At 71.5% G+C, this 50,669-nt stretch carries 47 protein-coding genes; 21 read left to right on the top strand and 26 right to left on the bottom strand.

Annotated features, from left to right (window positions below):
* Positions 1-25: 25 nt before the first annotated feature.
* A complete protein-coding gene (locus ACFWPS_RS42550; protein ID WP_383716321.1) occupies positions 26-532 on the bottom strand; it encodes a MarR family winged helix-turn-helix transcriptional regulator in 507 nt (168 codons plus the stop codon).
* 97 nt (positions 533-629) lie between these two features.
* Complete coding sequence (locus ACFWPS_RS42545; RefSeq protein WP_383716318.1) at positions 630-3,014, bottom strand: ATP-binding cassette domain-containing protein; 2,385 nt, start codon at positions 3,012-3,014, stop codon at positions 630-632.
* 334 nt (positions 3,015-3,348) lie between these two features.
* Here ACFWPS_RS42545 and ACFWPS_RS42540 point away from each other — a divergent pair, with 334 nt between their 5' ends.
* The 3 genes from ACFWPS_RS42540 (at position 3,349) to ACFWPS_RS42530 (ending at position 7,584) form a co-directional block, all read left to right on the top strand.
* Positions 3,349-4,341, top strand: coding sequence for a phospholipase D-like domain-containing protein (locus ACFWPS_RS42540; protein ID WP_383716315.1), 993 nt, complete (start codon positions 3,349-3,351; stop codon positions 4,339-4,341).
* A gap of 167 nt (positions 4,342-4,508) precedes the next feature.
* The gene (locus ACFWPS_RS42535; RefSeq protein WP_383716312.1) at positions 4,509-5,345 is read left to right on the top strand and encodes a PaaX family transcriptional regulator C-terminal domain-containing protein; all 837 of its coding nucleotides are present in this window, start codon (positions 4,509-4,511) and stop codon (positions 5,343-5,345) included.
* A 208-nt stretch (positions 5,346-5,553) separates the two neighbouring features.
* Positions 5,554-7,584 (top strand): NAD(+) synthase, encoded by a 2,031-nt coding sequence (locus tag ACFWPS_RS42530; RefSeq protein WP_383716327.1) that lies wholly within the window; start codon positions 5,554-5,556, stop codon positions 7,582-7,584.
* A gap of 104 nt (positions 7,585-7,688) precedes the next feature.
* Here ACFWPS_RS42530 and ACFWPS_RS42525 read toward each other — a convergent pair whose 3' ends face one another.
* The gene (locus ACFWPS_RS42525; protein WP_383716324.1) at positions 7,689-8,153 is read right to left on the bottom strand and encodes a PaaI family thioesterase; all 465 of its coding nucleotides are present in this window, start codon (positions 8,151-8,153) and stop codon (positions 7,689-7,691) included.
* A 70-nt stretch (positions 8,154-8,223) separates the two neighbouring features.
* Complete coding sequence (locus ACFWPS_RS42520; protein WP_383716309.1) at positions 8,224-8,808, bottom strand: TetR/AcrR family transcriptional regulator; 585 nt, start codon at positions 8,806-8,808, stop codon at positions 8,224-8,226.
* Positions 8,809-9,307: 499 nt separating this feature from the next.
* On the opposite strand from ACFWPS_RS42520, the gene ACFWPS_RS42515 reads away from it, so the two are divergent.
* On the top strand, positions 9,308-9,919 hold the full coding sequence (locus ACFWPS_RS42515; RefSeq protein WP_383716307.1) for a hypothetical protein: 612 nt from the start codon (positions 9,308-9,310) through the stop codon (positions 9,917-9,919).
* 92 nt (positions 9,920-10,011) lie between these two features.
* Here the strand turns inward: ACFWPS_RS42515 and ACFWPS_RS42510 are convergent, their stop codons facing one another.
* Positions 10,012-10,701 carry a DUF6215 domain-containing protein gene (locus ACFWPS_RS42510; RefSeq protein WP_383716304.1) on the bottom strand — a complete coding sequence of 230 codons (690 nt, stop codon included), beginning with the start codon at positions 10,699-10,701 and terminating at the stop codon, positions 10,012-10,014.
* A 158-nt stretch (positions 10,702-10,859) separates the two neighbouring features.
* Between ACFWPS_RS42510 and ACFWPS_RS42505 the strand changes: the two genes are divergently transcribed.
* Together ACFWPS_RS42505 and ACFWPS_RS42500 are read left to right on the top strand one after the other, a co-directional pair.
* Positions 10,860-11,564 carry an alpha/beta fold hydrolase gene (locus ACFWPS_RS42505; protein WP_383716301.1) on the top strand — a complete coding sequence of 235 codons (705 nt, stop codon included), beginning with the start codon at positions 10,860-10,862 and terminating at the stop codon, positions 11,562-11,564.
* Positions 11,565-11,665: 101 nt separating this feature from the next.
* The gene (locus tag ACFWPS_RS42500) at positions 11,666-13,519 is read left to right on the top strand and encodes a glycoside hydrolase family 5 protein (RefSeq protein ID WP_383716299.1); all 1,854 of its coding nucleotides are present in this window, start codon (positions 11,666-11,668) and stop codon (positions 13,517-13,519) included.
* Between the two features lie 31 nt (positions 13,520-13,550).
* Here the strand turns inward: ACFWPS_RS42500 and ACFWPS_RS42495 are convergent, their stop codons facing one another.
* Both ACFWPS_RS42495 and ACFWPS_RS42490 read right to left on the bottom strand, forming a co-directional pair.
* Positions 13,551-14,381 carry a BTAD domain-containing putative transcriptional regulator gene (locus tag ACFWPS_RS42495; protein WP_383716297.1) on the bottom strand — a complete coding sequence of 277 codons (831 nt, stop codon included), beginning with the start codon at positions 14,379-14,381 and terminating at the stop codon, positions 13,551-13,553.
* Between the two features lie 285 nt (positions 14,382-14,666).
* Complete coding sequence (locus ACFWPS_RS42490) at positions 14,667-15,641, bottom strand: DMT family transporter (protein WP_383716293.1); 975 nt, start codon at positions 15,639-15,641, stop codon at positions 14,667-14,669.
* Positions 15,642-16,099: 458 nt separating this feature from the next.
* On the opposite strand from ACFWPS_RS42490, the gene ACFWPS_RS42485 reads away from it, so the two are divergent.
* Positions 16,100-17,374, top strand: coding sequence for an FAD-dependent oxidoreductase (locus tag ACFWPS_RS42485; protein ID WP_383716290.1), 1,275 nt, complete (start codon positions 16,100-16,102; stop codon positions 17,372-17,374).
* A 30-nt stretch (positions 17,375-17,404) separates the two neighbouring features.
* Here the strand turns inward: ACFWPS_RS42485 and ACFWPS_RS42480 are convergent, their stop codons facing one another.
* From ACFWPS_RS42480 to ACFWPS_RS42455, 6 genes are all read right to left on the bottom strand, one after another.
* Positions 17,405-18,235, bottom strand: coding sequence for a BTAD domain-containing putative transcriptional regulator (locus tag ACFWPS_RS42480; protein ID WP_383716288.1), 831 nt, complete (start codon positions 18,233-18,235; stop codon positions 17,405-17,407).
* An 81-nt stretch (positions 18,236-18,316) separates the two neighbouring features.
* Positions 18,317-18,985, bottom strand: a complete 669-nt coding sequence (locus ACFWPS_RS42475; RefSeq protein WP_383716285.1) for a ScbR family autoregulator-binding transcription factor — start codon at positions 18,983-18,985, stop codon at positions 18,317-18,319.
* A 216-nt stretch (positions 18,986-19,201) separates the two neighbouring features.
* A complete protein-coding gene (locus ACFWPS_RS42470) occupies positions 19,202-19,867 on the bottom strand; it encodes a ScbR family autoregulator-binding transcription factor (RefSeq protein WP_383716282.1) in 666 nt (221 codons plus the stop codon).
* A gap of 174 nt (positions 19,868-20,041) precedes the next feature.
* Positions 20,042-20,200: an SDR family oxidoreductase gene (locus ACFWPS_RS42465; protein ID WP_383716280.1), complete on the bottom strand. Its 159-nt coding sequence runs from the start codon at positions 20,198-20,200 to the stop codon at positions 20,042-20,044.
* A 55-nt stretch (positions 20,201-20,255) separates the two neighbouring features.
* On the bottom strand, positions 20,256-20,411 hold the full coding sequence (locus tag ACFWPS_RS42460) for a hypothetical protein (RefSeq protein ID WP_383716277.1): 156 nt from the start codon (positions 20,409-20,411) through the stop codon (positions 20,256-20,258).
* Between the two features lie 118 nt (positions 20,412-20,529).
* Positions 20,530-21,261 carry an HAD family phosphatase gene (locus ACFWPS_RS42455; RefSeq protein WP_383716274.1) on the bottom strand — a complete coding sequence of 244 codons (732 nt, stop codon included), beginning with the start codon at positions 21,259-21,261 and terminating at the stop codon, positions 20,530-20,532.
* 395 nt (positions 21,262-21,656) lie between these two features.
* Between ACFWPS_RS42455 and ACFWPS_RS42450 the strand changes: the two genes are divergently transcribed.
* Entirely contained in the window at positions 21,657-22,613 is a 957-nt protein-coding gene (locus ACFWPS_RS42450; protein WP_383716272.1) for a ScbA/BarX family gamma-butyrolactone biosynthesis protein, read from the top strand.
* 53 nt (positions 22,614-22,666) lie between these two features.
* Here the strand turns inward: ACFWPS_RS42450 and ACFWPS_RS42445 are convergent, their stop codons facing one another.
* A complete protein-coding gene (locus ACFWPS_RS42445) occupies positions 22,667-23,413 on the bottom strand; it encodes a lamin tail domain-containing protein (RefSeq protein WP_383716269.1) in 747 nt (248 codons plus the stop codon).
* A gap of 496 nt (positions 23,414-23,909) precedes the next feature.
* On the opposite strand from ACFWPS_RS42445, the gene ACFWPS_RS42440 reads away from it, so the two are divergent.
* Positions 23,910-25,247 carry a jacalin-like lectin gene (locus ACFWPS_RS42440; RefSeq protein WP_383716267.1) on the top strand — a complete coding sequence of 446 codons (1,338 nt, stop codon included), beginning with the start codon at positions 23,910-23,912 and terminating at the stop codon, positions 25,245-25,247.
* A gap of 89 nt (positions 25,248-25,336) precedes the next feature.
* Positions 25,337-25,603, top strand: a complete 267-nt coding sequence (locus tag ACFWPS_RS42435; RefSeq protein ID WP_383716264.1) for a DUF5990 family protein — start codon at positions 25,337-25,339, stop codon at positions 25,601-25,603.
* On the opposite strand, the gene ACFWPS_RS42430 is transcribed toward ACFWPS_RS42435, so the two are convergent.
* The 3 genes from ACFWPS_RS42430 to ACFWPS_RS42420 form a co-directional block, all read right to left on the bottom strand.
* Positions 25,486-27,156 (bottom strand): FAD-dependent monooxygenase, encoded by a 1,671-nt coding sequence (locus ACFWPS_RS42430; protein WP_383716262.1) that lies wholly within the window; start codon positions 27,154-27,156, stop codon positions 25,486-25,488. The genes ACFWPS_RS42435 and ACFWPS_RS42430 overlap by 118 nt on opposite strands.
* Positions 27,157-27,227: 71 nt before the next feature.
* Positions 27,228-28,472, bottom strand: coding sequence for a helix-turn-helix domain-containing protein (locus ACFWPS_RS42425; RefSeq protein WP_383716260.1), 1,245 nt, complete (start codon positions 28,470-28,472; stop codon positions 27,228-27,230).
* A gap of 15 nt (positions 28,473-28,487) precedes the next feature.
* On the bottom strand, positions 28,488-28,952 hold the full coding sequence (locus tag ACFWPS_RS42420) for a hypothetical protein (protein ID WP_383716257.1): 465 nt from the start codon (positions 28,950-28,952) through the stop codon (positions 28,488-28,490).
* A gap of 288 nt (positions 28,953-29,240) precedes the next feature.
* Here ACFWPS_RS42420 and ACFWPS_RS42415 point away from each other — a divergent pair, with 288 nt between their 5' ends.
* The 4 genes from ACFWPS_RS42415 (at position 29,241) to ACFWPS_RS42400 (ending at position 33,956) form a co-directional block, all read left to right on the top strand.
* Positions 29,241-30,155: a YceI family protein gene (locus ACFWPS_RS42415; protein WP_383716254.1), complete on the top strand. Its 915-nt coding sequence runs from the start codon at positions 29,241-29,243 to the stop codon at positions 30,153-30,155.
* A gap of 117 nt (positions 30,156-30,272) precedes the next feature.
* Positions 30,273-30,722: a hypothetical protein gene (locus ACFWPS_RS42410; RefSeq protein WP_383716252.1), complete on the top strand. Its 450-nt coding sequence runs from the start codon at positions 30,273-30,275 to the stop codon at positions 30,720-30,722.
* 125 nt (positions 30,723-30,847) lie between these two features.
* Positions 30,848-31,264 carry a nuclear transport factor 2 family protein gene (locus ACFWPS_RS42405; RefSeq protein WP_383716249.1) on the top strand — a complete coding sequence of 139 codons (417 nt, stop codon included), beginning with the start codon at positions 30,848-30,850 and terminating at the stop codon, positions 31,262-31,264.
* Positions 31,265-31,616: 352 nt separating this feature from the next.
* The gene (locus ACFWPS_RS42400; protein ID WP_383716246.1) at positions 31,617-33,956 is read left to right on the top strand and encodes a nitrate- and nitrite sensing domain-containing protein; all 2,340 of its coding nucleotides are present in this window, start codon (positions 31,617-31,619) and stop codon (positions 33,954-33,956) included.
* A gap of 18 nt (positions 33,957-33,974) precedes the next feature.
* Here the strand turns inward: ACFWPS_RS42400 and ACFWPS_RS42395 are convergent, their stop codons facing one another.
* Together ACFWPS_RS42395 and ACFWPS_RS42390 are read right to left on the bottom strand one after the other, a co-directional pair.
* Complete coding sequence (locus ACFWPS_RS42395; protein ID WP_383716243.1) at positions 33,975-35,201, bottom strand: AI-2E family transporter; 1,227 nt, start codon at positions 35,199-35,201, stop codon at positions 33,975-33,977.
* Between the two features lie 52 nt (positions 35,202-35,253).
* Positions 35,254-36,057 carry a serine hydrolase gene (locus ACFWPS_RS42390; RefSeq protein WP_383716240.1) on the bottom strand — a complete coding sequence of 268 codons (804 nt, stop codon included), beginning with the start codon at positions 36,055-36,057 and terminating at the stop codon, positions 35,254-35,256.
* A 264-nt stretch (positions 36,058-36,321) separates the two neighbouring features.
* Here ACFWPS_RS42390 and ACFWPS_RS42385 point away from each other — a divergent pair, with 264 nt between their 5' ends.
* Complete coding sequence (locus ACFWPS_RS42385) at positions 36,322-37,773, top strand: purine-cytosine permease family protein (protein WP_383716237.1); 1,452 nt, start codon at positions 36,322-36,324, stop codon at positions 37,771-37,773.
* A 34-nt stretch (positions 37,774-37,807) separates the two neighbouring features.
* Here ACFWPS_RS42385 and ACFWPS_RS42380 read toward each other — a convergent pair whose 3' ends face one another.
* Positions 37,808-38,323, bottom strand: a complete 516-nt coding sequence (locus tag ACFWPS_RS42380; protein ID WP_383716234.1) for a transglycosylase SLT domain-containing protein — start codon at positions 38,321-38,323, stop codon at positions 37,808-37,810.
* Between the two features lie 399 nt (positions 38,324-38,722).
* Between ACFWPS_RS42380 and ACFWPS_RS42375 the strand changes: the two genes are divergently transcribed.
* Both ACFWPS_RS42375 and ACFWPS_RS42370 read left to right on the top strand, forming a co-directional pair.
* Entirely contained in the window at positions 38,723-39,448 is a 726-nt protein-coding gene (locus ACFWPS_RS42375; protein ID WP_383716230.1) for a response regulator transcription factor, read from the top strand.
* Positions 39,445-40,944 carry a sensor histidine kinase gene (locus ACFWPS_RS42370; protein ID WP_383716227.1) on the top strand — a complete coding sequence of 500 codons (1,500 nt, stop codon included), beginning with the start codon at positions 39,445-39,447 and terminating at the stop codon, positions 40,942-40,944. Before ACFWPS_RS42375 ends, ACFWPS_RS42370 begins: the two co-directional genes overlap by 4 nt.
* Before the next feature lie 20 nt (positions 40,945-40,964).
* Here the strand turns inward: ACFWPS_RS42370 and ACFWPS_RS42365 are convergent, their stop codons facing one another.
* The 4 genes from ACFWPS_RS42365 to ACFWPS_RS42350 are packed head-to-tail and all read right to left on the bottom strand — an operon-like array spanning position 40,965 to position 46,456.
* Positions 40,965-43,349 (bottom strand): bifunctional salicylyl-CoA 5-hydroxylase/oxidoreductase, encoded by a 2,385-nt coding sequence (locus ACFWPS_RS42365; protein WP_383716224.1) that lies wholly within the window; start codon positions 43,347-43,349, stop codon positions 40,965-40,967.
* 11 nt (positions 43,350-43,360) lie between these two features.
* Positions 43,361-45,013, bottom strand: coding sequence for an AMP-binding protein (locus ACFWPS_RS42360; RefSeq protein WP_383716220.1), 1,653 nt, complete (start codon positions 45,011-45,013; stop codon positions 43,361-43,363).
* 46 nt (positions 45,014-45,059) lie between these two features.
* Positions 45,060-45,977, bottom strand: coding sequence for an acyl-CoA thioesterase (locus ACFWPS_RS42355; protein WP_383716217.1), 918 nt, complete (start codon positions 45,975-45,977; stop codon positions 45,060-45,062).
* A complete protein-coding gene (locus ACFWPS_RS42350; RefSeq protein WP_383716214.1) occupies positions 45,974-46,456 on the bottom strand; it encodes a cupin domain-containing protein in 483 nt (160 codons plus the stop codon). Before ACFWPS_RS42350 ends, ACFWPS_RS42355 begins: the two co-directional genes overlap by 4 nt.
* Before the next feature lie 139 nt (positions 46,457-46,595).
* On the opposite strand from ACFWPS_RS42350, the gene ACFWPS_RS42345 reads away from it, so the two are divergent.
* A complete protein-coding gene (locus ACFWPS_RS42345) occupies positions 46,596-47,009 on the top strand; it encodes a RidA family protein (protein WP_383716211.1) in 414 nt (137 codons plus the stop codon).
* Here the strand turns inward: ACFWPS_RS42345 and ACFWPS_RS42340 are convergent.
* On the bottom strand, positions 47,006-47,860 hold the full coding sequence (locus ACFWPS_RS42340; RefSeq protein ID WP_383716208.1) for a PaaX family transcriptional regulator C-terminal domain-containing protein: 855 nt from the start codon (positions 47,858-47,860) through the stop codon (positions 47,006-47,008). The genes ACFWPS_RS42345 and ACFWPS_RS42340 overlap by 4 nt on opposite strands.
* A gap of 289 nt (positions 47,861-48,149) precedes the next feature.
* Here ACFWPS_RS42340 and ACFWPS_RS42335 point away from each other — a divergent pair, with 289 nt between their 5' ends.
* Positions 48,150-48,755, top strand: coding sequence for a GPP34 family phosphoprotein (locus ACFWPS_RS42335; protein WP_383716205.1), 606 nt, complete (start codon positions 48,150-48,152; stop codon positions 48,753-48,755).
* 99 nt (positions 48,756-48,854) lie between these two features.
* On the opposite strand, the gene ACFWPS_RS42330 is transcribed toward ACFWPS_RS42335, so the two are convergent.
* Positions 48,855-49,535 carry a hypothetical protein gene (locus ACFWPS_RS42330; RefSeq protein WP_383716202.1) on the bottom strand — a complete coding sequence of 227 codons (681 nt, stop codon included), beginning with the start codon at positions 49,533-49,535 and terminating at the stop codon, positions 48,855-48,857.
* Between the two features lie 164 nt (positions 49,536-49,699).
* On the opposite strand from ACFWPS_RS42330, the gene ACFWPS_RS42325 reads away from it, so the two are divergent.
* Positions 49,700-49,993, top strand: coding sequence for a hypothetical protein (locus ACFWPS_RS42325; protein ID WP_383716200.1), 294 nt, complete (start codon positions 49,700-49,702; stop codon positions 49,991-49,993).
* A gap of 58 nt (positions 49,994-50,051) precedes the next feature.
* On the top strand, positions 50,052-50,669 hold a 618-nt coding region (locus ACFWPS_RS42320), incomplete at its 3' end, for a hypothetical protein (protein WP_383716197.1).

The following is a 50,669-nucleotide window of genomic DNA, read 5'->3' as shown; positions in this document are numbered from 1 at the left end:
TCGTACCGCCGCGGTGGGCGCTGCGCTAACGGCGTCGCCAGGGCAGCGCCTCCTGCTCGTCGCTGTCGGCGTCCATACGCTGCAGGGCGTTGTTGACGGCCTCGCCGATCGCGGCGAACTGGGTCACCTGCTCGGGGGTGAGGGAGTCGAAGACGGCCCGGCGGACCGCCTCGACATGGCCGGGGGCCGCGCGCTCCAGGAGGCTCATGCCGGCCGGGGTGAGGACGGCGTGCTGGTTACGGCGGTTGACGGGGTCCTCGCGGCGGTCGACGTAGCCGGCCTCCTGGAGGCGGGTCACCGCGTGGGTGAGGCGGCTTCGGGTGATCTTCAGGCGTTCGGCCAGCTCGGACATGGTCAGACTGTGATCCTTGACCGAGGAGAGGTTGGCGAGCAGCGTGTAGTCGGCATGGGTCATCCCCGCGTCGCGGCGCAGCTGGCGGTTCAGGTGGTCCGACAGGTGGGTGGAGAACTGGACGTAGGCGAGCCACGCCCGTCGTTCCTCGGGGTTCAGCCAGCGTGGCGTGGTGGTCATGGCCGCAGTCTAACGATCTATGTTTGAATATTCAAACCTTAGTGGAGGCCGACCGGTGGGGCGGGAGCCCGGTCCCCGCCCCACCGGTCGGCCCGGCTCAGGCGCCGATGTACTGCGCGAGGTGTTCGGCGGTGAGGGTCGAGCGGGCGGCCACCAGGTCGGCCGGAGTCCCCTCGAAGACGATCCGGCCGCCGTCGTGGCCGGCGCCGGGGCCGAGGTCGATGATCCAGTCGGCGTGGGCCATGACCGCCTGGTGGTGTTCCACGACGATGACCGACTTGCCGGAGTCGACCAGCCGGTCCAGCAGGCCGAGGAGCTGCTCGACGTCGGCGAGGTGCAGGCCCGCGGTCGGCTCGTCGAGGACGTAGACGCCGCCCTTGTCGGCCATGTGCGTCGCCAGTTTGAGGCGCTGGCGCTCGCCGCCGGACAGGGTGGTGAGCGGCTGGCCGATGGTGAGGTAGCCGAGGCCGACGTCGTTGAGCCGCTGGAGGATGCGGTGGGCGGCCGGGGTGTGCGCCTCGCCCGCGGCGAAGAACTCCCCGGCCTCGGTCACCGGCATCGCCAGCACCTCGCTGATGTCACGGCCGCCTAGGTGGTAGTCGAGGACCGACGCCTCGAACCGCTTGCCGTCGCACTCCTCGCAGGTGGTGGCGACGCCCGCCATCATCGCCAGGTCGGTGTAGATCACGCCGGCGCCGTTGCAGGTGGGGCAGGCGCCCTCGGAGTTGGAGCTGAACAGGGTGGGCTTGACGCCGTTCTGCTTGGCGAACGCCTTGCGGATCGGGTCGAGCAGTCCGGTGTACGTCGCCGGGTTGCTGCGCCGGGAGCCGCGGATGGCGCCCTGGTCGACGGAGACCACCCCGGCGCCGGCCGGGATCGAACCGTGCACCAGGGAGCTCTTGCCGGAGCCCGCGACACCGGTCACTACGGCCAGGACGCCGAGCGGGATGTCGACGTCGACGCCCTGCAGGTTGTGGGTGGACGCGCCGCGGATCTCCAGCGTGCCGGTGGACTTGCGGACCGTGTCCTTGAGGGCGGCCCGGTCGTCGAAGTGGCGGCCGGTGATGGTGCCGCCGGTCCGCAGCGCCTCGACGGTGCCCTCGAAGCAGACCGTGCCGCCGCCCGCCCCGGCGCCGGGGCCGAGGTCGACGACGTGGTCGGCGATGGCGATGACCTCCGGCTTGTGCTCCACGACGAGCACCGTGTTGCCCTTGTCGCGCAGCCGCAGCAGCAGGCCGTTCATCCGCTGGATGTCGTGCGGGTGCAGGCCGGTGGTGGGCTCGTCGAAGACGTAGGTGACGTCGGTGAGCGAGGAGCCGAGGTGGCGGATCATCTTGGTGCGCTGTGCCTCGCCGCCGGAGAGGGTGCCGGCCGGCCGGTCGAGCGAGAGATAGCCGAGGCCGATCTCCACGAACGACTCCAGGGTGTGCCGGAGCGTGTCGAGGAGGGGGGCGACCGACGGCTCGTCGACACGCCTGACCCAGGCGGCCAGGTCGCTGATCTGCATCGCGCAGGCGTCGGCGATGCTGATCCCGTCGATCTTCGAGGAGCGGGCGCCCTCGCTCAGCCGGGTGCCGTCGCAGTCGGGGCAGGTGGCGAAGGTGACCGCCCGCTCCACGAACTCGCGGATGTGCGGCTGCATCGACTCCTTGTCCTTGGAGAGCATGGACTTCTGGATGCGCGGGATCAGACCCTCGTAGGTCATGTTGATGCCCGCGATCTTCATCCGGGTCGGCTCCCGGTACAGGAAGTCCTGCAGCTCCTTCTTGGTGAACTTGCTGATCGGCTTGTCCGGGTCGAAGAAACCCGACTCGGCGTAGAGGCGGGAGTTCCAGCCGCCGCCCTTGTAGCCGGGGACGGTGATCGCGCCCTCGTCGAGGGACAGGGTCTCGTCGTAGAGCTGGGCCAGATCGAGGTCGGTGACGGCGCCCCGGCCCTCGCAGCGCGGGCACATGCCGCCGGTGATGCTGAAGCTGCGCCGCTCCTTCACCTTCTGCCCGGCGCGTTCGACGGTGACGGCGCCCGCCCCGCTGATCGAGGCGATGTTGAAGGAGAACGCCTTGGGTGAGCCGATGTGCGGCTTGCCCAGGCGGCTGAAGAGGATGCGCAGCAGGGCGTTGGCGTCGGTGGCGGTGCCGACGGTGGAACGGGGGTCGCCGCCCATCCGCTGCTGGTCGACGATGATCGCGGTGGTCAGGCCTTCCAGGACGTCGACCTCGGGGCGGGCCAGGTTGGGCATGAAGCCCTGGACGAAGGCGGGATAGGTCTCGTTGATCAGCCGCTGCGACTCGGCGGCGATGGTGTCGAACACCAGCGAGCTCTTGCCCGAGCCGGAGACGCCGGTGAAGACCGTCAGCCGGCGCTTCGGGATCTCGATGCTGACGTCCTTGAGGTTGTTCTCCCGCGCGCCGTGCACGCGAATCAGGCCGTGGCTGTCGGCCACGTGCGGCGCGGACGTGGTCGTTCCGGTCTCTCTGGCCATGCTCAAACCCGTCTCCGTCTGCTGCGCGGGGTCTCGGTCGACGGCCGTCACGCTAGCCGGGGAGGAGGAGTAACGCTTCTCCATTCCTGACCGGCCCTGCCGCCCGGACGGTCACATACGGCTTCCCAGGCGCTTGGCTACGAAGATTTTGCGTTCTCGCGGTATGCCCATGAACCGGCCCCCACCTGCGCCGAGTCCGCTATGTCCGCCCGTACGCCGCACAGGTAACGGTGAGTTCACCCGGCTTCTCTTCCTCGGCAGTCTACGCGCGTGGTGTCATGCCCACGCTCACCCACCCCCCACGTGAGCGTCTATCCGACTAGGAGTCACGCACATGCTGTCGAAGCTTCTCGTTCGCGCGGGGGTCGCCCTGGCGGCCAGCGCGGCCGTGGTCGCCACCGCGGTCCCCGCGAACGCCGCGAGCTACACCGCGTTCGCCTTCTCGCTCAGCAGCAGCGAGCCGACGATCTACGACTTCATCAACTCGGCCACCAGCTCGCTCGACATGACGATGTACGAGCTGGAGGACACCACGGCCGTCAACGACCTCATCGCCCTCAAGAACAAGGGCGTCACCGTGCGGGTGGTCCTGGACCAGGCGCACAAGAGCGCCAACAACTCCGCCTACACCTCCCTCACGAACGCGGGTGTGGGCGTGGCGTGGTCGTCGACCAGCTTCGTCTACACGCACCAGAAGACCATCACGGTCGACGCCACGAAGTCGCTCGTCCTGACCGGCAACCTGACCTCCCAGTACTACTCGACCGGCCGGGACTACGGCGTCTTCACCGACGACACCCGTGACGTCGCGGCGATCGAGAAGGTCTTCAACGCCGACTACGCCGGCACCTCGATCACCCCCACCGACGGCGACCACCTGCTCTGGTCCCCCACCGACTCGCGCAGCCGCCTGCTGACCGTGATCAACGCCGCCACCAAGACGCTCGACGTCGAGGAGCTGGAGTTCAGCGACAGCACCGTGGTCAACGCCATCGTCGCCAGAGCCAAGGCGGGCGTGAAGGTGCGGGTCGTCCTGGAGACGCCGGCCGACTACTCCAGCGAGGTCTCCTCGATCAAGAGCGCCGGCGGCACGGTCGTCGGCTACTCCGACCCCAACGGCTTCTACATCCACGCCAAGGCCATGGTCGCCGACTACGGCCTGTCCACCCAGGAGGTGGAGGCCGGCTCCATGAACATCAGCAGCAACTCCCTCTCCAACAACCGTGAGCTGGGCATCATCCTCACGGGTACCGGGGTGGCGCAGTCGGTGGCCACGACCGTCGAGACCACGTTCAACAGTGACTACTCGGGCGGCACCGCCGCGTAGTTCCGCTTTCGCGGGCCCGCCCCGGCCGCGCTTCGTCCCGCCCCGACCGCGCTTCGGCCCGGCCGGGGCGGGTGTTGCCCGCTGCCTCGGCACCCGTCAACCGGGCACGCCGCCCGGCGTGCCACCCGCGCCGTGGACGTCGGCCACGTGGCCGTAATCTTGCGCACGTGAACGCCGAGACGGTCCCGGAACCCCTGGACGCCCCGCAGCCCCGACCGCAGTCGCTCCTGCTCGCCTTCTTCGGCAACCACGTGCTGGAGCAGGGGCCGCTGGCCGTCTACTCCGGCAGCATCATCACGGTCCTGGGCCGGGCGGGCGTCGGCGAGCAGGCCGTACGCTCCACGCTCACCCGCATGGTCAACCGGAACCTGCTGCAACGGCAACGGCAGGGCCGCAGGATGTACTTCGGCCTGACGCCCCTCGCCACCCAGATCCTGCACGACGGCCGGCGTCGTATCTGGGACACGGGCGCCGTCAACGACGACTGGGACGGCTCCTGGACCCTGCTCGGCTTCTCACTGCCGGAGTCCTGGCAGCGCCAGCGGCACGATCTGCGCTCCCAGCTCGGCTGGTCCGGCTTCGGGCCGCTCTACAGCGGGCTGTGGATCGCGCCCGGCCGCGTGGACGTCTCCGCCGTGGTCGCCGAACTCGGGCTCTCCGCCCATGTGAAGATCTTCCACGCGCTGGCCGACGAGGCGACGGACATCGACCTCATGATCCGCGACACCTGGGACCTGGGGTCGATCGCGGCCCGCTACGAGGACTTCCGCGCCCGCTGGGACGCGTGGCGGGCCGACGCCGACGACGACGCCGTCGTCACCCGGCTGCGGCTGGTCAGCGAGTGGCTGGGCATCATCCGCACCGATCCGCGGCTGCCCGTGCGGCACCTGCCCGCCGACTGGCCGGCCCATGAGGCGGAGACGACGTTCCACCGCGTCGCGGCCGAGACCGAGGCCCCGGCCCGCGAGATGGCCGCGGCCCTCCTGGAGACCACGCCCCTGTGACCTGCCGCGCACGGCCGGCCGCCGTGTGCGGCCAGCCGCCGCGCGGCCTGCGCAGAATGCCTGGTCAGCCCAGATCATCAGGCGATCTATGCTGCTTGGGGCAGGAGGTTCGCCAGTCCGTCGAAGGATCGAAGGAGAGGGTGCCCGTGTACGGCGACGCTCCCTGTCCGGCATCCGCACCGTGTCCGTCTCTCCCGAGGAAGCCCCGTTGAACTTCTGGTCGATCTATGAGCACGGTTTCGCCCGCGTCGCCTCGTGCACGGGCCACACCGTCATCGCCGACCCGCGCGCCAACGCCGAGGCGGTACTGCGGCAGGCCCGCCGCTGTGCCGAGGAGGGCGTCGCGGTGGCGGTCTTCCCGGAGCTCGGCCTGACCGGTTACTCGATCGAGGACCTGCTGCTCCAGGACGCGGTGCTCGACCAGGTCGAGGAGGCCGTCGCGACGGTGGCGGCCGGTTCGGCCGGCCTGCTGCCGGTCCTCGTCGTCGGCGCCCCGCTGCGCCACCGCAACCGCGTCTACAACTGCGCGGTGTTCGTGCACCGCGGCCGGATCCTCGGGGTCGCGCCCAAGTCGTACCCGCCGAACTACCGGGAGTTCTACGAGCGGCGCCAGATCGCCGCGGGCGACGACGAGCGGGGCGGCACCATCCGGATCGGCGGCGAGAGCGTGCCGTTCGGGGTGGACCTGCTGTTCGAGGCGGAGGACGTCCCCGGACTCGTGCTGCACGCCGAGATCTGCGAGGACATGTGGGTGCCGGTGCCGCCCAGCGCGGAGGCGGCGCTGGCCGGGGCGACCGTGCTGGTCAACCTCTCGGGCAGCCCGATCACGGTCGGCCGTGCGGAGGACCGCAAGCTGCTGTGCCGCTCCGCGTCGCAGCGCTGTCTCGCCGCGTACGTCTACGCGGCGGCCGGGCTCGGCGAGTCGTCGACGGACCTGTCCTGGGACGGCCAGACCATGATCTACGAGAACGGCGCGCTGCTGGCCGAGACGGACCGGTTCCCGCTGGACGACCAGTACGCGGTCGCCGACGTGGACCTGGACCTGCTGCGGCAGGAGCGGGCCCGGATGGGTTCGTTCGACGACAACCGCCGTACCCACGCGGCACGCACGAGCGGCTTCCGGACCGTCCCCTTCCGCCTTGACCCGCCGACCGCCGACCTCGGGCTGCGCCGCCGCGTCGAGCGCTTCCCCTTCGTCCCCGCCGACCCGCAGCGGCTCGCCCAGGACTGCTACGAGGCGTACAACATCCAGGTCGCCGCGCTCCAGCAGCGGCTGGCGGCGATCGGCGGCCCGAAGGTGGTCATCGGGGTGTCCGGCGGCCTCGACTCCACGCACGCGCTGATCGTCGCCGCCCGGGCGATGGACCGCGCGGGCCGCCCGCGCAGCGACATCCTGGCCTTCACCCTGCCGGGTTTCGCGACCGGCGAGCACACCAAGGGCAACGCCCACCGCCTGATGAACTCGCTCGGTGTGACCGCGGCCGAGCTGGACATCACGCCGACCGCTCGGCTGATGCTGCAGGAGATGGGCCACCCGTTCGCCGCCGGCGAGCCGGTCTACGACGTGACCTTCGAGAACGTGCAGGCCGGTCTGCGCACCGACTACCTGTTCCGGCTGGCCAACCAGCGCGGCGGCATCGTCCTCGGCACCGGGGATCTGTCGGAGCTGGCGCTGGGCTGGTCGACGTACGGCGTCGGCGACCAGATGAGCCACTACAACGTCAACTCCGGGGTACCGAAGACCCTGATCCAGCACCTGATCCGCTGGGTCATCAGCAGCGAGCAGTTCGACGCGGAGACCGCCGAGACCCTCGCCGCGATCCTCGACACGGAGATCAGCCCGGAGCTGGTGCCGGGCGAGGAGCTGCAGTCCACCGAGTCCAAGATCGGCCCGTACGCGCTGCACGACTTCACCCTCTACCAGGTGCTGCGGCACGGGTTCCGGCCGTCGAAGATCGCCCTCCTGGCCTGGCACGCCTGGCACGACCGGAACGCGGGCGCCTGGCCGCCCGGCTTCCCCGAGGCCGAGCGCAAGGCGTACGACCTTACGGAGATCCGGCACTGGCTCGACTACTTCTGCCGGCGCTTCTTCGCCTTCGCCCAGTTCAAGCGCTCGGCGATGCCGAACGGACCGAAGGTCTCGGCGGGCGGTTCGCTCTCCCCGCGCGGCGACTGGCGTGCTCCGTCGGACAGTTCGGCGAAGGCCTGGCTGCACGACCTGGCCCGCGTCCCGGAGTAGCCGCCCGCCCGCGAAGAGCCCCGCCCTGGTCCGTCAGGGGCGGGGCTCTTCGCATGCTTCGCACGGGTCCGCTGCGCCGTCGGTCGCCTGGGTCCGGTGCGCCGTCAGTCTCCGGCCGGCCGCATGACGAGGCAGGTGGTGGTCGCGTGGGCGATCAGTTTGCCGCGCTCGTCCAGCACCTTGCCCTCGGCGGTGGCGGTGGAGCGGCCGACGTGGATGACGTTCCCCTCGGCGGTGAGCGTCTGGCCTCCGGTGTGGGCGGCGCGGATGTAGTTGACCTTGAGTTCGAGGGTGGTGTAGCCGACGCCGGCGGGCAGGGTGGTGTGCACGGCGCAGCCCATCACGGAGTCGAGAAGGGTGGCCGCGATGCCGCCGTGGACGATGCCGAGGGGGTTGGTGAAGTCGGGGCGGGTGTCGAGCGAGATGACCATGCGGCCGTGCTCCACCGCGTCGAAGCGCATGCCGAGCAGCCGGCCGATGGACGGGGTGACGCTGCCGGCCGGCTGGTCGGACTGTATCCGGCGCATCAGTTCGAGGCCGGACAGGGCGGCGAGTTCGGTGGTGGACACGGGTGGCTCCTCGGTGTGCTGGTGGTGGTGCGGGCCGGGCCGCCGTCCGGGCAGCGGGCCGCGGTGGTCGTCACTGGTCGTGGAAGGCATGGGTGAGCAGTTCACGCAGCTCGGCGGCGGCCGCGTCCAGAGGTGCGGTGGTCTGTTCGGCGCGGCACATGATCACGGCGCCTTCGAGGGCGGCGACGACGAAGGCCGCCAGCCGGGTGCTGCGCGGCTGCGGGAGGCCGTGCCGGTGGAAGTGCGCGGCCAGTGCCTCCTGCCAGCGGGCGAAGACGGCGGCGGCGGAGCGGGCGAGCTGGGGTGCCTCGTCGTTGGTCTCCGCGGCCACGGCCACGATCGGGCAGCCGACGCGGTAGCCGCTCTCCGCCAGCCGCTCCCGCCACAGCGCGAAGAAGGAGTCGACCGCCTCCAGGGGGCCCTCGGCCTCCATGGCTGCGTCGATCCGCCTCAGCATGTGGTCACCGGACATGGTCACCGCCTCCTCGACCAGCTGCGCACGCCCGCCGGGAAAGTGGTGGTAGACGGAGCCGCGGGGTGCGCCGGTGCGGGCGAGGACCCGGTCGATGCTGGTGGCGCCGGCGCCGTACTCACGGAGCAGCTCCGAGGCACCGCGGAGCATCCGTTCCCGGCTGTCGCTCCTGCGCGGGCTCATGCGGCCACCACCCCTCCCTCGGAGACACCTCACATCCTTACGCAACAGTAACTTATGGTGTATGCCATAGAACATGCAAGAGCCACCGACGAGCACCTGCTCCGGTTTGTGGCCGACACCCCGGTCGGGGTAGAATCGATCTTGAGCGAGGCGCCCAACTCCGGGTGGCACGCGATGCGTTGGTGGTCCAAGGAAAGACGCTCCGCTTCCTGCGGGGAAATGCAGGTGCAAGGCCTGCCCGGCGCTCGACGCGAAGAGCCCCGCCCCTGATCCGTCAGGGGTGGGGCTCTTCGCATGTGCGGTCGGCGTCGGCCGCCGGGCGCACCCTGACGGGCGAACATCCGACCGACACCCGGACGGAGCCCCGGAGCGACGTAAACCACCTGGTCAGGGCCGTCACCATGGCGCGCACGACGCCGTTCACGGCCGGTGACCGGTTGCGGGGCCTCCCCCCGCTTTCCACGGTGGGCGCAAGACAGCAGTTCTCGAAAGGAAACCCATGCGCGCCCTAGTCTCCCGCGGCCTCCTCGTCTCCCCCCTGGTCTGTGCCGCCCTGGTTCTCGGCCCGGCCGCCGCCTCCGCTGCCGCCGCCGACGCCGGCCGAGAAGCGTCGGGACCCGGTGCCGCGCGGACGGTTCTGCGGCCCGGCACCGACATCGCCACGCTTCTCGACCGGATCGACGCGGCGGACACGTCGCGGTACGACCGCGCCCTGACACCTCTCCTGGACGCGCTGCCCGACCTCACCACGGCGCAGGGCACCCGGATCGACCCGGCCAGGGCCGCCGCCTACGCCAAGGTGGTACGGGAGTGGAGCAGCACGCTCCAGAAGCGGCTGCGGCATCTGGAAACCGGCTCCGCCGACCGCGCGCACCGGGTGGCGCCTCGCGCGGCCGACCCCGTCTCGGACCTGCTGAGCGCGATCCAGTCCGCCGTCGACAGCCTGCTCACCTCGCTGACCTCGCTCGACCTCGGCGGGGTGCTGAGTGCCGTCACCGGGCTGCTCGCCCCGATCCTCGACACGGTCACCGGTCTCCTCGGCGCCGTGCCCCCGCTGCCGACGCTGCCCTCGGCGGGCAGCCTCGTCTCCGCAACGACCGTCGCTCCGTGAGCAACTGACGCACCACGTCGGCACGGTCCCCGCCGCCGGACCGCCCACGGACCCGGGCGGCCCAGCGGCACACCCGGTCCCTGCCGGGGCCGTCAGTGCCCGTTCCAGCCCGGGACGGTCGGCAGCACCTGCTCGGCGACCCGCACCAGGGCCGTGTCGTCCGGCGGTACGTCGTCCTGCCGCCATAGCGAGACCTCGTACGTGCCCTTGCCGTCGTCCTTGCCGTGCTTGGAGACCAGGACGCAGCGCGCGGTGCCGCCGGGGCCCGTGCTCGCCTTGCCGCCGCCGAGGTCGAAGCCTATGGAGAAGGTCGGGCTGGAGTAGAGGAGGGCGGGGTGCCCGAGGACGGTCGTCCTGCGGGCGTCGCCCAGCAGGCCACCCGCCTCGGAGACGGTCATGTCGTCGTACGACGCCGTCAGCTTCACGGAGTACGTCTCCAGGGTCACCGTCGCCTCGGGTTCGGCGATCTTCGTGCCCCCGGCGAGCGTGAGCCACTCCCCGCTGCCGTCGGCGGTCTCGATCCGCTCACGCGAGGTCCCCAGCAGGGCCGGCAGGTCGGGGCGGTTGAGCGCCGCGCACAACCGGGCGCCGGAGACATAGCGGGCCGGCAGGTGGTCGTCCGAGGTCGAGCAGGTCGCCGGTTCAGCGGACGCGTCCTTCTGGTGGACGAACTGCTTCTGCGCCCACAGAGCGCCCACGACGACCGCGAACAAGGCCACCGCCGCGATCGCCTGAAGTCCCGGTCTGCCGTTCTTTTCGGGCTCGCTGAAACCCTCGGTCATGTCCCCCACCCCCGCTGTGCATCCCCTGTGCGCGCTGGAGCCTAACCGATGTTCACGGGGAAGGCACGCGCCGCACATGCCCCTGGTGGCAGGGGATTCCTCCGGCAGTGTTTGATGGCGAGAGCACGCTTCAAGCCGGAGGAAACAGGGGGGACACGGTGACCGACGGACGGGTCGTCGAGGCGGGCGGGAGCGCCCTGGTGGTGCGTCGCAGCCCGCGGGACCGGACGCGCGCGGCGGTGCTCGTCCTGCACGGCGGCCAGGAGAACGGACGCCGTCGGGCGCACCGCTGGCAGCCGGCCGCGGTGCGTATGCGCCCGTTCCTGAGCGCCGCCGCCTCGGTCTCCTCGCCCCGCGACGTGCTGATCGGCCAGGTGCGCTACCGCTACCAGGGCTGGAACGACGCCGCCGACCCGCTCCAGGACACCCTGCGCGCCCTCGACGAGCTGCGCGGTCTGGCCGGTGACGCGCCTGTCGTACTGGTCGGCCATTCGATGGGCGGCCGGGCGGCACTGCGCGCGGCGGCCGACCCCTCGGTGCGCGGAGTGCTCGCGCTCGCCCCCTGGTGCCCGCCCGGCGACCCGGTCGACGATCTCACCGGGACGCGGATCGTCGTCCTGCACGGGGACCGCGACCGGACCACCGGCCCCGCCGACTCCGCGGCATATGTACGGCAGGCCCGTACGGCAGGCGCACAGGCCGGGATGGTGCTGCTCAGGGGCGGCGATCACGCGATGCTCCGCCGCAGCCGTGACTGGCACCGCGCCTCCGCCGCCGCCATCAGGCGGTTGCTGCGCCCCGAACGCGACCTCGAGGGGTGGACGGCCGAGGCCTGCGCGTCCGACGGGCCGCTTCTGCGCTGACCCGTGCCCTGGTAGGGTGCCTCGCCCCCACGGGACATCCATCCAGAGGACTGCCGATGCCGATCATACGATCGTTCCGGATTGTCACGTACCTGACAGCCATGTTTCTGGTTCTCACCCTGTCCGGCACGGCCCCCGCCGCCGCCACGCCGGCTGCGGCCGCGTCGGCCGGCGGCACCTGGCAGCCCCCGCTCTCCACCCGAGGCCGCTACATCGTCGACGCCGCGGGCAACCGCTTCCGCCTCAAGGCCGCCAACTGGGACGGCGCACAAGGCTCCTGGACGGGCAGCGGCAGCATCGACGATCCCGCCAACCACCACGCCGGCCAGGACTCCTACGGCATCCCCCTCGGCCTGGACCGCGCCCCCCTGTCCCAGCTCGTCTCGGACTTCCAGGCACTCCGCATCAACAGCATCCGGCTGCCGTTCTCGAACGAGATGATCCACACGACGACTCCGGTGCCGGACGCCGCGCTCACCGCCAATCCGCAGTTGCGCGGCAGGACACCGCTGGAGGTCTACGACGCCGTCGTGACCGCCCTCACCGGCGCGGGTTTCGCCGTCATCCTCAACAACCACACCAACACCTCCCGTTGGTGCTGCGGCGTCGACGGCAACGAACGCTGGAACACCGGCCAGTCGACCCAGCAGTGGGCCGACGACTGGGTCTTCATGGCCCGCCGCTACGCCGCGAACTCCCGTGTCGTGGGTGCCGACCTCTACAACGAGGTGCGCCGGAACGTTCTCGACGACCCCAACTGGGGCCTGGGCGACGACCACGACTGGTACGCGGCCGCCCAGCTCGCCGCCGACCGCATCCTGACCGAGGCGAATCCGAACCTGCTCATCGTCATCGAGGGCATCAACTGGACCGGCCTGCCGGTGGACGGGCTCCCCCACGGCCGCCCGGTCCTCACCCCCGTCCGCACCCTCTCGAACACCCTCGTCGACGCCCACAAGCTGGTCTACTCGGCCCACTTCTACGGCTACACGGGCCCCCGGCACAGCGGCGCCACCGGCATCGGCGAGACCAGCGACCCCCGCTACCAGGACCTGACCCGCGACGAGCTCTACCAGGCCCTCGCCGACGAGGCCTTCTTCGTCACCGGCGAGGGCAAGCACTACACCGCGCCCGTGTGGGTCAGCGAGTTCGGCATCGGCGCGAACGAGACGGGGACCGCGGCCCGCACCTGGTTCGGCAACATCACCGACTACTTCGCCGACCACGACACGGACTTCGCCTACTGGCCGCTGGTCGGCTGGGAGGGCCACGACGACTGGGCGCTGCTGCGCTACGACACCTCCGGGCACCGGTCCGGCATCCTCGACGGCGGCGACTGGCGGGCCACGGCCTGGGACCACCTCATGAACTCCGCCGGCCGCACGGGGTACGTCGAGCCGGGGACGACCTGGCGCATGCTGTCCACGGACCACGGCGACCAGGTCGAGTCGCTGCGGGTGCGGGCCGGCGGCGACTGGGACTCCGGCGCCTACAAGGCGGTCTGCCCGGACGGGCTGCGGCTGATCGGTCTCGCACACTCCGGCGGACGCGGTCTGTGCACCGACGCGACCGCCGGGGACCTGCGCGCAACGGGCAGCGCGCAGACGGTGGTCACGGACGAACGGTACGTCCCGGCGGGCGGCGACTGGGCCTCCGGGTACACCAAGTACCAGTGCCCGGCGGGCCAGTTCGCGATCGGCTACAGCCGTCGCGGGGAGCGGGTGTCGGCGCTGCTGTGTGCGCCCGCGCGCGCCGCGTCGGGCGCGAGCGGCCGGACGGTGTGGTTCGACCGGTCCGACAACCGGCCCGCCGACGGGGCGGGCGACGACTTCGCCTACGGCGCCTACAAGGGCCAGTGTGCCGCCGGCGAGTACCTGGCCGGCGTCGCCTTCACCACCCGGGTGGGCAGCACACCGGGCCCCGCCGCCGTGCTGTGCGTCCCGTTGGCGACCTAGTCGCCGGGGAACCCCGTTCCCCGGTGGAGGTTCAGGGCACGCGGGCCAGTTCGTCGTGGTGCGGCGGTGGGCCGGGGTTCTCGGCGGTGGCCGTGAGGATGGACTGCTGGAGGCGGCGCAGGCGTGCCGACGGCTCCAGTCCCAGCTCCCTGACGAGGAGGGCGCGCAGCCGCTGGTAGACGAGGAGGGCCTCGCCGCGCCGGCCCGAGCGGTAGAGGGCGAGCATGAACTGCGCGTGCAGGTTCTCGTGGGAGCGGTAGCGGCTGGTCAGGACGGTGAGTTCGGCGAGCAGCTCGCGGTGCCTGCCGAGCCGGAGGTCGGCCTCGATGCGCTGGTCCAGCACGCACAGCCGGCTCTCCTCCAGCCGCCGCGCCTCCATGCCCAGGTGGACCCCGGTGGGCACGTCGGCGAAGGGCGGGCCGCTCCACAGGTCGAGCGCCTGGCGCAGGGTGCTGGAGGCGCCGGCGAAGTTCCCGTCGTCCACGGCCCGGCCGCCCTGTTCGCGCAGCCGGTCGAACTCCCGGATGTCGCTGCCGCCGCCTCCGGCGGCGAGCAGATAGCCGCCCGGCAGGGTCACCAGCACGTCCTTGGCGGAGCGGGCGGCCGCGTCCCCGGGATCCGCACCCCGGCGCAGCGCCGTCGCGATGAGCTCTCTGAGCTGGAGCACGTAAGTCTGCAGGGTGGTGCGGGCACTGCGCGGTGGGGTGCCCGCCCAGAGTTCCTCGATCAGGGTCGGGACGGGCACCACCTGGTCGGCGTGCAGGGCCAGCAGGGCCAGCACCTGGCGGGGCTTGGGTGCGGTCGGGGCGATGGAGGCCCCGTTCTCCCGTACGTTCAGTGCGCCCAGCAGCCCGATGTCCACACGCGTCTCCCTGGTCCTCTCATCTGACACGCCGCCAGTAGAAAACAGCATGGACGGTCTGTCAACAGACCAGCGACGGGACCAATTCTGACGAACTGCCGGAGAACGGTGGCGGCACTCCAGCACGCCCCTCTCGGTCACCGAAGTCCCAGCGTAACGCGACTGTTTCGGCGACCGAGAGGGCGACCCCGACCGGATCGGGTCACTCGATTCGGCCACCGAATCAGGCGGAATCTCTCCCTCGGGGATCGCTATAAAAAGACCATCTGGTCGGTTACTTTGCCGTCACTCGGGTCGGGTGCCCCGCCTGCGACTGCCGAAGGGTACGGCGAGGAGCACGATGCCGAGCGCCAGCACCGCCAGTCCGCACCAGGAGAGGCCCGGCAGGCGCTCGCCCAGGACCGCGACTCCCAGGACCGCGGCCACGGCCGGCTCGGCCAGTGTCAGGGTCGTCGCGGTCTGGGGGGCGGTGCGGCGCAGGCCCTGCCCGAACAGGCGGTAGCAGAGGAAGGTGGTGACCGCCCCGAGGTACAGGACGACCAGCGCGCCCCGCACGGTCAGCAGACCGCCACCGGCACCCCACAGCACCACCGGCAGCACGAGCAGCGCCGCTCCCCCGAACATCACGCCCAGCACGGCGCCGGAGGCATGCCCGTGGGCGATGAGCCGCCCGCCGACCAGGGCGTACACGGCGTACGACAGCCCCGCGAGGCCCGCCGACACGACACCGAGGACGTCCACGGGGGCGCCGTCACCGGCCAGCCCCGGCCCGAGGACGAGCACCGTGCAGCCGAGGACGGCCGTCGCGGTCGCGGTGGCCCAGCGGGCCGAGGGGTGCGACCGGCGGATGCACCAGGCGAGGAGGCCGGCGAAGACGGGGGCGCCGCCGAGCGCGATCACGGTGGCCACCGCCACGCCCGTGCGGGCCACGGCGGGGTAGAAGGCGAGGGGGTACCCGGCCACCGCGAGGGTGCCCAGGGCGAGCAGCCGGCGCTCGCCACCGGTGCAGGCCCGGGGCAGGGAGCGGCTGCCGGGCGCGGTCAGGAACAGCAGCAGACCGCCGAGGACCAGGCCGGCGGCGCCGATGGCCGCGGCCGGCACTCCGGCGGGGGCGAGGGAGCTCGCGGTCCCGGTGGTGCCCCACAGCACGGCGGCAGTGAGGATCGGGAGCGGCCCGGCGAAGGGGCCTGCACGGCGGGGCCGTGGGCGCGCGGCGGTGCCGAGCGCGCGGGAAGAGCGGGGTGAGGTGTGGTTCGGCACAGTCGTGAACTTCCGTCGTCGAATACCGTCTGCGGACTGGTTTCGATACGGGCGCACGACATGAGCCCCGGGCCGCCTCGGAGGCAGGGCCGGGAGCGTGGGTTCGAGCTGTCAGCGGGTGCGCCCGGTCAGGCGCAGAGCGGCGGCAGAACGACGTGCCAGTAGGTGTTCACGGGAGGATCCTACCGGGGCGGCCCGCCGGCCGGCGTCGACCGGTCCTGTCGGTTCCGTGATCACCGGCAGCCGTCCGCCGCACGTCAATGACATGCTTGACGTCACTTGTCGCATGGTTCGACCAAGTTTTGGCCAACGTGCGTCGATATCGTTTCCCGGTACCCGCCCCTGGGAGAGACTCACCCGCGGAGGGGGGACGAGCACGTCTGTTTCACGCCGGACGTGCCATCCCGCAGTGTCGCGCCGCCTTGGGGAAGGCGGCGAGCAGACAAGCGGAGGAATGCATGACGCAGTCGCTTCCGGGGCAGCGCCCTGCCCAGGAGCAGACGTTCGCCGGACACGGGCGGCCACCCGTCGTCGTGATCGGTGCCGGGCCGTACGGACTGTCGGTGGCCGCCCATCTGCGGGCGGCGGGGGCACCGGTCCGCGTCTTCGGTGACGTAATGGGCAGTTGGCGGCACGCCATGGCCACCGGGATGTACCTGAAATCGACGCCGGACGCGACCGACCTGTCGGCGCCGGAGCCAGGTGGCCGGCTGGCGGACTTCCGGCGCGCGCAGAGCGAGCCGGAGCTGACCGAGCTGACACCGATCCCGTGCGATGTCTTCGTGCGGTACGGACAGTGGTTCCAGAAGCGGTACGTCGGCGAGGTCGAGCCGGTCCGGGTGACGGCGGTCGACCAGCCCGCGGACGGCCCCGGATTCGTCGTCCGGCTGGACGACGGCAAGGAGATGGCGGCCTCGGCCGTCGTGGTGGCGACCGGCCTGAACGGTCTCGCCCATGTCCCGGACGAGTTGCGGCAGCTCGCCCCCGAGGGGCCGGGCCCACGGGCGCGCGTCTCGCACACCAGTCACCACACGGACCTGTCCGTGTACGCGGGACGGCGGGTGGCCGTCATCGGCGGTGGCCAGTCCGCGCTGGAGAGCGCCGCGCTGCTGCACGAGGCGGGCGCCGAGGCGCAGGTCCTGGTGCGCGAGCGGACGGTGCTGTGGGGCATGACGCCCGACCTGGCCCGGCCCTGGACGCAGCGGGTGACCAAACCGGCCTCGCCGCTCGGCACGGGCTGGATCCTGGCCGCGGTCTGCGCGTCGCCCGGTGGTGTGCGGTGGCTGCCCGCGCCGGCCCGGCTGCTGCTGTTCCGGCGGGCGCTCGGGCCCTCGGGCGGCTGGTGGCTGCGGGACCGGGTGGAGGGTGTCGTACCGGTGCACACCGAGCGCCGGGTCACGGCGGCCGCGGTCCGCGGGCCGGAGGTGCGTCTGGATGTCTCCGGTCCCGGGGGCGAGCGTGAGTCCCTTGCCGTCGACCATGTGCTCGCGGCCACCGGTTACCGGCTGGACCTGGACGCCCTGCCGTTCCTGTCTCCCACGGTGCGGCGCGCCGTGGCGTGCGTGCCGGGTTCGAGGGCGCCTGCCCTGCGGGGGACGTTCGAGTCGTCGCTGCCCGGTCTGTATTTCACCGGTTCGCTCGCGGCGCCGATGTTCGGGCCGATGATGCGGTTCGTGGCGGGCACGGAGTTCGCCGCCGTCCGCATCGCCCGGCACGTCGCGGCGGCCGTCTGAGGAGTCCGGCAGCCGGTTCGGGCGGGCCCGTCAGCCGATCCGGGCGAGCGGGTCCGCCGTACCGGGACCGGGCGCCGGAACGTCGTCAGCGGGGACCGCCAGCACCGACTGCCGAATCCTGCCCAGCGCGGCCGAGGGTTCCAGTCCCTGGTCGCGCACCAGGGTGGTGCGCAGTCGCTGGTAGGCGTCCAGGGCGTCGCTCCGGCGGCCCGAGCGGTGCAGGGCGAGCATGAGCTGGCCGCACAGGCTCTCGTGGGTGGGGTGGCCGGCGGCCAGTACGGTGAGTTCGGGGATCAGTTCGCGGTGCCGGCCGAGCCGCAGGTCTGCCTCGATGCGCTGGTCCAGCGCACACAGCCGGCTCTCCTCCAGTCCCCGGATCCGGGCGTGGAGGTACTCCCCCGCGGAGATGTCGGCCAGGGCCGGGCCCCGCCACAGGTCGAGCGCGGCGCGCAGCAGCCGGGCGGCCTCGCGCTGGTCCCCGGCCTCCCTCGTCCGGTATCCCGTGTCGGCGATCCGCTCGAACTCCCGGACGTCGCTGGTGCCTTCACCGCTGTCGAGCAGATAGCCGCCGGGTACGGTACGCAGGACCGTCTTCGCGGTGCGCGCGCCCGCGCCGTCACCGGCCGCCGCCAGCGCCGAGGCGATGAGGTCGCGCAGGTGCATGATGTACGTCTGCAGGGTGGGGCGTGCGCTGCGCGGTGGCCGTCGCCCCCAGAGTTCCTCGGTCAGCGTCCCGACGGTCACCGCACGGTCGGCGTGCAGCGCGAGCACGGCGAGCATCTGACGCGGCTTGGGTGCGGTCGGGATGATGGGGACGCCGTTCTCACGCACGTCGAGAGCGCCGAGTATGCCGATGTCCATGCCGTCCCTCTGCTCTCCCGCCACCGTGGGTGGTGCGGGGCGATTCCTGGGCCCCGAGTCAAAAACGGCGCGGGCGGTTTGTCAAACCGAACTCCGGCCGGTTGGCGCGGTCTTGGTCCGCGACCAGGGGTCGGAGCAGGAGTCGGAGAGCACAACGCCCGCGAACTGGTCGCCACGCGCGGCGAGTTGAGGCAGCACCAGGGACCAGAACTGCTCGACGTGCCGGGGTGGGATCCGGTCGCGGTCATCCGCGCCGAGCACTTCCAACCCGACCGTCGCGGCGACTATCACCGCGGCCGCCCGGTCCGGTGACACCCCTTCGGCCAGCTCTCCCGCACTCTGGGCGCGCAGCAGTTCTTCGCACACCCAGGCACGCCACCAGCAGCCGAAGCCCATGGCGTTCTTGCGGGAGGGATCGACGCTCAGCCTGAAGCCGGCGCGGACGACGACGTCGACGGCGACCGCGCCCAGGACTTCCCGGGTGACCGTGACCAGCAGGTGCAGTGCGGAGGCGGCCGACGGCCGCCGGTCGGCGACCAGTTGCTCGACGGACCGCCGGGCCGCGCTCTCCACCTCGATCGCGAGGGCTTCCTTGTTGGGAAAGTGGAAGTGCAGCGCTCCGGCGCTCACTCCCGCCCGCCGGCTGATCGCGGGCAGCGAGGACAGCACGTACCCGTCGGCGGCGAAGATCTCCGCGGCGGCAAGAACGAGGGCCTGGCGGGTTCGGGCCGCCCGGAGCTGCTTCACCATCGCGTCCCCCTGCTGATCCGGGCGAATCCGGAACTGGGCGATCCGATTCCCCCTGGGCCTGCAACATTCCGATTCGAAAGCCTTGGCAAACAGCATGATAGGTAGGTTTGTCGGTGCTCGGGGCCCGATCGGACTGCTCCGGCAGCCCTCACACGTCACCCGCGGCACGGCTTCGGGGACGTAACAAACCAGGAAGGCGGTTTGGTTCGAGGCTGGTCAGGCCTCGGTGGGTACGGGCGATTCCTGCCGGTGATGCTCGACTTCCGCGACGACCCGCGCGCCCCGGTCGGGCGCGGTGTCCAGCCGGACCAGGGCCGCGGGAGTGGCTATGGCCGGCAGTACGTGGTTGTAGAGGACGGAGATGCGGTCGTTGAGGTCGGTCCAGTCGGAGACCACCTCGGACATGAACTGGGTCCCGATCCAGGCCCCGAGGAAGCACTCGGCGGTCTCGCGCGGCGTGACGTGCGGCAGCACCTCGCCGCGCTCCTTGGCCTCCACGAGCTTGTCCGTCACCAGTTGGGTCCAGGCGGGCCAGGCGCTGCCGAACAGGGAGCGCCCCTGGAGGTCGGCGGACAGCCGTATACCGGCGAGGAGGATGACCTCCTTGGGGATCCGGTAGGCCAGCGTCATGCCGATGTCCACCCACTCCTGGAGCTTCAGCTCGCGCGGGACCCAGTAGTCGTCGCTGATCTGGGCGCTGATCACACCCCGCGCGAGGGCTTCCTTGGAGTCGAAGTGGAAGTACAGGGCGCCCTTGGTGACGCCGGCCCGCTCCAGGATCTCGGAGATCGTCGCCGCCGTGTATCCGCGCTCCGCGAAGACCGCGGCGGCAGCCTCGACAACAGCGCGCCGGGTCCGAATCGCACGCTCCTGACGCGCCATGGGGACCCCTCCTCGGTCAAAACAAAACCGGACGTGACGTACCTTACCCCAATCGGGGGTCGGTATTTCGGCCGCACAATATCGATTCCCGGTCGGCCGCGCCCTGATCCCGCGCCGGTTTCGCGCAGGTCCCGCGCCGGAGCCGGAGCGTCGGCACGGGACCTGCCAGGCAGTTCACCAGGCGGTGCGCCCGCCGTCCACGGTAAGTGTGGCACCCGTGACGAAGCTCGCCTTGCCACCGCACAGCCGGGCGGCGGCCTCCGCGACCTCCTCGGGATCGGCGGCGCGGGCCTGCGGGGCGGAACGGCAGGCACGCTCCTCGTTCTCGGGCACCTCGCGAACCGGTCGTCGGCCATCTCGGAGCGGGTCAGGCCCGGGGCGATGGCGTTCACACGGATGTGGTGGGGGCGTACTCGACGGCGGCGGCCTTGGCCAGTCCGGTCACCGCGCGCTTGGAGGCGATGCAGGGGGCGGCCGCCGAGGAGGCGGCCAGGCCGCCCACGCCGCTGGTGCCGACGATCGAGCCGCCGCCGGTCTCCGGCATGGCCGCGATCTCGCACCGCAGGCAGTCCCACACGTGGCGGCCCCGATGCCGCGGCCGACGCCGGCGACGAGAGGAACCCGGCCCGCCACTGCGACCCCGTCCCCTGCGGTCCCTGCGGTCATCCGGTCACCTCACGCGTGCCGGAGAGGGAGTCGGCGCCCTGCCAGACGGTGCCGAGCCCGGCCTCCCGGTCGAGGGTGCGCAGGCGCTCCTCGTCGATCTCGGCGAGACTGCCGACCAGGTGCCGGACGCCGAGTTCGCGCATCAGCTCGCGCTGGAAGCCGTGTTCGAAGGTGCTGGGGTGGCCGACGAAGGGCACGTCCAGTTCCCTGGCGTGGCCGGCGAAGCGGGCGACGTCGTCGATGAAGAGGACCTGGTGGTGGTCGAGGCCAAAGCGGTCCCGGACGATCTCCCGGATGCCGGGGCGGAAGTCGTTGGTGCAGATGTAGTGCGGTGCGGTGAACAGGTGCTCCCAGGCGCCGAGATGGCGGTGGAAGTGGTCCTCGTCGAGGCCGCCGTAGCAGATGACGTCCAGACCCAGGGCGCGCAGCCGGTGCAGGAGTTCCTCGGCGCCGTCGAGGCTGTGGACCGGGTGGTCGCGCAGGTAGCGCTCGCGCTCGGCGAAGTAGTCGGCGATGGCCTCCTGCTCGCTCACCCCGGCGCCGGTCTCCTCCAGCAGCACCTTCGCGGCCGCGAGCCGGGACTGCGAGAAGAGCCGCTGTTCCAGCTCCCGGGTGTACGCGCCGCCGTACTTGCGGACGAGACGGTACAGAACGGGACTGAAACTGTCGTTGAGCAGGACGCCGTCGATGTTGACGGCGGCGAGGCGCAGGGTGCGCAGTGGTTCCATCCGGGTCTCCCTCTCGCAGGCCGTTCGACAATCATGCAGGGGCTGTCGAGGCAGGGCGCGGTTCGGGCACCGCGCCAGGCGGGCCTAGGCCCGGGGAACTTGGCCAAAAGAGACCGTCGGACAGGTTTTCGCGCGGCGGTCCGGATCCCGGACCCATCGACAACGAGTCGTCGACATCTGCCACTTAGTCCGTTTTTCGCCGTGCCTTCGGCGTGGTTGAGCGCAAAAATACTTGGCCAAACCACCACTGAGCGGAGTCATGCATGGATCGAGTCGAACCACGCTTGGTGAATCCTTTACCTAGTGGCCGACCCGAGAAAACCGGTAGGTCCGTATCTTATAGGCGTCGAACAGAGCTTCAAGCCAACGAAGAGCTATCCGACGGGGGGTTGTCGATGAGTCTGTCCGCCGGCGAGATCGGAGTCGGTCTGCCCGTACTGCCTCGGCTGACCACCACGGTCCCCAAGGAGTACGTCCACCGCGCCTCCCTCGCCGAGGTGTTCCTCACCGGCTGTACCGCCCAGGACGACGGACTGCGGTTCTCCCTCACCGGACAGTGGCCCCGCGCCCACACGTTCTTCAACAGCCCCGACGGTTCGCGCCATGACCCGCTCCAAGCCGCAGAGACGTTTCGGCAGGCCGGCATGTTCGTGACGCACGCGGAACACGGGGTCCCGCTCGGCCATCACTTCGTGCTGTGGTCGCTCAGCTGCCACACCGATCTGGAGCGGCTGCGGATCGCCTCCCGGCCCACCGACTTCGAACTCGAGGTGACCTGCCCGGACTCCGCGCCGCGCGGCCGGGCTTCCGCGCGCCGGATGAGTATCGGGTTCGTCCTGCGCCGGGACGGCCTGCCCGTGGCCCACGGGGAGGGGCGGTACTCCATCGTCACGCCGCCCGTCTACGCCAGGCTGCGCGCCAACCGGCCCGAGAGGCAAGCGGCTTCGGCCGGCCCCGTGGTCGCGGCCGACCCGATGCCACCTGCGGCCGTGGGCCGCACCTCCCCCGGCGACGTGGTGCTGACGGCCACGGACACGCCGGACCGCTGGCTGCTCACCCCGGACCTGGACCACCCGATCCTGTTCGACCACGGCGGCGACCACCTGCCCGGCATGGTCCTCATGGAGGGCGCCCGCCAGGCCGCCTGCGCCCGGCTGGCGCCCGGCGCGCTGATCCCGGCGAGCACGTCCACGTCGTTCAACCGGTACGTCGAACTGGACAGCCCCTGCTGGATCGACATCACGGGGGTGACGGCCGGGGGCGACGGCACGGCGACGGTCGACGTCGTCGGCGTGCAGGACGGCGAGGTCGTCTTCACGTCCGCGGTGAGCGGGCCGGTCGTCCAGGGCTGACAGGGGGCCGCCGCCGGACCCCCGCAAGGGCCTGGCGGCGGATGTCCCACGTGTCAGTGACGGTGGCCGAACGCGTGCCGGTCGTCCGCGTCACGGTGACCGAAGGCGTGACCCTCGTCAGCGTCACGGTGGCCGAACGCGTGCCGGTCGTCCCCGTCGCGGTGACCGAACGCATGCCGGTCGTCCCCGTCACGGTGACCGAACGCATGCCGGTCGTCCCCGTCACGGTGACCGAACGCATGCCGGTCGTCCCCGTCACGGTGACCGAAGCCGTGCCGGTCGTCCCCGTCACGGTGGCCGAACGCGTGCCGGTCGTCCATGTCGCGGCGGTGGTGCAGACCCCAGGAGGCGGAGTCGACGTAGCGCCCGTGCTCGGTGCGCAGGGTGGCGGTGTCGGCGTCGTGGTTCCACACGGAGGAACGGCGGTCCTGATACAGGTCCGTCAGGGTGTCCCGACCTTCCCCGGTGTGGACGCGGACCGTGGCTTCGCCCGCCAGCCGGTAGTGGCGGAAGGTGTAGCTGTGACCGTCGGCGTCCGACAGCGTCCACCCGCTGAGGTTCACGTCCCGGCGGGAGGTGTTGGTGACGTCGACCCACTCCCGGTTCAGGGCGCGGCCGGAGAAGACCGCCCGGCCCTGTACGTCGTGCTGTACGGCACTGATGACGACCGCCTCGCGGTGCGACAGGGCGGGGTGCGCAGCGGTCGCCGCGGCCGGCAGGGCCGTGACACCCACCAGGGCGGCCGCCACGGCGGCGGCGGAACCGAGGCGACGGGCGGTCGCGGAAACGGAAACGGACACGTGGTCCCCCTTCACGGGGTTCGAGCACACTCCAGCCGCGTGCGACGCGAAGCCGCAGGCCGCGAGGGGTGTGTGGGGCTGGTCGGCGGCCGGGTGGCCGCGCATCCACACCTTGCAACCCGGCCTTGCGGCCTTCGGGGCGCACACGGCGCCTATTACGGATCCTTCGCTTTCCTATGACTCTCGCATGTAACGTCCATTTAGTAGTTGAATGGGCGGATTTGACACCTCATCAACCCCTTCCGCCCCGCAGGCAACGGCCTCGGCCACCACCCGACCACTGGGCGAAAAGTGCCCGGCTCACCCGAAAGTGAGTAACAGTCAGCGCCCGATCGGACCCGCGGAGCGGAAGTCGATCTTCTGGGCGTCACCCGGAATTTCCAAACTGGTTAGTAACAAGAGGGGGTCCGAAGAAAGCGTTTGCCGCTACGTTTTGGCGTGCCTCATTGGCATGCCCACAACTCTCAGCGCACACCTCCCCGTAGGAGACACCCCCATGCGCAGACTCGTTGCCTGTCTGGCGGCCGCCGTCGCCGCTCTCGGCGGGCTCACGGCGACGGCCACCCCGGCCGCGGCGGCCGCCTCCGGCACGTTCAGCGTGCTCACGTACAACGTCGCCGGCCTTCCGGAAGGCCTGTCGAGCGCACCCACCCCGCGCGACACCAGCACCACGGAGATCGGCAAGCGCATCGCGCCGTACGACATCGTCAACGTCCAGGAGGACTTCAACTACCACGCGTACCTGTACGCCACCGACACCCACCCCTACCGCACCGCGACCAGCGGCGGCGCGGGCATCGGCAGCGGTCTCAACACCGTCTCCGACTACGCCTGGGACGGGGACGACTTCGAGCGCGTCGGCTGGAACTCCTGCCAGATCGACTCCGGTGACTGCCTGACGCCGAAGGGCTTCACCTTCATGCGCGAGCGGCTCGCCGAGGGCGTCTACGTCGACTTCTACAACCTGCACACCAACGCGGGCACGAACGACGGCGACGAGGCCTCCCGGGCCGACAACCTCAGCCAGCTGACGTCCTTCATCAGCACGCACTCGGCCGGCAACGCCGTCGTGGTGATGGGTGACACCAACACCCGCTACACCCGTACCGCCGACACCATCGCCGAGTTCGCCTCGAACAACGGGCTCACCGACGCCTGGGTGCAGCTGATCCGCGGCGGCAGCGCGCCGGCCAAGGGCAGCGACGCGCTGGTCTGCGACCAGTCCGGGGCGACCGTGCCCAACACCTGCGAGGTCGTGGACAAGGTCCTGTACCGCAGCAGCAAGCTGGTGAACCTCAACGCGACCTCGTACAACAACGAGCACGCCAAGTTCCTGACGTCCGACGGGCTGATGCTCTCCGACCACGACCCGATCACGGTCGGCTTCTCCTGGTCCGAGAACGCCGACTTCCAGCTGAGCGACCAGTTCGGCGGTCCGCACGGCGACTACTACCAGGACATCGACAAGGTGGCCGCCGGCGCCCGCGCCACCAGCATCTCGCTGCGCTCCGGCTCCCGCGTCGACCAGGTCGGCATCACCCTCGCCGACGGCACCGCGCTGACCCACGGCGGCACCGGCGGCACGGCGTCCTCGCTGACGCTGGGCAGCAGCGAGTACGTGACGACGGCGTACCTGTGCGAGAGCAAGTACAACAACACCACTCGCATCTTCTACGCGAAGTTCACCACCAACCTGGGCCGCACCCTCGCCGGTGGTACGACGACCTCGGACTGCGTGACCCGCACCGCCCCGTCGGGCTGGCAGATCGCCGGCTTCCACGGCCGCTCCGGTGACGAGCTCGACAAGGTCGGCTTCATCTACACCAAGCGCTGACCGCGCCCGGCCGGCCGGCGGGCGTCACGAACGGTCCGCCGGCCGGACGGACGGGGGCGAATTCACGATGATCCGCCGGGGCCGAGCTGATGGTCGACGCGGTCCCCTGCGCGGTGGCCGAGGCGGCGGTGCGGGACGGGCCGCTGGTCGGCCGGCTCGGGGTGACCGACGCCCGGGGCATGCCGCTGTGCGCACGGGTCGTATTGCCGGCCGTCGTCCGGAGTGCCGGGAGCGGTCCTCAGCCGAGTGCCTCGCGGTACTCGGCCAGAGCGGTCTCGGTGGCCGTCAGGGGGAAGCGTGCGCCGAGGTGGCCGTCCGGACGGACGACGAAGCCGGTGGGGCCGTCGGGGCGGTAGAGACGGGCGAACTCACCAGCCGTGTCCAGGTATTCGGGGACGAGGGGCACATGGGTGCCGTCCTCCGTGCGAATGGCCAGGACGTCCCAGCCCGGGGCGAGGACGGCCTTGATCACGTCGGTGGGGTCCGCGGCGTAGAGCAGCACGACGTGGTCCGGGCGGCCCCGCAGGATGTCGAGCAGGCGCAGCGGGTAGGCGGCCAGCGGTGTGGTCAGACCGGCGCAGTCCGGGGCGCGGTCGCCGGGTTGCGGAACGTCCGGAGGGCCGTAGGGAGCAGTGGCGAGGGGCCCTTCCCGGTAGCCGACGAGGAGCTGGGCCTCACGGAGCATGATGGTCCGCGGGTCGTCGGGGTCGGCCGCCGTCCCGTGCACGGCGTGGCGTACGGTACGGCCGACGACCTCCTCGCCGACCGGGCGGCGCTCGGCGTCGTAGCTGGCGAGCAGGGCGGGACCGGCCTCGCCGCGCAGGACGAGGGCGAGTTTCCAGGCGAGGTTGCAGGCGTCCTGGATGCCGGTGTTCATGCCCTGGGCGCCGGTGGGCGGATGGATGTGCGCGGCGTCGCCCGCGACGAAGACGCGTCCCTCGCCGTAGCGGTCGACGATGCGGTGGCTGATGCGGAAGACGGCGGACCAGCGCAGCTGGGAGAGGGTCGCCGGCCGGGGCGCGAGGCGGTCGACGACGGCCTGGAGGTCGGGCAGCTCGGGGAGCCTTCGGCCGCCCACCGGGCCGTGGGCCACCGCGTCGGCACCGTTGGTGCCCCTGGCTGTGTCCCCGGTGTCCCCGGTGTCGTCGGCGGCGGGTTCCGGCGGGACCAGCATCGACATGCGGTAGCGGCCCGGTCCGGGCAACGGGATGCAGACCAGCAGGTCGTCGGTGGCGCCGTCGGCACCGCGGTGCTCGGACCTGATGCCGTAGCCGGCCGGCATGTCCCAGTCGGCCACCACGTCGCCGAGCATGTACTCCTCGGTGAACGCCCCGCCCGCGAAGTCGAGGCCGAGGCCCTTGCGGACGGCACTGTGCGCCCCGTCGCAGCCGACCAGGTAGCGGACGCGCAGTTCCTCCTCCGTGCCCGAGGCGGTGCGCAGCCGGGCGGTGACCCCGTCCTGGTCCTGGGCGAAGGAGAGGAGCTCGGTGCCGCGTTCGACGACCGTGCCGAGCCCGTTCACGTACTCCTCGATGATCCGCTCGACCTCGTACTGCGGCAGCGCGGCGAAGCCGTACGGCACCTCGGGCGGCAGCGTCAGCTCGATCCGGCCGGTCTCCGCGCCGTTGACGTAGCTCAGCTGCCCGCGCATGGGCACGGCGTGCTCGACGACGGTGCGGGCCAGGCCCATCCGGTCCCAGAGCTCGATGGTGCGCGGCTGGATGCCGACGGCCTTGGCGTACGGCAGCCGGGCCGGCAGCCGGTCGACGAGACGGCAGTCCGCACCGTGCCGGCGGAGTTCGGCGGCGGCGCTCAGCCCGACCGGGCCGGCGCCCACGATCAGGACGTCGGTTGTGTGCGTCACGGGCGTCTCCCAGCAGGTAGCCCCGGACCGGTTGCGTCCCTCCATGGTCGCCCCGCTGCGGGCGGGCGGCGAGCCGAGCCGCCGCCGGCCCACGGCGCGGCCGGGTGACCGGGTTGCTACGGGTGGCTGCCGTAGGTCCGCAGCTTGCGGTAGAGCGTCGCGCGGCCGATGCCCAGGGCGGCGGCCGTCCGGGCCTTGTTCCCGCCGTGGCGGCGCAGGGCCTCCAGGATCGCGGTGCGCTCCGCGTGCTCCATGGGGCTCAGCGGGCGTCCGGCGGATCCTTCGCGTACGGGGTCGGGCAGTTCGGCGCGCCGGACCGGCCCCACCACCCGGCGCTGCTGTGCCAATGACCGTACGACATGGGCGAGTTCGGTGACGTTCCCGGGCCACGGGTACCGCTCCAGGGCGCGCCGGGCGTCGAGTGACCAGGTGAGCGGAGGCTGCCCGGGTTCCGTCGCCGGGGTCACGGCGGTAAGCAACTCCCTGATGTCCTCGGGGCGTTCGCGCAGTGCGGGCAGGGTGACCGAGCGGGCGGCCAGGGTGTCGAGGAGACGCTGGAGGCAGGGGCCGGGTGGCGCTCCCGGGGTGTAGGTGACCAACAGGGCTGCGGTGGGCCGGGCTTCGAGGTGGGCGACGATCGCCGCCACGTCCGGCTGTGCGAGGCGTTCGGCGTGGCGCAGCACGAGACTGCCGCGGGGGTCGGCCGGCAGGGCCTCGTGCACGTCCCCTTCGGCTGCGTCGACGACGAGCGGCTCGGTTCCGCCGAGCAACTCGCGGGCCAGGGAGGTCTTTCCGGTGCCGCGTTCGCCGACGAGCAGTAAGGGGGCGCGGGTGGTGGCCAGTTGGGCGGCGCGCTCGGTGGCGTGCCGCCAGGGCACCGAGTGCCCGGCCAGCGTGGTGTGCGGGCGTCCGGCGGGGGCTGCGGGGGCACGGCCGTACGCCGGTTCCAGTACGGCGACGGCGCCGACGGTCTCGCCCAGGTGGCGGACGACCTGGACCGTGGCTCCGCACGGGAGCCGGGATCCGGGCGCGTCCTCGCGCAGCTCCGTGTGGACGGCCCGTTCCAGGTCCTCGATGTCCCGGGCCGCCAGCAGCCGGCCCGCGGCCTCGCTCACCAGGCGGCTGTGCCCGGCGAACGCCACCACGGGCCGGTCCTGCTGCGCGCAGGCCGTGAGGTAGGCGTCGAGCAGGGCCCGCTCCGGCGGACGGGTACGCGCCCGCAGTTCCGCCTCCACCACCGCGGCCGTCGCCTCGGCCAGGGCCGACTGCGGGTGCGGTGCGCAGCCGCCGCACAGGGCCGAGGCCACGGTGACCGTGCCGACCGGCCTGCCGTCGCCGGGGGCCCGCAGCGGCACGCTCACCGCGGAGACCTCCTGTCACATGTCCAGGAAGTGCTCGGGTCCGTGCACTTCGGCGCGGTCGCCGGTGCGCAGGGCCAGGGCCGCGCTGTTGGGGCCGACGCTCTGCTCGGAGAGGTCGGGGCAGAGCGTGTCCCGGGGGGCGTGCCCGGCGGACCAGAGCACGCGGAGCCGGGCATCGGTGAGAAGAAGGGTGGCGTCCTCGTGGTCGAGCACCGGGCCGAGTCGCTCGAGGACCGGCCGGGCCGCTTCAAGCAGTGCGGGGTCGGGCCGCTGCGGGGCGCGGCCTTCGAAGGAGGCCGCGGAATCGTGCCGTACGCCGTGGAAACGGGCGCGCCGCCAGGCGGCCGCGACCTCGTCCGGCACGTCCGCCGGCAGCGGGTGCCCGGCGAGGAAGCGGGCGCGGGCCCGGCGCAGTTGGCTGAGCGCGGGGCGGGCCGAGGGCTGCCGGCCGGCCGAGGGGGGATGCTCTGCGGTGGTCATGGCGCCCCTCACCGTACCGCGAACGGTTGAACGGGCAACGACCGGCGTGCCCCGCGGGGTTCCGCCGTACACGGCATGTCTCGGATTGAGACACCCACGGCCGCCCGCAGCGTTTCATGATCTTGAGCGGTCGGTTTCCCCAGGCCGCCGCCGAGAACACGGAGGCGTTGTTGCGCGAGGCGCCGGGGCACATCCGCGGCCGCGCCTGACAGTCGAGCCACAACAGGGGCGGACGACGGCCGTACCGCCCCTTCTCCCCCCACACACACGACACGAAAGGTGAACAGCATGGCCCTCGGGCTGCTCAGGCGCCGGTGGTCCAAGGACGCCCCGGCCCGTTCGGCGGGACTCACCCTGCCCCTCCCGCCCGGTGCGGGCGGGGTCGCCCGGACCGTCCTGGACCCCGTCGACCAGCCGCTCGGCGGCGCCGACGTCACGGTCACCGCGCTGGACACCCACCAGGTGGCGGCCCGGGGCACGACCGATCCCTTCGGCTTCTTCATGGCAGCCCTGCCGCCCGGGCGCTACAGCATGCTGATCGTCGCCGAGGGCCTGGACCCGCACCGGGAGACCGTCGAGATCGTCGCCGACGGCTGCCCGGCGCCCGCACACATCCGGCTGCAGCCGGCCCGGCAGCTGCCGCTGCCGCCGACCGGCGGCTGGGTCTTCGATCCGCCGCACACCGCGATCCGGTTCATCGCCAAGCATGTCGGCATGGCGCACGTCCACGGCCGTTTCGAGCGTTTCGACGGTGCCATCACCGTCACCCCGGACATGAGCCAGTCGACCGTCCGGGTGCGCATCGACGCGTCGAGCATCAACACCGGGAACACCACCCGCGACAACCATCTCCGTTCCGGGGACTTCCTGGACGTCGAGCGGTACCCCTACATCGACTTCGCCAGCACGCGCTTCGCCTACCGGGGCGGCAGCAGGTGGACACTCCTCGGCACCCTGACGATGCACGGCGTCAGCCGTTCGGTGTCGCTCGACACCACCTACCTGGGCACGGTCAACGGCGGCTACGGCGAGGAGCTGCGCTGCGCCGCGCTCGCCACGGCCGAGCTGCACCGGGAGGACTACACCCTCAACTGGCGGTCGATGCTGGCGCGCGGCATCGCGGTGGTGGGTCCGACGGTGCAGCTGGAACTGGACGTGCAGGCGATGTACCGCTCACCGGAGACACCCACGCCGCCGGAGTGACGGTGCGCCGCGACCCCTCACCTGTTTGGGTGAAGACACCTGAGAGGTCGGGTCGTACGGTCTGGGTGGACCGATGACCGGCGCCGCCGGCCCTTCGAGGAAAGGTGCCCAGGAGCCTTGGCCATTGAATATGTCCTACGCACCGCCCTTGAGCGGCACATAATCAGTACCCGACGGCACTTCACGGATGTCATCCGGGACATCCGCGCGGAAATCGACGCCCGGGAGACGGCCGGCGGGCAGGCCGACCGGCTGGCCATGGCCCGGTGCGGAGAAGTCGGTCCGGACCGGGCCTCCGTGCTCGCCCCCGGGGTGAGCCGCCTGGTCCGTCTGGCTCTCGACAAGCCCTCGACGACCGCGGAACTGGCCCGGACACTGCCGGACGTCGGCTTGTACTGTCCCGTGTCGGTCCTCGTGCAGCAGATCACCGACGGCGGAACACGGCTGAGCTACGACTCCGTCGCCGGCGCGATAGCCGTTCACCAGGACGAAGCCGCCACAGCGGTCGCCCAGAGCTTCGACATCGAGATCCTGGAACTGCTGCGTCGCGTCGCGAACCGGGACTGAGTCCCGGACCGCACGAAGCAGTCGCCGCTGTCCGCTCCCTCAGGGCCTCACGATCGCCGACCTGCCCGTCCCGGCATAGCGTGGTAGGGCACCGATCGGCTGAAGAGCCCAACGGAGTGATTGCCATGAACGAGACCCGGACCGAGCGGAACAAGGCCGTCGTTGTCGAATTCCTGACGACTGCGTTCAGTACCAAGGACTTCGCTTCGCTGGACCGGTACGTGCACCCGGACTACATCCAGCACAACCCGTTCATCCCGCCGGCGAAGGCCGGACTGCGCGGATTCATCGCCGGACTGCCCGACGACACCCGGTACGAGCCGGGCGCGATCATCGCCGAGGGCGACCTGGTCATGGTCCACGGCCGGTACTCGGGCGGCGCCGACAAGCCCCTCGTCGGAGTCGACATCTTCCGTTTCGAGGACGGTCTGGTGGTGGAGCACTGGGACGTCCTGCAGAACGAGGTAGCCGCGCAGGACACCGTGGCCGGCAATCCCATGTTCACCAACCCGCAGACCGGCGGGGCCGGTCGACCGGCCTGAAGCGCACGTGGCCGAGTAACGCCGGCCTTCGGGACTGCCCTTCAGGGGGGCCGACCCGGCCGTGGTCCGGGACGCAGAAACCGCTGTCCGTGCTCCCGCCCGCCGCCATGCGTCAGCCCGCCGGGACCAGCCCTGTCCGTTCGCCCCGCCGAACGCACCAAGGGGCACAGGCCGTCTCCCTCAACATCCGTGCGTTGACCACCGATGGTTTTGGTTGAGCTTTGTACCATTTCGGAGAAACCGCTTCACCCAAACACCGGTCGATCGCGATCGCTGGGTGTTAGAACTTGGCCACATAACGTCGGGCCACACACGGTCCTGCACACCATCCCTGTTGTGAAAAGGGACGATCTTGTCCAAGTCCAGACCTCTGACCGGCAATTGGCGCGTCGCAAGACGCCTCCAGGCCATTCTGCTCATCCCCGTACTCGTCGCCCTCGGCCTCGGCGGCGTCCGGGTGAAGAACTCGATCGGCACCCTGCAGGACGCCAACGACGCGGTGCGCGTGGCGGAGTTGGTGCAGGCGGCGAACGCCTACGCCAGTGACGCGATCAACGAGCGCGACGTGTCGGTCATCCCGCTCCTGCAGGGCAAACGGGACGCGCCCACCGTGGTGGCGGCCCGCAAGGTCACCGACGCCGACGCGAAGGCGTTCGACACGGCGGTGGCCCGGGCACCGAAGACCGCGGGCCTCGCCCGGCGGATCGAGCTGGTGCGGGAGGGCGAGAAGCAACTGCCGACGGTACGGGCCAGCGCGTTCACGGCCAAGGTGTCCGGGGTGCAGACGGAGGAGAGCTACCACGCCGTCCAGCACCCGCTGATGGAGATCTCCAACGAACTGGGCTTCGGCAGCAACAACCAGGCGAGCTTCGGGCGCACCCTCTACGCCATCTCTCTGACCCAGGCGGCCGAGTCCCTGGTGCGCGCCATCGGCACGCATCTGCTGGTCGAGGACCGCGACGCGCTCGCCGACGGCGAACTCCAGACCCAGCTCGGCTCGTTCAGCTCCTACGTCTACCTGGAACAGGTGGGCCTCCAGGAGTACGCGGGCGCCGGTACCGCCGGGGACATGACCCGGCTGCGGGCAGCGCTGGCGGACGCGCAGCAGAAGGGCGCGCAGCAGACGGCCAAGGCCGCCGAGGAGGCCAAGGCGGCCGGGCAGACCTTCGTGGCGCCGCCGGCGCTGACAAAGATGATCAACGCGATCGCCGCCGGGACGCCGACCGACCAGCTGGCCGCCGAGGGCATCACACCCGAGTCGTTCTTCGCGGCGTCCGCGCTCTCCTTCGACGCCTACCGCGGCATCGAGGTCCATCTGACCGACACGGCCCTGGCCAGTGCCCGCAGCATCGCCGCCGACGCCAGACGGGACGCGATCACCAACGGCTCCGTCGCGCTCGGCGCCGTTCTCGTGGCCGTCCTGCTCGCGGCGTGGGTGGCCCGCACGATGAGCCGGGGCATGCGCAGGCTCAGTGCCTCGGCGATGGAGATCGCCGAGCAGCGGCTGCCGGCGGTGATCACCCAGTTGTCGCTGGCCGTTCCCGGCCAGGTCGACACCAAGGTCACGCCGATCCCGATCACCACGACCGACGAGATCGGCGAGGTCGCCCGTGCCTTCGACCACGTGCACCGGGAGGCGGTCCGGCTGGCCGCCGAGCAGGCCGTGCTGCGCGGCAACGTCAACACGATCTTCACCAACCTGTCCCGCCGCAACCAGTCGCTGATCGAGCGCCAGCTCACCCTGATCACCGAGCTGGAGGAGCGCGAGGCCGACCCCGAGCAGTTGTCGAACCTGTTCAAGCTGGACCACCTGGCCACCCGGGTGCGCCGCAACGGCGAGAACCTGCTCGTGCTCGGCGGCGAGCGCCCCACCCAGCAGTGGGACCACCCGCTCCCCCTGGTCGATGTCATCCGGGCGGCGGCCTCGGAGGTGGAGCAGTACGAGCGGATCGAGCTGGCGGGCATCCCGGAGGCCGAGATCCACGGCCGTGCCGTCACCGACCTGGTGCATCTGCTCGCCGAGCTGCTGGAGAACGCCACCTCGTTCTCCTCGCCGCGCTCCACGGTCCGGGTCACGGCGACCCGGCTGCCGGACACCCGGATCATGGTCGAGATCCATGACAAGGGCATCGGTCTGGTGCCCGAGGACTTCGCGCTGATCAACCACAAGCTGGCGAATCCGCCGACCGCCGACGCCGACGTCTACCAGTACATGGGGCTGTTCGTGGTGGGCAGGCTCGCCGACCGGCACGGTATCCGGGTGCAGCTGCGGCCGGCCGCCGGGGAGTCCGGTACGACCTCCCTCGTCATGCTGCCCGGCACCATCACCTGGCGCAGCGGCACCGAGTCCGACGCCGACACGCTGGCCCTGGCGGCCTTCAAGGCACGCGCCACGCCCGGGCTGGCCGCCCTGCTCGCGGAGGGGCCCGCCGACCCGTTCGGCGGGCACGAGGCGTGGGACGACGGCATCCCGGCATCCGGCCCTGCCACACCGTTCGGCTCTGCCGCGCCGTCCGGTGGTCCCGGCACAGCAGGTGCTCCGGCCACCGGTGGGCCCGCCGCCTCCCGTGGTCCCGCCGCGCCGGACGTCCCGGCGCAGGCCGGACCACCCGCGTCGTCCACGTCATCTGCGTCGTCCGGGCGCCCCCGTCGCGCCTCCAAGCGCGGCCGGCGCCCCGCCAAGGACGGCTGAGCCGCCGGCACCTGCGGGTCAGGGCGGCGGCACCGGGCGCAGGGCCCGTGCCACCGCCCAGATGACGGAGATGAACGGCACGGCCACGACGGCGCCGATCACCCCCGCGACGATGCTGCCGGCGATGACGGACACGGCGACGACGAGGGGGTGCAGCCGCACCGCCCAGCTCATCACCAGCGGGTGCAGCACATGCCCCTCCAGCTGGCCGATCACGACGATGAGCACGAGGACGGCGGCGGCCGTGAGCGGACCGCGCCCGGCCAGCGCCACCACCGTGGCCACGCTCAGCGCGACCGGTGAGCCCACCAGCGGGACGAACGCGGCGAAGAACTCCAGCAGGGTGAGCGGCAGCGCGAGCGGCACCTGGAGCACGAGCAGGGCGATGCCGACGAGGACGGCGTTGGCGGCGGCCACGATGATGATGCCGCGGGTGTATCCGGCGAACGTCCGCCAGGCCGCGTGCCCCGCCCGGTCCCAGGCGCTCCGGGCGCCGGCGGGCAGCAGTTCGCGGCTCGTCCAGGCCCACAGCCGTTCGCCCGAGTGGATGAAGAACACCGAGGTGAAGAGTGCGAGCGCGCCGCCGGTGATCAGTTCGACGAGGGTGCCGAAGCCGCTGAGCGCCCTGCTGGCCAGGTTGGAGCGGTGGGACTGGATGTAGTTCACGATCTGCTGCTGGAGATGCGACAGGGCGCCCGGCCCGAGCCGGAAGGGCGGGCGCTGCAGCCAGACCTCGATCCGGTGGATGCCGCCGCGGAACTCGTCGGCCAGCGTCGCCGACTCCTGCGCCACCGCGTTGCCCACCAGGGCCAGCAGACCGAAGAAGACGCAGATGCTGCCGACCAGGCTCACGGCGACGGACAGCGGCCTGGGGAGCCACCGGGCCAGCAGGTCGGCGAGCGGGCGCAGCACCGAGGTGATGACCAGGGCCAGGAACACGGCGACGGCGATCAGCTGGAAGCGGCCGAGGATGACGAAGACGCCGTAGACGACGATGCCGACCGCGATGAGCCGCCAGGCGTAGGCGGCGGCGACCCGGAGGGCGGGGACGACGATCGCGCTGACGGAATCGGAGGCGCGCGGGTCGTGGAGCCGTTTCGGGAGCCGGATCGCGCGTGCGGTCCGAGTGTCCGGTGCCGTGCCCCGCGGGCGGCGCACGCGGCGGCCCCGTCCGGCCGCCGGCCCGCCCGCACCCGCCACCGTGCCTCCCGTTGCCGGCCTCCGTCGCGCCTCCGTCACCTTCAATGCACGTTAGGGGCATTTCGGACGGCGGGCGGAGTGCAGTGGGCCAAGGGGGTCAGTGGGCCGCCGTGTCGGAGACGGCGGTGCGGACGGCTCGTTCCACCAGGTTCACACCGTCGGCCATGGACGTGTTGCCGTTGGAGAGGACCGCGACGAGGTAGTGGTGCCCGCCGGCCGTGATGCGTCCGATGCTGTTGATGTCCCACAGTCCGGTCGTGGTGCGCATGAGCCAGCCGTTCTTCAGCGCCCACCCCGAGTCGGCGGCGGCCGAGACGCCCCAGGACTGGTCGGCGGCGATCTCGGTCATCAGGGTGCCGATACGGCCTCGGGACGCCGCGTCGAGGGGGGTGGGGCCGGTGCCGAAGACCGCGCGCAGCAGTCGTATCTGATCGGCCGCGGTGGTCCGGGTGAGCCCCCAGCGGCCGCCGGGGCCGCCCTGGGTCGAGGTCAGCCCGAGGCGCTTGTTGGCCGACTCCAGGCCGGGGGCCTCGCCGATGGCCCGCCACAGGGCGCTGGCCGCGGTGTTGTCGCTGTCACGGATCATCACCTCCGCCTCGGCGCTCTCCCGTGCGGTGAGTTCACGCCGGTGGTCCCGGGCGTGGAGCAGCATGGCGGCGAGGATGTCGACCTTCACGATGCTCGCCGTGTCGTACGGCGTGTCGTCGCCGTAGACGGCGGGTTCCCGGCTCGTGCCGCCCAGGTCGAGGACGGCGGCGGTCACCCGTGCCTTGCCCTGTGCCGCCACGGCGGTGCGGAAGGCGGCGGGGCCGGAACCGGCGCCGGCCGCCAGGGCCGTCGGCGCGGCTCCGACGAGCAGGGCCACCGCCGCGGCCACGAGGGACAGGGTTCGGTTGAGCATGGCGGGAGCCTTCGCAGTTCGGTGGCAGGGACACAGAACTGCGAACGTAGACAAAATGGCCGGTCCGCGACATGACCGCCGCCACGTCGCGACCGGTTCGGGGCCGTTTGTGAGCAGAGCAACAGGGCCGCCTGTGACCGCGGCGACAGGGCCACGCACGGAACGAGATTTCCGGTGTACGGAACAGGAATTCCGCATGCCTCATCCATATCCATCCGGGGGAAGAATGTGGTCACAGTGACGGACTGGCCCCTGGGAGGTGCCATGAGCACATCGGCGGAACCGCGGGTGAGCGGTCTGGAGGTCCGGTCCATCGACTACGTGCCGCTGGACGAGCGGCACGGCAAGCTGTGGCATCTGGGACCGCTGTGGTTCATGTCCAACGCGCAGATCGCCACCCTGGCCGTGGGGCTGATCAGCATCACGGAGGGCGGCAACCTGATCTGGTCGCTGCTGGCGATCGTCGCGGGCACCCTGATCGGCACGTTCTTCATGGCGTTCCACTCGGCGCAGGGGCCGCAGCTGGGACTGCCGCAGATGATCCAGTCCCGCCCGCAGTTCGGCTATGTCGGGGCGCTGCTGGTGTGGCTGTTCGCGTATGTGCAGTACGCGGGCTTCAACGTGTTCAACACCGTCCTGGCCGGTGAGGCCCTGGACACCACGATCCACGGTGGCGTGAAGCTCTGGGTGGTCGTGGTCACCGTGGTCGCGCTGGTCGTGGCGCTGGTGGGGTACGACATCATCCACAAGGCCGAGCGGTTCCTGACCTACACGTTCCTGGTCATCTTCGGGATCTTCACCGTCGGCGTCCTGGTCACCCTGCACTACCCGGCGGGCTCGTTCGACCTCGGCGCCTTCAAGGTCACGCCGTTCCTGGCGCAGTTCGGCGTGGTCGCCGGCTACCAGATCAGCTGGGCCATCTATGTCTCGGACTACTCGCGGTACCTGCCGCCGGACGTCACCGTCCGCAAGACGTTCTACTGGACCTACTTCGGCTCGGCGCTCGGCGGCATCTGGCTGATGGTGCTCGGGACGCTGCTGGCCGCCTGGGCGGGCGACAGCTTCGACACGATCCCGTCGATCAACGCCGCCGGTGACAAGGTCTTCGACGGCTTCGGCGCGATCGTCCTGCTGTTCTCCGCGCTGGGCCTGATCTCCGTCACCGCACTGAACATGTACGGCGGCTCACTGACCCTGATCAGTGCCATCGACTCGTTCAAGCGGGTGCGCCCGACCCTGGCCGTGCGCCTGGTCACCCTCGTGGTGACCGCGGCGCTCTCGCTGATCGGCGCACTGGCGGCGACGACGAACTTCCTGACGAACTTCAACAACTTCCTGCTGCTGGTGCTGTATCTGTTCATCCCGTGGACGTCCGTGAACCTGATGGACTACTACGTGGTGCGCCGGGGTCACTACGCGATCGCGGAGATCTTCAAGCCGAACGGCATCTACGGCCGCTGGGGCTGGCAGGGGATCATCTCGTACCTGGTCGGGTTCGCGGTCATGATCCCGTTCTTCTCGGTCGGCACGCTCTTCGTCGGCCCCGCCGCCAAGGCCCTGGACGGGGCGGACATCTCGCTGTTCATCGGGCTGCCGGTGTCGGCGCTGCTGTACTGGCTGCTGACCCGTTCGATCGACGTCGAGGCGGAGACCCGCGTCGCCGAGGCGGAGGCCGCGGCCCTGGAGCAGGCGGCGCACGAGCACCGCGAGCCGTAGGACCGGGCTCCGGTCCGGCCGGTCGCCGTCAAGGTCAGTAGGCCGAGTTGACGTTGTCGATGGAGCCGTACCGGTGGGCGGCGTAGTTGGCGGCCGCGGTGATGTTGGCGACCGGGTCGGTGACGCTGTGGGCGGTGCCGGTCACGTGGTACGCGTTGAAGGTGGGGTCGATGACCTGGAGCAGGCCCTTGGAGGGGGTGCCCTTCTGCGCGTTGACGTCCCAGTTGTTCTGGGCGCTCGGGTTGCCGCCGGACTCGCGCATGATGTTGCGCTTGAGGCCGTCGTAGCTGCCGGGGATGCCCTTGGCCTTCATGATCTGCAGGGACTGCTTGATCCAGCCGTCGAGGTTGTTGGCGGAGCCGCTCCGGGAGGCGGTGCGGCTGGTGTCGCCGGAGGAGGCCGTGACCGCGGTGGAGGTGTGCGCCTGCGTCAGTTCGGCGGCCTGTGCGTTCGCCGGCATCAGGGTGAGGGCGGCGGCCGCGGCACCGGTGGTGGCGAGGCCGGCGAGGCCGAGGGTGCGCAGGCGGGCGATGCGGGTGCGAGTGGTCATGGTCATGCGAATGCAACTCTCCGGTGGGGGACGGCGTCGGCGCCGGCCGCGGTGTGCGGCGGCGGTGGGCGGAGCCCGTACTACCGGCGGGAGTGGGCGGGTCCGGCGGAGATCCGCTCGGCCCGTCGCCCGTCTCCCGGCGACGAGAGCAATGGTTAGCGGCAGCCGGAGCAGGCCGCAATGATGTGACGTACTACCCGACTTCGGATTGAATGCCCGAAATGGCCGTTAATGGGTGTCTTATAGCCAGTTCAGGGCGTTCCGTTCCTACGATGCCGCATAGGATGTGATGTGGCTCCTATGGGGGGTGTCACGCGTTCAGGGCCCTTCGCGGGGCTCTCGGGACGGGGTGGGCTCGCTCCACAGCTCTCGTACAGGCCGTCGCGAGAGCATCCGCCCATGTCTGACACCTCCACACCGGCGCCGGGGGCGATCCGGGTGCTGATCGTCGACGACGAGCCCGAGCTGACCGAACTGCTCTCGGTCGCCGTCAGCGCGGCGGGCTGGCAGCCGTTCGTGGCGCGCAACGGGTACGGCGCGCTGCGCACCGCCCGCACCTGCGGACCGCACGCCGTCGTGCTGGACGGCATGCTGCCCGACCTGGACGGGATCCAGGTGCTGCGCCGGCTGCGCTACGAGAACGCCAGGGTGCCCGTGCTGATGCTGACCGCCCGGGACGCGGTGGAGCACCGGCTCGACGGGCTCTCGACCGGCGCCGACGACTATGTGACCAAGCCCTTCTCCCTGGAGGAGGTGATGCTCCGGCTGCGCGGTCTGCTGCGCCGCTCCGGGGCCGGCGAGGCCGCCGCGGAGGACGGGGTGCGGCTGCTCGGCGACCTGGTGCTGGGTGACCGGACCCGCGAGGTGCGCCGGGGCGGCACGCCGATCTCGCTCACCGCGAAGGAGTTCGACCTGCTGCGGTTCCTGATGGACCACCCGCGCCAGGTGCTCAGCAAGACGCAGATCCTCGACCACGTGTGGAACAGCTCGTTCGACGGCGGCGGAAACCTGGTGGAGGTGTACGTCTACGGTCTGCGCGCGAAGATCGACAAGGACCGCCGGCCGATGATCCACACCGTGCGCGGCGCCGGGTATGTCATCAGACCGGCGGACGACCAGGCATGACGGTCGTCGGGCGGGCCCGCACCCGGCTCCGCGGGCGCTCGCTGCGGGTCCGGATGGTCCTCGTCCACTCCCTCACCCTGGCCGCCGTCTGCACGGCGATGGCCCTGGCGACCGTGCTCGTCCAGCGCTACTACCTGATCAGGGACCTGGACCAGCGGGTCACCGACGCCGCCGAGCACAGCCAGGGTGGCCGGGAGCACGCGCCGCCCGGGGCGAGCCTCGGCTTCCTCCACGAGCGCGGCCAGCACACCGGCACCCTCGCCGCCCTGATGGACGGCGCGGAGATCACCACGGCCGAGGTGGTGACGGACGACGGCCCGCGCTCCCTCAGCGCCGCCCAGCGCGCCGCCCTCGGCGGCATTCCGGCCGACGGAACCCTGCACACCCGGACGATCCCGGGTCTGGGCGCCTACCGGCTGACGGCCGTCAGTGAGGGCGGCACCGCCATGCTGGCCGGGCTGCCGGTGGGCGGCGTGCGGCAGATGATCGACTCCCTGGTGGTGATCGAGGCCTGTATCGCCGGGGTCGGGCTGGTGCTGGCGGGCTCGGTGTCGGCGGTGGCGATCCGGCGTCAGCTGCGGCCGCTGCGGCGGGTCGCCGCCACCGCCGTCGCGGTCTCGCAGGCACCGCTGGACCGGGGCGAGGTCAGCGGGCTCACCCGGGTACCGGCGCCGGACACCGATCCGGGCACCGAGGTGGGCCAGGTCGGGGTAGCTCTGAACCGGCTGATCGACCACGTGGAGTGGTCCCTGTCCGAGCGCCAGCGTGCCGAGGAACACATGCGGCGCTTCCTCGCCGATGCCAGTCATGAGCTGCGCACCCCGCTCGCCTCGATCGCCGGGTACGCCGAGCTGATGCTGATGGGTGTGGACACCCGGAAGATCGAACCGGAGCTGGCCTGGCGCCGGGTCTCCGACCAGTCGGCGCGGATGACGGGACTGGTCGAGGACCTGCTGCTGCTCGCCCGGCTGGAGGAGGGCAGACCGCTGGAGGCCGCCGAGGTGAACCTGGCGACCCTGGTCGGGGACGCGGTCTGGGACGCCCGCGCGGCGGGGTCGGACCATCACTGGCAGCTGGTGCTGTGCCTCGACGCGCCCGCCACGGTGACCGGCGACCCGTCCCGGCTGCACCAGGTGGCGGCCAACCTGCTGGCCAACGCCCGGGTGCACACCCCCGCCGGGACGCGGATCACCGTCACGGTGGAGACGGCGGACGGGCACTGCGTGATCCGTGTGCACGACGACGGTCCGGGCATCCCGGGCGAGCTCCTGCCGACGGTCTTCGACCGCTTCACCCGGGGTGACGCCTCCCGCTCCCGCGCCCCCGGCACCGCGGGCGGGGCGGGTCTGGGGCTGGCCATCACGGCCGCGATCACCCAGGCGCACGGCGGCCGGGTCGAGGTGGACAGCGCGCCCGGCGACACCCGGTTCACCGTCACGCTGCCGCTCTCCGGCACCGCCGTCCAGATGCCGGCGACCACCACGGCGGGGAACTGACCCGCCGGCGCCGCCCGACGTCACCGCACCACCGGCAGCTCCTCCCCCGCGGGCTTCCACCGCAGATGGACGCTCTCCCCCGGCTGTCCGGCCCGCAGCAGCGACAGGCGGGGGCGGACGGCGTCGGTGCGTGCGGTGGGGGGTTTGCGGCGGCCGGCCCTGAACTGCGCGGGCCACTCGGCGGCCGCTCCCCGGTACTCCTGCTCGGCCGCCGCGTGCAGGGTCCAGTGCGGGTCGTACAGGTGGGTACGGCCCAGGGCGCACAGGTCGGCGCGCCCGGCGAGGAGGATGGAGTTGACGTCGTCGTAGGAGGCGATGGCGCCGACGGCGATGACGGCCGCCCCGGTGGCGGCGGCGACCTCGTGCCGGATGCGGTCGGCGAACGGGGTCTGGTAGGAGCGGCCGTAGGCGGGCCGCTCCTCCTTGGTGACCTGGCCGGTGGAGACGTCGACGCCGGCCGCGCCGTGGGCGACGAAGGCGCGGGCGATCTCGACGGCGTCGTGCTCGGTGTTGCCGTCCGGCATCCAGTCGGTGGCGGAGATCCGCACGATCACGGGGCGTTCGGCGGGCCAGACGGCACGGACGGCGTCGAAGACCTCCAGGGGGTAGCGCAGCCGGTTCTCCAGCGACCCGCCGTACGCGTCGGTGCGGTGGTTGGCGATCGGCGAGAGGAACGAGGAGAGCAGGTAACCGTGGGCGCAGTGGAGTTCGAGGAGGTCGAAGCCGGCGTCCGCGCCGCGCCGGGCCGCCGCCGTGAACTCGTCCCTGATCCGGTCCAGGTCGGCGCGGGTGAGCTCGCGGGGTGCGGGTGAGCCGGGGCCGTACGGCAGCGGGGAGGGGCCGACGGTCTCCCAGTTGCCGTCCGGAAGCGGTTCGTCCATGCCCTCCCACATCAGCCGGGTCGAGCCCTTGCGGCCGGAGTGGCCGAGCTGGAGGCCGATGCGAGCGGTGCTGCGGGCGTGCACGAAGTCCACGACGCGGGTCCAGGAGTCGCGTTGTGCGTCGTTCCACAGGCCGGTGCAGCCGGGGGTGATCCGGCCCTCGGGCGAGACGCAGACCATCTCCGTCATCACCAGACCGGCCCCGCCCATGGCCCTGGAGCCGAGGTGGACGAGGTGGAAGTCCCCGGGGACCCCGTCGACGGCGGAGTACATGTCCATCGGGGAGACGACCACCCGGTTCTTCAGCTCCAGTCGGCCGATGCGGAACGGCTGGAACATCGCGGGGGCCCGGTCGCTCAGGCCCTGCGCCGCGGCGAAGGCGGTGTCGACGCGGTCGGCGAACTCGGCATCCCGGGTGCGCAGGTTGTCGTAGGTGATGCGGCGGGAGCGGGTGAGGAGGTTGAAGCAGAACTGGGTGGGTTCCTGGCGGGCGTACATGCCGATGTTCTCGAACCACTCCAGCGAGGCCTGCGCGGCCCGCTGTGTGGACTCCACCACCGGGCGCCGCTCGCTCTCGTAGGCGCTCAACGCGCTTTCGGTGTCCGGGTGTTCGTGCAGACAGGCGGCGAGGGCCAGGGCGTCCTCCATGGCCAGTTTGGTGCCGGAGCCGATGGAGAAGTGGGCGGTGTGGGCGGCGTCGCCGATCAGGACCAGGTTCTCGTGGTGCCACCGCTCGTTGCGCACGGTGGTGAAGTTCAGCCACTTGGAGTTGTTCGCGAACACCTGGTGTCCGTCGAGTTCCGCGGCGAACAGCTCACGGACCCGGGACACGGCCTGCTCGTCGGAGACACCCGGCGCGAACACGGCGTCCTCGGTGGCGTCGAAGCCCGCCCGGCGCCAGACGTCCTCGTGCATCTCCACGATGAACGTCGAACCGGCGTCGGAGTAGGGGTAACCGTGGACCTGCATGACCCCCCACTCCGTCTCCTTGACGAAGAACTGGAAGGCCTCGAAGACCCGGTCCGTGCCCAGCCACATGTACTTGCTGTGCCGCCGGTCCAGGGAGGGGCCGAAGAGGCCCGAACAGGCCGTACGGACACCGGAGTTGACGCCGTCCGCGCCGACGACGAGGTCGTACGAGGCGCGCAGCTCGGCCACCTCGGGCGCGAGGGTGGAGAAGCGCAGGGTGACGCCCAGCTCGCGGCAGCGCTCCTGCAGGAGGCGCAGGAGTTCCTTGCGGCTCATCGCGGCGAAGCCCTGGCCGCCGACGGTGTGGCTCTCGCCCCGGTAGTGGATGTCGATGTCCGTCCAGCGGGCGAAGCGGCGGGCCATGGCCTCGGCGAAGACGGTGTCGGCGTTCTCGATGCCGCCGAGGGTCTCGTCGGAGAAGACCACGCCGAAGCCGAACGTGTCGTCGGGGGCGTTGCGTTCCCACACGGTGATCTCGTGGGCGGGGTCCAGCTGCTTCATCAATGCCGCGAGGTAGAGCCCGCCCGGGCCACCGCCGATGATCGCGATTTTCACCGGAGTTCCTCTCACTGCTCGGCGACCGGCTCGGCGGCCTGCTCTTGTTCGATGATCCTGCGGAGGGCGAACCGCTGGAGCTTGCCGCTGGTGTTGCGCGGCAGGGTGTCGCGGAAGCGCACGTCCCGTGGGTACTTGTAGGGCGCGAGGACCTGCTTGACGTGGTCCTGGATCTCCTTGACCTTGGCCGCGTCCCCGGTGACGCCCTCGCGCAGCACCACGAAGGCGCACACGACCGAGCCGCGCTCCGGGTCGGGACGGGCCACCACCGCCGATTCGACGACGTCCGGGTGGGTGTCGACGGCGGCCTCCACCTCGGGACCGCCGATGTTGTACCCGGACGAGACGATCATGTTGTCGCTGCGCGCGTGGTAGTGGAAGTAGCCGTCCTCGTCACGGTGGAAGATGTCGCCGGTGACGTTCCAGCCGCCCACGACGTAGTCCTGCTGCCGCTTGTCGTCGAGATAGCGGCAGCCCACCGGGCCGATGACGCCGAGCCGCCCGGGCTCCCCCGGGCCGAGTTCCTCGCCGTCGAGGCCGAGGATCGTGGCCCGGTAGCCGGGCACCGGCCGGCCGGTGGCGCCGGGCCTGATGTCGTCGCCGGCGGCCGAGATGAAGATGTGCAGCAGCTCGGTCGCGCCGATGCCGTCGATGACCTTCAGCCCGATGCGGTCGCGCAGTTCCTCCCAGGTGCTGAGCGGTATGTGTTCGCCGGCCGACACCCCGGTCCGCAGACTGCCCAGTTGGCGTTCCTTGCCGTCGCGCACGATCGCCTTGTAGGCGGTGGGTGCGGTGGCGAGGACCGTGACACCGTGTTTCTCGACCAGGTCGGCGAGCTGGGGCGGTGTCGCCGTCTCCGTGAGCAGGGCACAGGCGCCGGCCCGCAGCGGGAAGACGACGAGCATGCCGAGGCCGAAGGTGAAGGCGAACGGCGCCGTGCAGGCGACCAGGTCGTCCGGCCGCAGCCGCAGGACGTGCCGTCCGAAGGTGTTGTCGATGGACAGGATGTCCCGGTGGAAGTGCATGGTGATCTTCGGGACGCCGGTGCTGCCCGAGGTCGGGCCGAGGAGTGCCACGTCGTCGGCGGCGGTGTCGACGTTCGTGAACTCACCGGACTTCGCTGCGCACCGGGCCACCAGGTCGCCGTCGCCGGTCCCGCCGTACTCGACCACCCGCAGGCCGGGCAGTGCGGTGCGGACGTCGTCGGTGAAGCGGTGGTCCACGAGGGCGAGCGCGGGCCGGGTGCGTTCGGCGATCGGGACGATCTCCCGGGCGCGCAGCGCGGCCATCGTGGTGACCACCACCCCGCCGGCCTTCAGGACACCGAGCCAGCAGGCCACCGTCCAGGGGGTGTTGGGCGCGCGCAGCAGGACGCGCTGCCCCGGTACCAGGTCCAGGTCGGCGGTGAGCACCTGGGCGACCTGGTTGGCGCGGGTGCGCAGTTCGCCGTAGGTCCACAGCTCCCCGGCCGGGGTGCGCAGGGCGGGGCGGTCGGGGCCGTGGCGCTCGACGGCCGCGTCGATGAGCTCGCCGGCCGCGTTGAGGCGGTCCGGGTAGGCCAGTTCGGGAGTGGTGAACTCGATGGTGGGCCACTGTTCGGCGGGCGGGAGGTGATCCCGCGCGAAGGTGTCCAGGTGCGAGGTGGGTGAGGGCGGAAGAGCCAACGCGGGGTTCCTTCCGGGAGCCCGCCGGTGGTGTACGGCGGGCGGCTCAGGCGGGACGGATCATGCCCTCCTGGACCACGGTGGCCAGGTGGCGGTGGTCGCGGGTGAAGAAGCGGCCGCTGCCCAGTCCGCGGCCCGCGTCGGCGGCCACCGCTTCCTGGGCGTAGAGCAGCCAGTCGCCGACCGGTGCGGGACGGTGGAACCACATGGCGTGGTCGAGGCTGGCGGTGACCAGGCCGGGGTCGGCCCAGGCCAGGCCGAGGACGCGCAGGACGGGTTCGAGGATGGTGTAGTCGCAGACGTAGGCGAGGGCGGCCAGGTCGCGCTGGGCGTCGGTGAGTCCCTCGACGGGGCGGAGCGCGTCGAACGGCCGTACCCAGACGGCCTGGTGGGGCAGCCGTTCGCCGTCGACGGTGAGGTAGACGGGGCCGGGTACGTGGCGCATGTCGAAGCCGCGGCCGCCGCTCCAGTAGGCCTTGGACCCGTCGGTCATGGTGCCGCCGGTGCGCTCGGCGAGGTACCCGGCCGAGCCGGGCAGCGTCTCGGGCCCCGGGACGTCCTCGGCGAACTCGGCGTGGAAGGACGAACCCGGCTCCCCCGCCGCGAAGTTGGCGAGGCAGACGTACAGCACCTTGCCGTTCTGGTAGCCGCGTACCTGGCGGGTGCTGTAGCCGCGGCCGTCGCGGAGCACCTCCACCTCGTAGCGGACCTCGGCGCCGATGTCCGCCGGGCGCAGGAAGTAGCTGTGCATGGAGTGCAGTGTCTTGCCGTCGGTCACCGAGCGCATCGCCGCGGCGGCGGCCTGGGCGACGAGGTCGCCGCCGTAGGCCTTGGGCCAGGGGCAGGGCTGGGTGGTCGCGGTGAAGGCGAGGTCGAAGTGCTCGGGCGGGGCGGGTTTCAGGGTGAGGGCCGCCGTGACGATCGCGGAGGTCGGCGCGTTCGGGACGGCCGGGTCGGCGCTCATCGGTTCAGCCAGTCGCGCAGGTCGGTGTCGGCCACGTCGGGCAGGTTCACCACGATGTTCTCCGGGGTCCGGGTGGTCATCCACACCAGTGGCCTGCTGCGGGAGAGGTTGCACTCGACGTGCGGCATGAACGGCGGGACGAAGACCCAGTCGCCCTCCTCCATGTCGAGGTAGTCCTCGAACTTCTCGCCGAAGTAGATCCGGGCCCGGCCCGACAGGACGTAGCCGCCGGTCTCGGCCTCGCCGTGGTGGTGGGAGACCGAGCGGTAGCCGGGCTCGTTGCTGACCTTGCCGTACCACAGGCGGCGCGCCGGGGTGTGCCGGGCGCTGACGCCCGACACGCGGACGGCGCCGCCCGAGTCGGCGGTGTTGACGTCCTCCTGGCCGGCCCGGGTCACGACCGGGGCGACGAGGCCGCTGGGCAGCCGGTACATCGCGTTGTCGCCCTCAAGCCGGTACTTGCCGAGGTCAGGCTCCATGGAATCGACTCCGTTTCCGTGGGCTCGCCGGGGTCCGGACCGGACCGCGCGCTCTATCTCGTATTTTTCACGGTCGTCATTTATTGTCAATACGCCCGGCCGTGCGGCCGGAGCCGGACACCACCGAACCGGAGGCCTGATGACTCCCGTCGCCGTGAACCCGCCCGCCCTGCCGGCCCCGAGCGGCTACTCGCACGGAACCCTTGCGGGGAACACGCTCCACCTGGGCGGCCAGACCGCGCTCGACGCCGATATGAAGATCGTTCCGGGTGGCATCGTCGAGCAGTTCCGCCAGGCGTTCGGCAATGTGCTGACCACGCTGCGGGCGGCCGGCGGCGAGCCGGAGGACCTGGTGAGCGTGACGATCTACCTCACGGACATCCCCGGCTACCAGGCCCACGGCAAGGAGATCGGCAGGGTGTGGCGGGAGCTCGCGGGGCCGGTGTACCCGGCGATGGCGGGCATCGGCTGCACCGCACTCTGGCAGCCGGAGGCGCTGATCGAGATCCTCGGCGTGGCCGTGATCCCGGAGGAGCGGCTGATCAGGCCCTAACGGCTGTGTATGACCGCCAGGGCGTGTGCGCGGGCGGGCTCCCGGAGCGTCTTGTCGAGTTCCTCGAAGAGCGCGCCGGCGGTCTCGCCCATCCAGCCCGGCGGCAGCAGGGACAGCGGCAGCCCGGGGTCGCGGTAGGGGAGCCGGCGCCACTCGGTGAGCATCGGCAGATAGATCCCGAACGCCTCCCGGGCCGGGATCGCGCCCGCCGCCGCGCGCTCGCTCACCGGCCGGTACCGCTCCAGGAAGTCCGAGTAGAGCGCGGTGAGCTCGTCGAGGTCCCACCACTCGCGGACCTTCGCCGACAGGTCGCCGAAGGCGAAGTGGTCGCCGGTGAAGATGTCCACATACGGCGTCAGCCCGAGGCGCTGCAGGGTGCGGCGGGTCTCGTCGGCCAGGATGCCGGGCGCCACCCACACGCCGGGGGCCGCGGTGCCGAAGCCCAGCCGGGTCAGGGCGGTGCGCAGGGCGTGGCGCTTGTCGCGTTCGGACTCGGGCACGGAGAACACGACGACGAGCCAGCCGTCGCCGGCCGCGGCCCGGTTCCGCTCGAAGATGCGCACGTCGCCGTCTTCGAGGACCTCCAGCGTGCCCTGGGAGACGGCGTACCCGGCGGCACCCTCGTGGCGCTCACCGCGCAGCACCCCGCGCCGCTTCAGCCGGGACACCGCCGAGCGCACGGCCTGCCCCTCCACCCCGAGGTCGGCCATGAGGCGTATGACGGAGGCGACGGAGAGCCAGTTGTGCTCGCGGCGCGCGTACAGCGCGAAGAGGGTGATGATCAGCGGGCCCAGCCGGCTGTCCCGGCCGCCCGCGCCGACGGCGGTCGACGGCTCGACGTGCGCTGTCATGCCCACCCACCTCCGGCCGGAGTCACCCTTCTGATCGCGCAGCAGCCTATCGCGCGTGCGGGTGCCGCACCGGCGGTGCGGATCACCGCTCCGGGGCCCGGCGCGCTCACGTCGTGCTGCGGGTCGCCTGCCGACGGCACATGGTGGTGGTACGGCACGGGCGGCGGCGTCCGACCGGGCATCGTCGTCATCGGCGCCGTCGTTGTCCCTGACACCTCTCGATACCTCTGATACCTCTAGTGACTCAGATACCTCTGGTGCCTTCGTCGTCTCTGTTGGGGAGTCCGTCATGACCACACCCCGGGACCTGTTCCTCGTCACCGTGTACGACGCCGCCGCGCGGCCCGTCGAGCAGGGTGACCTCTCGCTGGCGCTCGCGGGAGCCGAACTGGTCGATCTCATCGACGCCGGGGCGGTCACGCTCGACGGCGAGCTCATCGTGCCCGCACCGGCGGGCGCGGCGGGTGACCGGCTCCTCGACGAGGCGGTGACGGCGCTGCGCCGGGAGACGCCGTACGAGTCGGTCGAGGACTGGCTGTGGCGGCGGGGGCGCGGCCTGGGCGCCGCCTATCTGGAGGCCCTGGAGGCGGACGGGACCGTCGCCCAGCAGCGGCGGCGCTGGCTGTCGCTGCCGACGGGGCGGACGGAGGCCGCCGACTCGCCCGAGCGTGCGCGGGCGCACGAGCGCTGGGCGTCGGGCGAGCCGGTGCTCGCCGCCCTCGCGGCCGGGGTGGGGATCGGGGACGAGGCGGCCAAGGACCTCGCGAGTGCGGTCTCCGACGCGATCGTGACGGTGGTGGCCGCCGTGGACGACGCCGTGACGGAACTGGCCGCCGTACGCCAGCGGAGGGAGATCGAGGACGCGGCGTTCGACAACGTCTGGCGCGGCCTGTGACGGTCGCTGCCGTGCGGCGCCGCCCGGATCGCTCCTGAGCACCGTCGCGCTGCCGTCGCACCCACGCGGCCTACCGCTGCGGCAACGCCGTTCCGCCCGTCACTGTGTCGCCTTCTCCCCGGTGGGGCCGACCGCGAACCACTTGCCGTCGAGCCCCTGGCCGTTCAGGTCGCCCGGCTTGCTGTCACCCGAGAAGCGGTAGACGGGCCAGCCGCCGACGGTGATCTGGACCTGGCCGTCCGGGCGGCGGATGGCCCCGACCTCCTTCGGGTTCACGCCCGCCAGATAGACGTTGCCGCCCTCCTGGATGGTCACGGGCGGCCACTTCACCGCGCAGGCACCGGTGCAGGACGACTTCGACGGGTGGGCGGTGTCGTCGTCGAAGCGGTACAGCGCCGCCTGGTTGATGTTGATGAGGTGCGCGGCGGACAGCGGCGCCGAGGTCACCGCGGCCAACTGCACCCACTTGGGCGGCGCTTCCTGCACGGCCGCTCCGACCACGGTCCCGCCGGTACCGCTGAGGCCGGCGTCCTGCGCGGTGGAGTCGACCACCTGGAGCGCCGAGTTGCCCGAGCCCTGGGCCGGAGCGGTGGACGAGGCCGCGGCGGAGGGGGACGGCGACGGGGTGGACGAGGTGGCCGGGGACGAGCTGTCGCCGATGGAGATCGTCTTGCCGCAGGCCGTGAGGCTCGCCGCCGCGCAGAGGGCGAGGGCGGATGCGACGACGGCACGGCGTGCGGCACCGCCGTGGGACGGCGGCCGGGTGAGGAGCGAGGTCATGCCTGCTACACGAGACAGGCACCGGCGAGGGTTCAATGCCGCCTTCGATGCCACCGGCGCCACGCGGAACCGTTCGGCCGTCCGCGACGGGTGAACGTTTTGCGCGGCCGGCCTCGTGTTCCCCGCAGAGACGAATCCTCACCGCACAGGAACGGGGGCCCGCAGTGGCGTCGGACGTCAACATCCCCGGGAGTGAACTCAAGGAGGCCCAGGACATGCTGGGCTTCGTGCACGACTTCATCGACATCGGACACCACACGTTCGACTTCGATGCCGCGTTCGGGCCCGAGCTCTCCCACGGCTCCGCACAGAACTTCGAGAACAAGTGGGAGGACGGCAAGCACCAGCTGCAGAAGCAGGTGCAGGGCATCCGGGACGCCATCGGCAACATCCTGGACTCCTTCGAGAAGACCGACCAGGACGCGGTGTCGAACCTCGACGACGGCAGCGGCCGGTGAACTCCCCCGGCGGATCCCCCGACCTGTCCCGCACTCCCCCGAAGGTGACGGCCGACCGATGAGCACTGCACAACGATTTCTGCTGGACATACCGGACCAGTGGCAGCAGGTGGACCTGAGCGGCGAGGAACTGGCCAGGACCCGCGCCCAGGCCCTCGCCGCGACCGACGACCCGCGCGAGAAGGCACGGATCAACGACATGTTCCGGCAGGGCCGGGAGGTGACCCGGGCGGCCCGCCGCTACGGGGCGCTGCTGGCCGCGGGCACGGCGACGATGTACACCGAGGGCCTCTTCATGGCGTACGGCATGGTCTTCGCCGTCAGCACGCCCAAGGGCGAGGAGCTCACGTTGCCCGTGCTGTCCGCACGGCTCGGGGTCTCCTCGGCGACCGGTGCGGCACCGAAGGACAGGGTCATCGCATCGGCGAAGGTGCCCCACGTGGGCACGGCGGCCCGGGTCACCGGCACCGAGGTGACCCGGCTGACCGGGGACATCGACGTCAAGCTGCTGACGATGCACACGATGATGCCGGTGCCCGGCAGCACCGAGGACTTCCTCGTGGTGACCCTCGCCAGCCCCAACCTGCCGTTGAAGAACGAGGTGTACGACCTTTTCGACGCCATCACCAGCACGTTCCGCTTCGTGACCGACGACGGCGTCCAGGTTCTCCCGGAC

The sequence above is a fragment of the Streptomyces sp. NPDC058457 genome, assembly GCF_042720695.1.
Classification (GTDB): domain Bacteria; phylum Actinomycetota; class Actinomycetes; order Streptomycetales; family Streptomycetaceae; genus Streptomyces.
This window is presented reverse-complemented; position numbering and strand designations above follow the sequence as displayed.

Coding starts and splice junctions, on each gene's coding strand:
- ACFWPS_RS42460 (WP_383716277.1), bottom strand. CDS start 20,411: ATGCCGGAGACCGGCGGCGGCTCGATCGTCGGCACCAGCGGCGTGGGC.
- ACFWPS_RS42405 (WP_383716249.1), top strand. CDS start 30,848: ATGAACGAGACCCGGACCGAGCGGAACAAGGCCGTCGTTGTCGAATTC.
- ACFWPS_RS42450 (WP_383716272.1), top strand. CDS start 21,657: ATGAGTCTGTCCGCCGGCGAGATCGGAGTCGGTCTGCCCGTACTGCCT.
- ACFWPS_RS42345 (WP_383716211.1), top strand. CDS start 46,596: ATGACTCCCGTCGCCGTGAACCCGCCCGCCCTGCCGGCCCCGAGCGGC.
- ACFWPS_RS42485 (WP_383716290.1), top strand. CDS start 16,100: ATGACGCAGTCGCTTCCGGGGCAGCGCCCTGCCCAGGAGCAGACGTTC.
- ACFWPS_RS42475 (WP_383716285.1), bottom strand. CDS start 18,985: ATGGTGAAGCAGCTCCGGGCGGCCCGAACCCGCCAGGCCCTCGTTCTT.
- ACFWPS_RS42370 (WP_383716227.1), top strand. CDS start 39,445: ATGACGGTCGTCGGGCGGGCCCGCACCCGGCTCCGCGGGCGCTCGCTG.
- ACFWPS_RS42350 (WP_383716214.1), bottom strand. CDS start 46,456: ATGGAGCCTGACCTCGGCAAGTACCGGCTTGAGGGCGACAACGCGATG.
- ACFWPS_RS42540 (WP_383716315.1), top strand. CDS start 3,349: ATGCTGTCGAAGCTTCTCGTTCGCGCGGGGGTCGCCCTGGCGGCCAGC.
- ACFWPS_RS42455 (WP_383716274.1), bottom strand. CDS start 21,261: ATGGAACCACTGCGCACCCTGCGCCTCGCCGCCGTCAACATCGACGGC.
- ACFWPS_RS42515 (WP_383716307.1), top strand. CDS start 9,308: ATGCGCGCCCTAGTCTCCCGCGGCCTCCTCGTCTCCCCCCTGGTCTGT.
- ACFWPS_RS42500 (WP_383716299.1), top strand. CDS start 11,666: ATGTTTCTGGTTCTCACCCTGTCCGGCACGGCCCCCGCCGCCGCCACG.
- ACFWPS_RS42335 (WP_383716205.1), top strand. CDS start 48,150: ATGACCACACCCCGGGACCTGTTCCTCGTCACCGTGTACGACGCCGCC.
- ACFWPS_RS42435 (WP_383716264.1), top strand. CDS start 25,337: ATGGTCGACGCGGTCCCCTGCGCGGTGGCCGAGGCGGCGGTGCGGGAC.
- ACFWPS_RS42550 (WP_383716321.1), bottom strand. CDS start 532: ATGACCACCACGCCACGCTGGCTGAACCCCGAGGAACGACGGGCGTGG.
- ACFWPS_RS42390 (WP_383716240.1), bottom strand. CDS start 36,057: ATGCTCAACCGAACCCTGTCCCTCGTGGCCGCGGCGGTGGCCCTGCTC.
- ACFWPS_RS42355 (WP_383716217.1), bottom strand. CDS start 45,977: ATGAGCGCCGACCCGGCCGTCCCGAACGCGCCGACCTCCGCGATCGTC.
- ACFWPS_RS42510 (WP_383716304.1), bottom strand. CDS start 10,701: ATGACCGAGGGTTTCAGCGAGCCCGAAAAGAACGGCAGACCGGGACTT.
- ACFWPS_RS42385 (WP_383716237.1), top strand. CDS start 36,322: ATGAGCACATCGGCGGAACCGCGGGTGAGCGGTCTGGAGGTCCGGTCC.
- ACFWPS_RS42545 (WP_383716318.1), bottom strand. CDS start 3,014: ATGGCCAGAGAGACCGGAACGACCACGTCCGCGCCGCACGTGGCCGAC.
- ACFWPS_RS42330 (WP_383716202.1), bottom strand. CDS start 49,535: ATGACCTCGCTCCTCACCCGGCCGCCGTCCCACGGCGGTGCCGCACGC.
- ACFWPS_RS42440 (WP_383716267.1), top strand. CDS start 23,910: ATGCGCAGACTCGTTGCCTGTCTGGCGGCCGCCGTCGCCGCTCTCGGC.
- ACFWPS_RS42520 (WP_383716309.1), bottom strand. CDS start 8,808: ATGAGCCCGCGCAGGAGCGACAGCCGGGAACGGATGCTCCGCGGTGCC.
- ACFWPS_RS42415 (WP_383716254.1), top strand. CDS start 29,241: ATGGCCCTCGGGCTGCTCAGGCGCCGGTGGTCCAAGGACGCCCCGGCC.
- ACFWPS_RS42420 (WP_383716257.1), bottom strand. CDS start 28,952: ATGACCACCGCAGAGCATCCCCCCTCGGCCGGCCGGCAGCCCTCGGCC.
- ACFWPS_RS42430 (WP_383716262.1), bottom strand. CDS start 27,156: ATGGAGGGACGCAACCGGTCCGGGGCTACCTGCTGGGAGACGCCCGTG.
- ACFWPS_RS42380 (WP_383716234.1), bottom strand. CDS start 38,323: ATGACCACTCGCACCCGCATCGCCCGCCTGCGCACCCTCGGCCTCGCC.
- ACFWPS_RS42340 (WP_383716208.1), bottom strand. CDS start 47,860: ATGACAGCGCACGTCGAGCCGTCGACCGCCGTCGGCGCGGGCGGCCGG.
- ACFWPS_RS42480 (WP_383716288.1), bottom strand. CDS start 18,235: ATGGACATCGGCATACTCGGCGCTCTCGACGTGCGTGAGAACGGCGTC.
- ACFWPS_RS42375 (WP_383716230.1), top strand. CDS start 38,723: ATGTCTGACACCTCCACACCGGCGCCGGGGGCGATCCGGGTGCTGATC.
- ACFWPS_RS42470 (WP_383716282.1), bottom strand. CDS start 19,867: ATGGCGCGTCAGGAGCGTGCGATTCGGACCCGGCGCGCTGTTGTCGAG.